Here is a 57,354-nt window from a genome sequence, read left to right on the forward strand (position 1 = left end):
CATTGCGGCGAAAAAATGCGCAAAAGCAATGCACTGACTACCTCATTTGATGGCCGCATGCAGCCAGTATGCTGCCATGGCTGCCTGGCGATTTTGCGTACGGTCGAGCAAAATAAGCTGGTGGCTGAATATATGATGAATAAAACCAGCCAGACGCTGGCGAGGTAAAGGCATGACAAATGCGAGCGCGCTAATGCCAGACGTCAATGCAATAGCCCAACAGCAAGGGCTTGTCAGTGAAAAACTGAATCTCTCAGGCATGCGATGTGCTGCTTGTGTGCAATTGATTGAGTTTCGTATCAGGCAATTGCCGGGCGTTATTTCCTTCAAGATTAATCCCGCCAGTCATCGTGCCGATATTTCCTGGGATGCTGAATTACTGACGCTCAAACGTATATTGGCTGCTGTCACTGACCTGGGCTATGGTGCTTTGCCAGCCAGCCAGTCTCCAGATGAATTGGAGCAAAAAGAAAGCAAGCGCGCCTTGTGGCGCTTGTTTGTTGCTGGCTTCGCCATGATGCAGGTAATGATGTATGCTTTTCCTGCCTACCTGGTTCCGATACCACAGATTGATGGTGACTTGACGCCAGATGTCGACAAGTTGCTGAAGCTGGCCAGCATGATCATCGCCGTGCCTGTCATGGGGTTTTCAGCTGCACCTTTTTTTTCTTCCGCCTGGCGTGATTTGAAAAATCGCCATATAGGCATGGATGTACCCGTTTCTCTGGGCATATTGCTGACTTTTTTTGCCAGCGTCTGGGCGACATTTTATGGTGGTGCCGTGTATTTTGATTCGGCCATCATGTTTGTCTTCCTCTTGCTGGGCGCAAGATTGATTGAATCCAAAGTGCAAAAACGCACGACTGCGGCATTGAGAATACTGACGCAATTGTCCCCGGCGATGGCGCAACGCTACCTCACCTATCCGCAGCAGGCGCTAGAGACTGTTGAGGTAACAGCCTTGCTGTCAGGTGATTATTTATTGGTCGCCGCTGGTGAGCATATTCCTGCGGACGGTGTGGTCATTGCGGGTGATAGCAGTTGTGATGAGGCACTGATGACGGGTGAATCTTTACCCGTCAGTAAAACGACCGGTAGTAATTTATTGGCCGGATCAGTGAATCTTCATGGCGCCCTAGTGATGCAGGCAAAACAGGTAGGTGGCGCGACTCAATTGTCGGCCTTGATAGGCTTGATGGAATCAGCTTCACTGGAAAAACCACCGTTGGTTTTACTGGCAGATAAACATGCCAGCCGTTTTCTAATCATCATACTGCTGCTTGCCTTTGTCAGCGGTGTCGTCTGGTGGCAAATAGATCCTGACCGCGCATTGTGGATCGCCATCAGCATCATCGTGGTGACTTGTCCATGCGCCTTGTCTCTGGCGACGCCGGGTGTCATGTCTGCAGCCATAGGTATTCTGGCTAAAAATGGCGTATTGCTGGCAAAATCAAAAGCCATACAAGCCATGGCATCAGCCACGCATATTGTTTTTGATAAAACCGGCACACTGACCATGGGCAAATTACAGGTCAGGGAAATGCTGTCTGCTGATGATGTACCCACTACTTCAGCAATTGCCATGGCGCTGGCTTGCCAATCTACACATCCGGTATCCAAAGCAATTGGCGATTATCTGGCGCAAAAAAATTTGAATCAAGATATGCCAGACTTGCGCAAAGTAAGGGAGGTGCCAGGTGGTGGTATTGAGGCTGAATTTGAGGGACGAGCTTATCGCTTGGGTAGTATGGAGTTCGCGCGTGAATTACATGCTCAGGAAATGTCCATTCCTTCGGGTTTTGAAGGGCAAACACTGACTGTGCTGGCGAATGAGGATGGCAATCTCTTATGGTTTGCACTCGACGACGTACTGCGTGACGATGCAATTGAAGCGATCAGAAATTTAAAAGGCAAGGGCAAGAAAGTCATGCTGTTATCAGGTGATCGCTTGGAGGTCGTCAATAAAATTGCTGCGCAATGCGGTATTCATGATGCGCATGCCGGTCTCGGCCCTGAGGGCAAGTATGAAATAGTGCAGCAGTTGCAGACAGGCGGCGCAACGGTAGTCATGGTTGGCGACGGCATGAATGACGGGCCTGTATTGGCACTGGCTGATGTGTCGGTAGCGATGGGGCAGGGAGCACCAATTGCACAATCGCGCAGTGATGTATTATTGATGTCCAATCGCTTGCTGGACCTGGACTTTGGCATGACGGTAGCCAGTAAGGCTTATAGACTGATACGCGAAAATCTCGCGTGGGCTGTGCTTTACAATTTATTGGCGATACCCGCTGCTATGTGTGGGTGGCTTGAGCCCTGGCATGCTGCATTAGGTATGTCGCTGAGTTCGCTGATTGTGGTGTTGAATGCCCTGCGCCTGTATCTATTGCCACAGCCCATCTATCTGATGCAGGACTGATATAAAGAGTAGTACAAGAAATTATGGACATACTTTATTTGCTGATACCGCTGAGCCTGGTGCTGGTGTTTGCCATTGGTGCGGTATTCTGGTGGGCGGTCAATCACAGGCAGTTTGATGGCCTGGAAGACGAAGGGCAAAGAATTGTCGATGATGTCGATGGCTGAGTTTTTAGACTATGCTCAGGCATTGATGGGATTTTGATCCGCAAAACTCAAGATGTGACGTGCAGATTCATGGAAGTCCGATTCTCCAATATCGTTTTGTTCTATTTGCCTAGCCTTGCTGTATCCCACAAAATTTCTCGCGATTGATTTGCCGTAGGCTGGGTCATAGTGCTGCTCCAGCAATTCTTTGACCAGTTGCGTGAGTTCACCATCTTGCGCTATTTGCTTCCAGCCAGAAATTTTTTCTTTGCCGTGTAGGGCGGTCAGAAAATGCAATTGTTTATTCAGACTTTCTGTATCTTGCATGAAGTGAGCATATTCTTCCACCAGGAATTCCACTCTTTTTTCCAATGGCAAATTAACTTGCAGGCAGCCTGAGGCACGCATGGCTTGCATCAGGTTTTCTGGTACTCTCAGATTGCCAATTTTTTTACTTTCTGCTTCTACGTAAACCAATTTTTGTACATCAAATTGCTGCAGTTGTTCAAAAATACGGCTCTCGAATTGCTTTTGCGAGGGTTGTGCATGCTCGGGAATGTCACCTAACACTGAGCCCCGATGGGCAGCTAATTGTTCCAGATCCAGCACTTGTGCGCCCAGACCTGCCAAGGTTTGTAGGCAACGGCTCTTGCCGCTGCCGGTGGGGCCGCATAAAACCTGCCATTGAAAATGCTGCAATTCTGCGCTCAAGCTCAGATTAACAAATTGCCTGTATGCCTTGTAACCACCATTCAATTGCACTACTGGCCAGCCTATTTTGGCAAAGATATGTGCCATGGCGCCACTGCGGTTGCCGCCGCGCCAGCAATAAATCAAAGGCTTCCAGTCGCGTGGCTTGTCCTGAAACAGGTTTTCTATGTGTCGTCCTATATTCTTTGCTACCAGGGCTGCACCCAGGCGCTTGGCTTCAAACGACCCAACTTGCTTATACATGGTGCCAACGATAATGCGTTCTTCATTATCCAGCACCGGGCAATTGATGGCATGGGCAATATGGTCTTCAGCAAACTCAGCCGGGCTGCGCACATCAATGATGGCGTCAAATTCTGCGCGTCGCTTGAATACCTCTGGAAAATCCAGCAGTTCAGGATATTTCATGACTTTACTTACCTAGTAAGGGAAGCAGGTTTGGCAGGACATTATTGACGATGGTTGGGTGTACATCAGCTATAGGATGAATGCGGTCCTGCTGAAAAAACTCATCTTTTTCAGCTATGCCTTCCAGCAAAAAAGGGACAAGTGCGGTTTTGTTGGCTTTTGCCAGCTTGCCAAATAGCGAGAAAAAACGCTCGGAATAATCGGGGCCATAATTGGGAGGGATTCTCATGCCGGCTAACAAAACTTTGCCTTTTTGCGCCTTTACCATATCTATCATGGCCTGGAAATTACTCTCGGAAGCTTTGAGTGACAAGCCGCGCAAGGCATCATTGCCGCCCAGTTCAATGATAACGATATCTGGATGATGCCTTTCCAGTAAACTCCCCAACCGCGATTTTCCGCTACTGGTGGTGTCACCACTGATACTGGCATTAATGACTGTGGCTGGAATATTTTTTTGCTGTAATTTTTGCCCCAGTAAGGCTACCCAGCCTTTGCCACGCTCAAGTCCATATTCGGCTGATAAACTATCGCCGAGCACGAGGATGGTTTTTGATGCAGAATAAGCAGGCAAAGCAGTAATCGCAAATATCACGAGCACCAGGGCTTGTTTTAATAGTCTGCTGACGTGACCTGACAATTGAGTAAAGAGCATACGCAAAGACCTTATGGAATCAAACAAAGCGGCAATAGAAGTAAAGCACCTGACCAAGCGCGTAGCAGATGCGACTGGCGAGCTGAGTATACTGAATGGCATAGATTTTACCGCGCAAGCAGGGCAGACGCTTGCAATTGTTGGTGCCTCTGGTTCAGGCAAGTCAACTCTGCTGGGCATACTGGCTGGGCTGGATACGCCAACGGAAGGCAAGGTCTTGCTTGATGGAGTGGATATTTTTGATTTAACAGAAGATGGCAGGGCGCAATTCCGTAAAGAGAACCTGGGCTTTGTATTTCAGTCCTTCCAGTTATTGATGCACCTGAATGCGCTGGAGAATGTCATGCTGCCACTGGAGTTGCGCGGTGATAAGCAGGCACGTGCCAAGGCAGAAAAAATGCTGGAGCATGTCGGACTGGCATCCAGGCTCAGGCATTACCCCAAGTTTTTGTCAGGCGGTGAGCAGCAAAGGGTAGCGCTGGCCAGGGCTTTTGTGACTGAGCCACCTTTGCTTTTTGCTGATGAACCTACTGGTAGTCTCGACGCTGCTACGGGTGAGGCAATTATCAACCTGATGTTTAGCCTGAACCGTGAGCGTGGCTCTACCCTGGTGCTGGTTACCCACGATCTGTCGATTGCGGCCAGATGTGGACGGGTGCTGACCATCAGTGCCGGTCATTTGCGTTCAGATACTGTCAACGCCTGATGGCAAAATAATTTACTTGAGGCTTCCATCCCAGTCGTAAGTCTGAATGCTGCCATCACTGTAGGCTGCCAGCCAGCCGCCGCGCTTGTCCTGGTCTTCACAATCCCAGTCCGGTAATACATATCTGGTTTTTTCACCGTTAATATGTATGGCTGGTCTGTGGGTGTGGCCATGTATCATGGTGCTGGCACCCGTTTGCAGGAACAGTGCTGCGATGGCATCTGCGTTGACATCCATGATGGCGACGGATTTTTGTTTTTGTTCCATCTTGCTTTCAGTACGCAGGCCTTCAATAATTTTTTTGCGCTGATCAAGCGGCATTGCCAGGAAAGTCTTTTGCCATTCTGCCTGCCTGACTTGCGCGCGAAACTTCATGTAGGCATGATCGTCCGTACATTGCGCATCGCCATGACTGATGACCACTTTTCTTCCAGCCAGATCAATCACGCTGGGGTCATCCAGTAAAACCGCACCGGTAGCAGCAGAAAAATCCTCGCCGATTAAAAAATCCCGGTTTCCGGCGATCCAGTACAGCTGCACACCGTGATTATGGACTTTGCGCAGCGCCTGGACTATGGATGAATTATAGGTGTCACTGATATTGTCATCACCCACCCAATATTCAAACAAGTCCCCCAGTAAATATAGCGACTTGGTCTGTGTGGCCTGCTTGTCGAGAAAGCTTAAAAAAGCTGCTGTAGTAAGGGGCAGGGCGGGATTTAAATGTGTATCAGAAACAAAAAGCGCAACCAGTTCAGGTTGCGCTTTTGTCTGATTCGCGTTGTGGTCTGCGATCATGAAATAGAGTAAATGGTATTAAACGATTTGCGTTTTTTCGATCAGGACGTTTTCTACCGGTACGTCCTGGAACATGCCAGTACGGGTAGTTTTCACGCCTTTGATTTTGTCGACTATGTCCATCCCTTCCACGACTTTGCCAAATACGCAGTAACCCCAGCCGTCCTGACCTGGGTAGTCAAGGAAGCTGTTGTTTGCCGTATTGATGAAGAACTGCGCAGAAGCAGAGTGTGGGTCGCCAGTACGTGCCATGGCCAATGCATAACGCTCGTTTTTCAAGCCGTTTTTGGCTTCATTTTCGATAGGTGCATTGGTGGACTTCTGGTTCATGCCAGGCTCAAAACCGCCGCCTTGTATCATGAAGCCATCAATCACGCGATGGAAAATAGTACCGTTGTAGTGACCAGATTCAACATAAGCCAGGAAATTGGCAACAGTTTTTGGAGCTTTTTCTTCGTTCAGTTCAATCTTGATGTCACCGAAGTTGGTGGTCAGAATAACGGCCATGATAGTCCTTCATTTCTAAAAGGTTAGTGATGTGTTTATTTTAACAAGGTAGCGGATTGAATAATAACTGGTTTGGTTGGTACATTTTGCATCATTTTAGCTTCACCAGTTTCTACCACTTTAATTTTTTCAACGACTTCCATGCCCTTGATGACTTTGCCAAAAGGCGTATAGCCAGCGGTCATTGCCAGTGCCCTGGCGCGTCTTTCGGTGACGATGTTGCCACGGTAGGGAAACTCTACCGGGTCACCCTCAGGCAAGACTTGATGGTTCAGGAAATCATTGTCTTTGACATTGATGTAAAACTGCGCGCCTGCTGAATTAGGGTCTTGCGTACGGGCCATTGCGACTACGCCCAGGTCGTTTTTCAAGCCATGTTCCAGTGCTTCACGGGCTTCCAGAGGGACCGATTTATTCGTCGGTTTTTCTTTCATATCCTTGTCGTAGCCGCCGCCCTGTATCATGAAATTATCGATGACACGGTGGAAAATCGTCCCTTTGTAATGCCCACTTTTAACATATTTCAAGAAGTTATCTACGGTCTTCGGGGCTGCTTCCGGGTAAAGCTCAATAACGATTTCACCCATATTGGTTTTTAGGGAAACCTTGGGTTGCGCTTCGGCAAAACTAAAGGCGCTTGCCATCATCAGGCAGGTACCCAGCAATACACTGTTTAGTCCGGATTTTGAAATTTTCATATTCAACATACGTTATTGGTTGATGAATTAAGAGTAAACAACTAGTTCAGACAGTGGTTTCGTAAATTATGCGCCATCTGGCAGCTTCTTTCAGCCAGTACTGGCGCTTACGAATGGCCGCTTTGCTTTTCCCATTGCTGGTTTCCTGGGTAAAGGTGCTGACTATCAGTTCGTCTTTACCGGGGTAGCGGAAATGGGTTACGTCTTTTAATTTAATAGCAGGATTATGCCAGTTATCCCAGCTTTGTTGCTGTTTTGGGAACCAGGTGTTGAGATTGTCACCCTGCGTAGTCTTAAAATTGCGCGAATAATTCGTCAGAATGCGGTTGGCGTTCTGGCTCTGCATGTCCAGACGCCAGTCATCCAGTAGTTTTTCGGCAAAATTTTTATCCAACATCCATTTATTGCGACTGACAAATTCCACTTGCTCGCTGATGATAACTGGCGTCTTGCCTATGTCCACCATGGAAGAGATTTTTAAAAAATCCGGATTCGTCAATACCACGCAGCCATCTGATGCAAGGGGGGGGCGGCTGAAGCTTTCAGGTGGCATGCCGTGCAACCAGATGCCAGAGCCATTGCGACCATTGAATTTGTCCCATTCATTCGGGTAATTTAGTGGCAGAGCACCTGGGCCATAAAAACTCGGCAGTTTTGTGCCCGCCAGGCGGCTGGTGATGTAATACACCCCTATAGGGGTTTTTTGATCGCCTTCTTTTAGTTTGTTGATGCCAAACTTGCCCTGGCTGATATAGAAATCATTAATCAGGCGCGGCTGGCCTGCGGCATTTTCATACACATATAAGCGCGATTTTTTCGCATCGACGACGATGGCCTGCTTCTGGTCATCGCGCAATTGCAAAATGGCTCTGGGGATCAGGTCGGCGGCGGGGCGTTCACGATATGAGCGTATGCGTGCCGCTGCCTCATCCCGCAGGTCTTTCAGTTTATCGGGTTGCGTCAAGGCACCGACACCAAAACTGCGTACCGGACGGGTGTGCATCAGCAGCAAGTCACCTTGTATCAAATGTGCCAGCTGGAAGTGCGGATAGGCTTCTACCAGTGCATCTATCTTGGTCTGCGCCTGTTGCAAATTATTTGCGGCCAGGTTTTTGTAGACTTCGATTAATAATGCGTCCGGGTCCGGGGCATTTGGATTAATTTCAGCCGGTGCGACTTTATTGGGGCGTGACTTGGCCACGACAAGAGTTGGCGAAGCGAGATACGCCAGACATGTCAGAGCAAGAACAGCAAAAACGCGTGATTTTCCGGCTTTGACTGCGGCCGGAGTATCAGAATTGACAGCGAAAAACATTAGCTACCCGCACGCTCCTGTTTGATCTGCCATTTGCCGTCCTGCTTTACCATGTGCAAGGTTTTACGGCTGTTGGCAGTCAACTGGTCAGATGTATATATCTGACGGAACTTGACCGTGGCAGTGTTGCCATCGACATCGATTTTGGCAGATTCAATTTTAACGTTGATGCGGCCTTTGCCTTCTATCCTGTTACGACGTTCTTCTGCCCAGGCTTTATAAGACTCGCCTTTGGGTGTCTGGAAATCTTTTGCGTAATGCCCCAGATAGGCATTGGTGTCCTTGCTGCTCCAGGCTTTAGCCCAGTTTTCTACTGCCTTCAGCACATCTTCTTCAGTCTTATCATTAGTAGCAGTAGTTGCGGCTGCAGGAGCAGGTTTGGATTTAGGTTCAGGCTTGGCAGTTTCAGCCTCAGGTTTTGCTGCAGCAACTACGGTAGCGCTGGCTTTGGCTGGAGCGGCTGCATTGGTAGCAGGTGCAGGGGATGCCATTGCTGTCTTGGGATTGGTGCCGCCGGTGGTATTGCCTACCAGATTCTTGACCAGGGTCAGCTTTAATTTGGCAGTGTTATTGCTGGAATCGAGTTGCAAAGCCTTGTCATAGGCCTGGCTGGCCAGTTTTGCATATACATCACCCAGGTTTTCATGTGCTGTGCCATAAGTTGGATTGGTCCTGATCGCCATCTCCAGAGCTGCACGGGCTTTGTCGTACTGACCAGATGATGCATACAAGACTGCCAGATTATTGTAGGGCTCAGGCAATTCCGGGTAATCGTCAGTCAGCTTCGAGAAAACGGTGATAGCTTCTGCCGATTTGTTTTGCTCTGTCAGTATCAATCCCTTGAGAAAACGCATCTGCGCGTCCTTGGGACGTTGCGCCAGGGCGGCATCCACTTTTTGCAAGGCCTCACTTACCTGGCCAGATCTGAGCAATTTGCCAACGTCAGCTGCATCATCTGCCCGGACGTGGGCAGACATCAACAGCAATGACAGACTGGATAAGGTAAGAACATTCTTTAAAATGTGGCGCATGGTGTTCGGTCTTGGATTTATAGGAGTTTGGCAGAACATGTAAGCTGCAATGGTATACTGGCTAATGAGCAAAGCGCCATCTTATCAAATAAGTTGCTGACTATGGGTGTTTGACAATGACTTTGACAAGTAAGCAGCATTTCGCCAGTGGTTTTGGCAACGGTAACAGGTGTGTGGATGCTGATTTCTACTGCCCGAACTCAAGCAAAAAGTGCCGAACACTGGACAGCGAGGCCAGTTTTGATATCTAATCTGCTCCGTCAGGACAATATGTCCATTATGTATGCATACGAATTTTGCAAAAAAATCATCTAAATGGTTCTTTTGTACGCTAGGCAGAGCGACACATTATTCAATTAAACATTGCGCCCGCGCCAGAATGAAATTGGATTTTTTTATCAACTCGTGTGATGTTAAGGAGGCACGATGACTAAAACGACATTTTTAAATTTTGAACAATCAATTGCAGAACTGGAAACAAAAATAGAAGAGCTGCGTTTTGTTCAGGATGATTCGGCAGTCGATATTTCTGAAGAAATAGACAGACTGTCGAAGAAAAGCCAGATGTTGACGAAGGATATTTACGCCAAGTTGACTCCATGGCAAGTGTCGCAGATTTCCCGTCATCCACAGCGTCCATACACCATGGACTATGTGAATCAGATGTTTACTGACTTTCATGAGTTGCATGGTGACCGCAGTTTTTCCGATGATCAATCCATTGTTGGTGGCTTGGCAAGGTTTAATGGTCAGGCATGTATGGTCATGGGCCACCAAAAAGGCCGTGACACCAAAGAACGCGCCATGCGCAATTTTGGCATGCCCAAGCCTGAAGGTTATCGCAAGGCCATGCGCCTGATGAAACTGGCTGAAAAATTTGATATTCCCGTATTTACCTTTGTCGACACCACTGGCGCCTGGCCTGGCATAGACGCTGAAGAGCGCGGTCAGTCTGAAGCTATTGGCCACAATCTATATGTCATGGCAGAACTGAAAGTACCGCTGATCACGACTATTATTGGTGAAGGTGGTTCTGGTGGTGCGCTGGCGCTGGCTGTTGGCGATGCGGTGCTGATGTTGCAGTACGCTACTTACTCCGTAATTTCTCCTGAAGGTTGTGCTTCCATCCTGTGGAAGACTTCCGACCGTGCATCTGATGCGGCCGAGGCATTGGGTTTGACAGCTCACAGACTGAAAGCCATGGGTTTGATCGACAAGATCATCAATGAACCTCTGGGTGGTGCCCACAGAGATCCCAAGCAGATGTGTGCCTTGGTTAAACGTGCACTGGCAGATACCCTGCGTCAGTTCCAGGGTGTAAAAACCAAGGATTTGCTGGCTGCACGTCATGAGAAGTTAATGAGCTACGGCAAGTTTAAGGAAACGAAACTTGCTGAATGAGGCCAGATCAACATTGCTCCAGTCTCGAGCAAGCATTCTCAAAAAAACTCGATGCCATTATTGCTGATTTCTGTGAAGGAAATCTGCAAAATGGCCTCGCAGTAGGCTATAGCGGCGGTCTGGATTCTACGGTCTTACTGGACCTGGCAATCAATTATTGCCGCCGTGCCAAAATTTCACTGCATGCTTTTCACATACATCACGGCTTAAGTCCGAATGCTGATGTCTGGCTTGATCATTGCCGGGCTGTGTGTGTATCAGGCGAAGTAGACTTTCATGCTGAGCGTATTCTGGTTGCCCGCGACAGCGGCGATGGCGTGGAAGCGTCTGCCCGCAAGGGGCGTTACCAGGCTTTGGGGCGGATGTCGAAAAGTACCGGCATTCCCTTGATCCTGACTGCCCATCATCAGGATGACCAGGCAGAAACCCTGTTATTGCAATTGTTGCGCGGTAGTGGTGTGGCTGGCATGTCAGGCATGGATGTTTGTCATCGTGCACCTAATCTGTTTGGCCATGATGAAGTCATGCTTGGGCGGCCACTGCTGACAGAAAAGCGAACTACGCTGGAAGCCTATGCGAGCCAACGGGGTTTAAGCTATATCGAAGATGAGTCCAATACTGACCAGCGTTATCTGCGTAATGCCATACGCCACAGTGTAATGCCAGTACTCGAAGGCTTATCGCCTGGCTACTCAGAACGTATCGCCCGTTCAGCCACCCATTTTCAAGCGGCGCAAGACTTGCTGCTGGAAGTTGCCGGGCAGGATTTCGCCGATTGCTCCTTTGAAGCGGGATTGGGTATTGCTGCCATGCGTGCACTGAGCCCTGCACGCAGAGATAATTTGTTCCGTTACTGGTTTTCAAAGGCTGGTGTACGCATGCCCACGACCTCGCGGCTGAAAGAAATGCAAAACCAGCTATTTGACGGACGTGAAGATGCACGTATTACCATCCATCACGATACCGTTGCCATACATCGTTATAAGGACATCGTCTATTTGTCTGCGCAAAAAACTGAGATGGCAGAAGAGGACAGCGAACATGAATTTGCCTGGCAAGGACAGGCACATATCCATTTTCCTGAGTTTGCTGGTAGCCTGTATTTTGATCCGGCAGAGCGCGGACTGGATGTGTCCTGGTTAAAGTCGCAAACGCTTTCCTTGCATCTGCGCAGGGGAGGGGAGAGGCTGAAGCTGGGAGAAAACCGCTCTACCCGCGATATGAAAAGCCATTATCAGTCCTTGCAGATACCTTTCTGGCAGCGTGAACGCTTACCATATGTCTCTATTGGCAAGGATTTATTATTTGCTGCAGGTGTTGGCATGCAAAGCAGGTTTTGCCAGGCTGAGCCGGGGACAGGCATCGCCTTGCGCTGGGTGTTTGATCAACTGTGATTAATTTTGAATAAATATTTGTTGTCGTCTAATAGGAAGATTGAATATGCGTAGGCAGCTAGTCCTCGATACTGAAACCACAGGTTTGAATGCCCGCAATGGCGACCGCATCATAGAAATTGGTTGCGTAGAATTAATTAACCGCAAGCTGACCGGTAATAACTTCCATCGCTATATCAATCCAGAACGAGATTCTGAAGAGGGCGCTTTGGCAGTTCACGGTTTAACCACTGAGTTTTTAAGTGATAAGCCCAAATTTGCCCAAGTAGCCGAAGAATTTTGCGCTTATATCAAAGATGCAGAAATCATTATTCATAATGCACCTTTTGACGTTGGCTTCCTGAATGCAGAGCTCGCACGCCTGAATTTACCAGCGCTGACTGAGTATTGCCCTAGTATTGTAGATACGCTGGTTCAGGCAAAAGAATTACACCCTGGGAAGCGTAATTCCCTTGATGCGCTCTGTACTCGCTATGAGATTTCAAATTCCCACCGCAAGCTGCATGGCGCTTTGCTGGATGCTGAATTGCTGGCAGATGTTTTTCTGGCAATGTCGCGTGGGCAAAATAGTTTTGAAATCGACATTGAGGAAGACGATGCGCCAAAAGTACTGGAGGTCGTCGCCTTTGATATGCCCGTTGGTGAGATCGCCGTATTGATGGCAACAGAGGAAGAAATGGGGGAGCATGAAAAATTGCTGACAGGACTGGATAAGCAAATCAAAGATAAGTGTATCTGGCATACGACTTTGTAGAAATAAGCTAAATTTCTGGCTTAGTTGGCGTGCAGAAAAGACAATAGATATGAGAAGTAATAGCTTAAATAGCTATTTGCACGATTCAAAAAGGATCACCTGTTGCAAACAGGTGATTTTTTTTTGGTTTTTTTTGCGCTTAACCCTAAAGATTTCACAATTTGTTGCCGTTACAAGGGTAAGAAAATAAATCGAAAATATTTTTAAATTTTCCCTAAAGTTTTCTAAAGTACTGCCGTTAATGAATATAAGACGATATGGTAAAAGGTCTATTTTTACGCAAGTCGTTGTTTTAATTGGTATTTTTTGATTTGGCCACTTTCGCTGATTCAAAAAAATAAAAATCTGTTTTCTACGAAATTTCATTTTGTAGATGTCTAAATTTGCCTGTAGGATATTTTCCTACGGCATGCCTTCGTTTTTTTCTTGGTTTAAATACGGAATCTCGCTTATACAGCCACTTTTCACCAGCCTGCACAATGTATCTCACTGGCAACGCAAACATGCCGCTGATAACAAAACTGGAGGGTGGGAAAATGACGCAGAACGATATGATGGCCGAGATTCGGGATGCCAATTTGAGTTATTTGATGTTGGCACAACAAATGATTCGCGCTGATAAAGCGACCGCTATTTTCCGTTTGGGCATCGGCAAGGAAATCGCAGACCTGATTGAAGGTTTGAATAATGCCCAGATTTTGAAATTGGCAGGTTCCAATATGATGTTGGCGCGTTTCCGCTTCGAAGATAGCTCCATTTTGTGCATGTTGACAAATTACAACAAGGAGCGTGCGCTTGCGCATTCCCATGCTGCGATCTTGATGGCTGGTCAGCCAGTTGAAGAAATCCATTAATTTGTCGGGCATTTAAATCAAGGCGGATGGAGAAAAATCATGGCAAGCAAAAGCGTAGTAAATGAAGCTCACGAAATTCAATTGGCGATTGAGTTGGTCAATCTGGGTGCCAGATTGCAATTGCTGGAATCGGAAACTTCTTTGTCGCGTGAGCGTCTGCTGAAGATTTACAAGGAGTTGAAGGGTGTATCTCCACCAAAAGGTATGCTGCCTTTTTCTGCCGACTGGTTTATTACATGGCAGCCCAATATCCATTCTTCCCTGTTCATGAATATCCATAAATATCTGCGTGAACATGCCGGTGTTGATGGTATTGACGCGGTGATCAAGGCATATCGCCTGTATCTCGAACAAGTGCCTGTCCCTGCAGGTGAGGAACCAGTATTATCACTGACACGTGCATGGACTTTGGTTCGCTTCTTTGAAGGCAAAATGCTGAGTTTTGCAAAATGTTGCAAATGCGGTGGGCATTTTGTTGCGCATAGCCTGGATTTGCATGATGATTATGCTTGTGGTTTATGCCACGTCCCGTCACGGGCAGGTAAAACAAAAAAAGCAAAAGATGCGGAGGCCGCGCTGGAAATGGTGGCATAAAATTCAGGAGGAGCCTTGGAGGTAGCATCATCAAAAACCCGCAAAGGCAAACTCCTACCGGATGACGGAGTCTTCTCTTCGCCCGTTTTTCTGGCCTTGCTCATACAATTGCTTGCATTTGGCCTGTCTTATTTGCTGTACGCCACCGACCGGTGGCAGTTTGGCGGCATACTTTCCCCTTATTTGCTACTCATTATTCACGCCAGCCTGGCTGCCTTGGTGAGTTTCTTGCTGCGCATGAGTTGGTGGTGGTGGCTCATACAATTCATTTTTCCCTTCGCAGTCGTCACTTCGCTGATTTTTCAGTTGCATCCAGGTGTGAGTCTTGCAATCTTTGTGCTCATGGTATTGTTGTTTTGGTCAACTTACCGTACACAAGTTCCATATTTTCCTTCCAAATCCAGTTTGTTGCCGTGTATTCTTGAGCAACTACCTGCGCATGATGATTTGTCTTTTATTGATATTGGCAGTGGCTTTGGCGGTGTGTCTGTCAGTCTTGCCAGGCTACGGCCGCAACAATCTTTTTTTGGAGTGGAGGTGGCGCCGTTCCCATGGCTGGTCAGTTGGCTCAGGGCTAAATTGGCTGGTCACAGGGTTCACTTCTATCTAAAAGATTATCTGCAACTGGATTTTGCTGAGTTTGATGTCGTGTTTGCTTACCTGTCACCAGCGGCCATGCCTGGCTTGTGGGAAAAAGTCAGTGCTGAGATGCGGCCAGGTACGCAATTCATGAGTTATGAGTTCAAAGTGCCTGGTATTGAGGCGGATTTAACTATAAAAAGCAATGCGAATGACCCCGTTCTTTATGTCTGGCGCATATAATGCATATAGTGAAATGTATTCCTGAAGCAATATTTAACCTTCCATTTCTGGTGAATGCTTCAGGTCTGAGGTAGTGTAGTCGATATTATAAAAAAATCCTCTCTAAGGAGTAAAAGCTCGTGTTAGTTATCGTCGGCTATATCATCGTATTGGGCTCAGTCTTTGGTGGCTTTGTTTTGTCCGGTGGGCATATCGCGGTATTGTTTCAGCCCCTGGAATTGCTGATGATAGGCGGCGCTGCGGTTGGCGCTTCTCTGGTCGGTAATAATGCGAAAACCCTGAAGGCCACCATGAAGGCACTTCCAGGTGTCCTGAAAGGCTCAAAATATACAAAAGCCTTGTATATGGAGCTGATGACGATGCTGTTCGATGTTCTGACCAAGGTTCGCAAAGAGGGGCTGATGTCCATCGAGGGTGATATTGAGCGCCCTGAAGAAAGTCCGCTTTTCAGTAAATATCCTGCAATTGTCCACGATCATCATATGATGGAGTTTATCGGGGATTATTTGCGCCTGATGGTTTCAGGGAATATGGATGCCTTTCAAATTGAAAATCTGATGGACAATGAATTGGAAACCCATCATCACGAAGGCGCAGTTCCTGCACATTTCATTGCCAAGTTAGGTGATGGCTTGCCTGCTTTCGGTATTGTGGCTGCGGTGATGGGGGTGGTGCATACGATGGAGTCTGTTGGTATTCCACCATCCGAACTTGGTATCTTGATTGCCCATGCTCTGGTTGGTACTTTCCTGGGTATTTTGCTCGCTTATGGTTTCGTCGGGCCGCTGGCTGGTTTGATGGAGCAGCAACTGGATGAGTCATCCAAGACTTTTCAGTGTATCAAGGTGACGTTGTTGGCGAGCTTGAACGGTTATGCACCGGCTTTGGCGGTGGAGTTTGGCAGGAAAGTATTGTATTCGACTGAAAGGCCAACTTTCACTGAGTTGGAAGATCACATTAAGCAATCGAAATCTAAATAATAAAAACTGGATTGATGATGGCAAGCGAAGAATTACGACCAATTATAGTCAAGCGCATCAAGAAGGTGGCCGGTGGCCACCACGGTGGTGCCTGGAAAATTGCCTACGCCGATTTTGTGACAGCGATGATGGCGTTTTTCCTGTTGATGTGGTTGCTTGGTTCTACTGCCAAAGGTAATTTGAACGGCATCGCTGAGTATTTTCAAACTCCTTTGAAGGTGGCGATGGCGGGTGGTGATGGCAGCGGCGATAGTTCCAGCGTGATCAAGGGCGGTGGTAAGGATTTGAGTGCGCGTGAAGGGCAAAGCCGTAAAGGCGAGATTGACACGCAAAAGAAAACCTACAACCTGCAGGCTGCAGAGGCTGCTCTGGCAAAAGTAGAGGCAGAACGGCTGAAGGGCCTGAAGTCTAAAATTGAAGCGGCCATCGAATCCAACCCTACACTGAAGCAATACAAGAAACAGCTTTTGCTTGATATCACGACTGATGGTTTGCGTATTCAGATGGTGGATGAGCAAAACCGCCCCATGTTTGCGTCGGCCAAGGCAGATTTGCAGCCCTACACCAGAGAAATTTTGCACGAAATTGGCAAGGCGCTTAATGATGTGCCTAACCGCATCAGTTTGTCGGGCCACACCGATGCTGCGCCTTATGGTAGTGGTGAGCGTGGTTACAGCAATTGGGAATTATCTGCTGATCGCGCCAATGCATCCAGGCGAGAGTTGATTTATGGTGGTATGGATGAGTCCAAGATGTTAAGAGTGGTTGGGCTTTCCTCTTCCGTGCTGTTTGATAAAAAAGATCCTTTGAATCCGATTAATCGAAGAATTAGCATTATCGTCATGAACAAAAAAGCAGAAGAGTCTGCTTCACAGGACGGCGGCTCTATCGAGGTCGCAAATCAGTCTGACTCAAGTGCTGAAATTTCAGTTAAACCTTGATAAAGCAAGATATTTGCAAGAGACAAGCAAAATACAAGAAAAATACAAACAAGACGCAGCATCATTAAGTCAATATGCATAGATAGGATGCTTAAGATGTCCAAAAAGAAACTGTTGGGTTCTCAGGTTAAGCAACTTTTATCAGGTGTGTCTGATCACGGAAATGCACATTTGCTGGAGGTTGAGACTGACCTTGCGCAAACCACCATACTGTTGGGTGAGGCGATAGAGAAGCTGGGCGTCAGCTTCATGGCGCTGCATGCGGCAATATCGAGTGAGCAGGAAGAAATCAATTTAATCGTCAGCTCGGGCGGTGTTTCAGATGACAGTGTGTTGCGACTCAAGGTTATACAGGAAGATATCGCCAAACATATCAGTTCGGCCGTGACCAGCTTGCAATTTCAGGATTTGACCAGTCAGTTGATTTCACGAACTCTGCAAAGATGTGAAGGTTTGCGTGAAGTGCTGGGGACCTTGGGTGTGGTCGGTAATGATATTGAACATGATGGTGAAACAGACGAATTGACGGCGTTGTTGCGCGAGACTACCGTGCGCCTGGAAAAGCAAAGTGCGGATCTGAAGAATTTGTTACGTAAAGCAGTGCATCAAAAGCATATGGATAGCGGTGACATTGAGTTATTTTAAATCAAGTGGCGGCGATCAGAAGCTGCCTACAATTCGTATAACGGAGTAAATATGGCCAAGACAATTTTAGCTGTGGATGATTCTGGCTCCTTGAGGCAGATGGTAGCGTTCAGTTTAAAAGCAGCTGGATATCAGGTAATAGAGGCAGTGGATGGTCAGGACGGCCTGGAGAAGGCACGTAATCAGGTTGTTGATCTGGTACTCACAGATCAGAACATGCCACGTATGGATGGTCTCACCCTGATCAAGTCTCTGCGTGGATTGCCGTCGTACGCACGCGTACCTATCCTGATGTTGACGACAGAGTCAAGTGACGACATGAAGGCAAAAGGCCGTGCAGCCGGTGCGAATGGCTGGTTGGTCAAACCTTTTGATCCACAGAAGTTGACTGAAGTAGTTAAAAAAGTGATTGGCTGAATTAATGGCCTGGTGTCTGGGCAAACAAATGTAAATCACGGAGCTTAATAATGACGATTGACATGAGTCAGTTTTTCCAAGTGTTTTTCGACGAGGCGGAAGAGCTTCTTGCCGAGAAGGAAAAATTGTTACTTGCCGTCGATATCTCTTCGCCAGATCCAGAGGACTTGAATGCCATATTCAGGGCAGCTCATTCCATTAAGGGTGGTGCTTCGACCTTTGGTCTTACAGATATGACAGAAGTGACGCATATACTTGAGTCACTGCTGGATAAAATCCGCAAAGGGGAAATGGCTCTGACTGGCGAGCACGTAGACGCTTTTCTCATCGCCAAAGATATTTTAAAAATGCAGCTGGACGGTCATAGATTGGGCACGCCCGTTGACCAGGACGCTGTTGCGGATGTAAGGATGTTGCTGCAATCCTTATCGCAAGATGCCGTACCTGTGCCTGCACCTGCTGCGAGTTTTATCAGTCATCAATCCAGCATGGATCATGCCGATGTCGTATTTAAAACGGCATACAAAATTGAAATGCCAGATGTATCTGAAGCTGATGCAGCAGCCATCATGTCTGAACTTGGACTCCTGGGTGCGATTTCACGCCTGGATAATAATGGCAAGAATGTGGTTCTGGCCTTGCGTACCAATGAAAGCAAGGACGATATCGTATCGATTTGCTCTTTCATTCTGAATCCTGATACGCTGAAAATTACAGAAGAACAGATCGCCAATTTACCTGTAAGGAAAGCAGAGCCTACAGAGGATGAACTTGGATACGGGTTCTTTGAACCTCTGGAATCCATGTTCCCGCCAGAAGAAAACAAGGCAGAACCTGCCTCTGAGAAAGTGGTGGATGTTGTTGTCGCTGAAAAGCAAGTGCAGCAAACTGAGAAAAAAGTGGAAAAAGCTGCCACTTCTCAAGAGTCTTCAACCATACGGGTTGGCATAGAAAAAGTTGATCAGCTGATTAACCTGATTGGCGAACTGGTTATTACCCAGGCCATGCTGGAGCAGCGCACGCAAGACCTTGATCCGATTGCGAATGAACGACTGTTAAGCAGTGTTGCTCATTTGACGAGGAATACCCGCGACTTGCAAGAAGCAGTCATGTCCATACGCATGATGCCCATGGATTATGTTTTTTCACGTTTCCCGCGCATGGTCAGGGATCTGGCCAGCAAACTGGGGAAAAAAGTCGAATTTGTTACCTATGGCGCTTCGACCGAACTTGATAAAGGCTTGATTGAACGTATTGTTGACCCGCTTACGCATCTGGTCAGAAACAGTATTGATCATGGTATAGAAATGCCGGCTGCCAGGACGCAAGCTGGTAAAAGTGAGACCGGTAAATTGTCTCTGTCGGCAGTGCATCAGGGCGGTAATATTGTGATCGAAGTCAGCGATGACGGCGGTGGATTGCACAGGGAAAAAATTCTTGCCAAAGCCAGGCAAAATGGTTTGACGGTTTCCGATTCCATGAGCGATAGCGAAGTCTGGTTGCTGATTTTTGCTCCAGGTTTTTCTACCGCAGAGACGGTAACGGATGTTTCTGGCCGTGGTGTTGGCATGGATGTGGTCAAACGTAATATCGCTGCCATGGGCGGTGTAGTCGACATACGTTCAGCAATGGGATACGGCACGACGATTACCATTTCCCTGCCATTGACGCTGGCCATTCTTGATGGCATGTCGATTAAATTTGGCAACGAGATTTATATTCTACCGCTGGGCTTTGTCATGGAATCGCTGCAGCCAGCCCAGGCAGATATTAAAGAGATCAGTGGCAAGGGCAAAGTGGTTAAAGTACGCGGTGAGTATCTGCCACTGGTACCTTTGTACGAGTACTTCGATATTGAGCCCAAGTATACGAACCCATCTGATGGCATCGTTGTGATCGTTGAAGTAGATGGTAAAAAAGCTGCTTTGTTTGTTGATGATCTGGTTGGACAGCAGCAGGTTGTCGTGAAAAATATAGAATCAAATTACAAGAAGGTCCCTGGGATCTCTGGCGCAACTATCCTGGGTGATGGTGGCGTTGCACTTATTTTAGATGTCGCCGCTGTGTTGCGTACTGCGCGATGAAGATTGAATTAGAAATTTAAGACGAGGAAAAAGAAATGGCGCAAATTTCACAGGGTAGTGATCATGCTTCGAATGACGGGGCTAAATCTGATATTGCCGGGCATGAATTCCTTGCTTTTACTTTGGGTAATGAAGAATATGGTATCGACATACTCAAGGTCCAGGAAATACGTGGCTATGAAGCCGTTACGCGAATCGCCAACGCACCAGATTTTTTGAAGGGTGTCATCAATTTGCGCGGCATTATTGTTCCCGTGGTTGATATGCGTATCAAATTCAACTTGGGTACGCCTACTTATGATCAGTTCACGGTCGTCATCATTTTAAATATTGAAGGACGTATCGTTGGTATGGTCGTTGATAGCGTCTCTGACGTCACGACTTTGTTACCAGAGCAAGTCAGGCCTGCTCCTGAAATGGGGACTACATTCAGCACTGATTTCCTGATCGGATTGGGTACTCTCGATGACCGTATGTTGATATTGGTGGATATTGATAAATTGATGTCCAGTCCAGAAATGGGATTGGTCGATACTGCTGCATGATGTCCTGGTTTCTCTGAGTGGCTACTGATAATAAATGTAGACATAGGCACTAACTAAAAAATAAATAGGAGACACTATGAATCTGAGAAATTTTAAAATTGGTACCCGTCTAGGAGTGGGCTTTGCACTGATACTGGTGGGCCTGATCTCGGTAATTTTATTTGTTAACGCCTTGAGTGGTAACAACCGCAAGGCCATGATTGAAGGCTTGAATCTGGCTGCTCAAAAACAGGTTCTGGCCAATGCCATGAAAAGCGCTCTGTTTGAGGGTGGTATAGCCATGCGCAATATCGGCATACAGTCAGATGTCGGTGAAATGCAAAAAGAAGAAACCAAGGTCAAGGCACAAAGAAAAAAATATGAAGATGCAAAAGAAAAAATTGCCTCTCTGGGCTTGAATGAAGAAGAAAAGAAAATCCTTGGCGACATTGCCAAAGTTGATAAAGAAATAGAAAAACCATTAAAGGACGCGGTAGGGCAGGCTTTGGCATTTAATGCAGAAGGTGCCGCAAAAATTATTGCAACGGTCATTGACCCGTTAAGTTCTAAATCCATACTGGAAATGAATAAGCTGGTTGATTTGCAGGATGTTGCATCCAAACAGGTTTTTGAAAATTTTGCGGCAGCAGGCGCAAAACTGACAATCTGGCTGTATGTCATTCTCTTGTCTGCCGTGATAGTTGGGGCATTGTTTGCCTGGACTATTACCCGCAGTATCACGCAGCCTTTGCAGGAAGCGCTGAGCCTGGCTGAAACTGTCGCAGACGGTGATTTACGTAGTCAGGTGACGGTATCTGGTCATGACGAAGTAACGTCCCTGTTTCAGGCCTTAAAGAACATGAATGACAATCTTGCCTCTACCGTTGGTCAGGTCAGGACAGGTACAGAAACCATCACCGTTGCCTCTCAAGAGATCGCCTCAGGCAATGCCGATTTGTCGAGCCGCACAGAATCGCAAGCCAGTTCTTTGGAAGAGACAGCCAGCTCCATGGAAGAGTTGACCAGCACAGTCAGGCAAAATGCTGATAATGCGCGCCAGGCGAATCAATTGGTGGTTTCAGCTTCCAGTGTCGCGGTCAAAGGTGGTGAGGTGGTGGGGCAGGTGGTCAATACCATGGGCTCGATCAAAGAAAGTTCACGCAAAATCGTTGACATCATTGGTGTCATTGATGGCATCGCCTTCCAGACCAATATCCTGGCGTTGAATGCCGCAGTAGAAGCCGCCAGGGCAGGTGAGCAAGGACGTGGTTTTGCCGTGGTAGCGGCAGAAGTGCGCAACCTGGCACAACGCAGTGCAAGTGCCGCCAAAGAAATCAAGTCCCTCATCAGCGACTCGGTAGACAAAGTCGATCAGGGTAGTAAGCTGGTAGACGAAGCAGGCAAGACCATGGATGAAATTGTCACCAGCGTACAGCATGTGGCCGACATCATGAGCGAGATCACGGCAGCCAGCCAGGAACAAAGTTCAGGCATAGAACAAGTGAACCTGGCGATTACGCAAATGGATGAAATGACGCAACAGAATGCGGCATTGGTTGAGCAGGCAGCGGCTGCGGCAGAGAGTATGGAAGAGCAGGCGGTTGCATTGGCACAGGCAGTCAGTGTATTCAAACTGAATGGAAATGCAGCGCAAATCAGTCAGCAAGCTAAACCAGTTGTCAGTAAAGCAGTGAGTAACAGCAAGCCTGCTACGAGTGCCAGGCCAGAAGTGAAGGCATTGCCCCGGGCAACACGTGCGACTTCTGCAACTCCGGCATCGACTGGAGCTGGTGCTCGTGCCAGTAAGCCGGTTGCCGAGCCAGGCAAGCGAACGGACGACGATTGGGAAGAATTTTAATTCAGGGGCGTAAGCTATAGCGAGGAAGGTATGATTTCTGTCTTAAAGCCTGGATACTTAGATAGCAAAGTGATTGTCATGTAACAAGCGTCATGTCACGTATGAAAGACGCTTGTAATTTAACTTAATTAACAGTAAATATTTTTCAGTCTGGCAAAATGTCTTTGTAATCTTGATTATCTGGATTTTTATTTGAAATCAGCTTTCGTCTCTAAAACAAGATGGGGAAAGTTTAGGAAAGCATTGAATGACGAAATCCATCGATAAAGCCAGATCAGACACTTCAAAGGAGTTTTCATTTAACTCCAAAGATTTTGATCGTGTCAGAGATCTGATTTACAAACGAGCTGGCATTTCTCTGGCAGATAGTAAGCAGGAAATGGTTTATAGCCGGCTTGCGCGCCGTTTGCGGGCGACTGGTATCAGCTCGTTTTCTGAATATCTTGATGGCCTGGAAAGTCATCAGATTGAATCTGAGTGGGAAGCCTTCACGAATGCGTTAACCACCAACCTGACTTCATTTTTCAGGGAAGAGCATCATTTTCCTATCCTTGCTGAACACATCGCCCAGAAAAAAGAGACTGTCAATATCTGGTGTTCCGCCAGTTCTACAGGCGAAGAACCTTATTCCATTGCCATCACATTGTGTGAAGCATTCGGAACCCTGCGCCCGCCTGCACACATCATAGCCACAGATATAGATACCAATGTGTTGGAAACAGCATCCCGTGGCGTCTATAACCTGGACCGTATCGAAAAATTATCGGCAGAAAGAACGCGTAAATTTTTCTTGAAAGGCAAGGGTGCTCAGGAGGGGTTGGTGCGGGTCAGGCCAGAGTTGCGCGACTTGATCACATTTAAGCAGTTGAATTTATTGGAAGATGGCTGGCCTTTGAGTGGTGAATTCGATGCGATTTTTTGCCGGAATGTCATGATTTATTTTGACAAACCTACGCAGGGTAAAATCTTGAAGAAGTTTGTCCCCTTGATGAAGCCAGACGGTCTGTTGTTTGCCGGTCATTCAGAAAACTTCTTGTATGTCTCAGATGATTTCAAGCTGAGAGGGAAGACAGTTTATGAACTGGGCAAATCCCATATGTCAGGCAACAGAGCGACATTGCGCAATTTGCAAAAAGGGTAATCCATGAGCCAGCTAAGTGAAGAGCATTTTGCGACGAATGTCTATTACGACAGGACTTTCGATTGTGATGCTGCCAAAATATTACCTGGTGAATTTTACTTCACCAACAAAGACATGCTGATCGTCACAGTGCTGGGTTCTTGCGTTTCTGCATGTATACGTGATCGTGTTTCCGGTGTCGGTGGAATGAACCATTTTATGCTGCCTGATAGCGGTGGTGATGCAGATAACCCAGTCTCTGCATCCATGCGTTATGGCACGTATGCCATGGAAGTGCTGATCAATGAATTGTTAAAAGCCGGTGCCAAGCGTGAAAACATGGAAGCCAAGGTATTTGGCGGCGGTAATGTCTTGCGTGGCTTTACAGCGATCAATGTAGGTGAGCGCAATGCCAAATTTGTACTCGACTATTTGCGGGCTGAAAGAATGCGCGTCATCGCTGAAGATCTCAATGACATTTACCCACGCAAAGTGTATTTTTTCCCCCGAACGGGCAAGGTACTGGTCAAGAAACTCAAAGTTGAGCATAACGATACCCTGAGAAGGCGCGAACAGGATTATGCCAGCAGGCTCAAGACAACTTCAGTTGGCGGTGAAGTTGATTTGTTCTGATTATTTGATGGTGTGACGTCAGTTTTAAGACGGAACGCGGAGTATTTGCGAATGAAGATAAAAGTATTAATTGTTGACGATTCTGCGCTGATCAGGAGTGTCATGAGCGAGATCATCAGCAGTCAACCCGATATGGAAGTGGTCGGCGTGGCCCCTGATCCTTTGGTTGCGCGCGAATTGATCAAGCAGACCAATCCGGATGTGCTGACACTGGATGTGGAAATGCCGAAGATGGATGGTCTCGATTTCCTTGAGCGTTTGATGCGCCTGCGCCCCATGCCCGTCATTATGGTGTCGTCACTGACCGAACGTGGTTCTGAGATCACCATGCGTGCACTGGAACTGGGGGCAGTTGATTTTGTCACCAAGCCCAAGTTATCGATACAAAGTGGCATGCTGGAGTACACTGAGTTGATCACTGACAAGATCAGGATCGCGTCCAAAGCCAGAATCAGACCAAGAAGTGCCCCAGTTGCAGTTGCCGGACAGGCGAATGTTGGTGTATTGCCACAAGTGCGCAATCCTCTGACCAGTAGTGAGAAACTGATTATTATTGGTGCCTCCACGGGGGGCACTGAAGCGATCAAGAACTTCCTGGTACAGATGCCCTCGGATTGTCCGGGAATTTTAATTACCCAGCATATGCCGGAAGGATTTACCCGTTCTTTTGCCAAGCGCCTTGATGGTTTGTGCAAAATTTCTGTGTCTGAGGCGGCAGGCGGTGAGCGTGTCTTGCCTGGTCATGCTTATATTGCTCCCGGCCATTCGCATCTGTTGCTGGGACGCAGCGGTGCCAACTATGTGACCCAACTGGATCAGGGAGAGCCGGTTAACCGGCATCGTCCTTCAGTCGATGTCTTATTCCGGTCTGCTGCTACCTATGCAGGTAAAAACGCCGTAGGCGTGATTTTGACAGGGATGGGGAAGGATGGCGCAGCAGGCATGCTGGAGATGAAAAATGCCGGTGCATACAATTTTGCCCAAGATGAAGCAAGTTGTGTAGTATTTGGTATGCCGCGTGAAGCAATAGCAATTGGCGCGACACATGAGGTTGGCCCTTTGAATGAATTGCCCACAAAGGTTCTGCATTACCTGGCTACACATGGTAGCAGAGCCCTGAGGGTGTGACGTTTTGATAGAATTTAATGTGTTACAGCAATTTCACCACCGTTTTATCTCAATTTGTCCGATAATGCTAATAACTGTCCTTAAAGAAATAGTGGAGTAATTCATGGCCGATCAAAATCTCAAATTTTTAGTAGTCGACGACTTTTCTACTATGCGTCGCATAGTGCGGAATTTGCTGAAAGAATTGGGATATTCCAATGTCGATGAAGCAGAAGACGGTGCAATGGGACTGGCAAAACTGAAGAATGGTGATTTCGATTTCGTCATCTCAGACTGGAACATGCCTAACATGGACGGGCTGACGATGTTGCAGCACATCCGTGCTGACCCGGCTTTATCAAAAATGCCGGTACTCATGGTGACTGCCGAAGCCAAAAAAGAAAACATCATTGCTGCAGCACAGGCGGGCGCAAATGGCTATGTAGTGAAACCATTTACTGCAGCCACGCTGGATGAAAAACTGACAAAGATTTTCGAAAAATTAGGAAAATAGCAGAGCAATCAGCTTTCCCAGGAGAGGAAAATGAGTCTATCCGTCAATTCAGATACTCAAGTAGAAAATCTCCTGGGCAGCGTGCGGCACATGGACAAACTGTTGCGGGATAGTGTGCAAAGCTTGGTTTTGTGTCAGTGTTTAAAGTATGCAGGCGAAGGTACGCGAAATCAGCCTTATCGCTTTGGTGTTGCTGCCACAATTTCAGAAGAGGCAGTGCAGATATCCACTCTTGTGAGTGCTTGGTTCGTGCAAGTTAATGAACGATTGATTAGTCGTTGGATGGTAGTCGACGGCAGATTGCGCGTGCTGTTTGACTAGTGCGAGAATCAATCTACAACGTGATACCGGGCTTGTTTAAACCAGAATCAGTTTAATATTTGCACGACAGCCTTGAGTTCTGAATTTTTCAATCATATTAATCCAACATAAATAATACTAAGATGATAGAAGAAAGCTTCATCGTAAGGGAGCCCTTACTCGATCCTAAGCAACGAGTTATTGGTTTTCAAATTTCCTGGCAACAGCCGGATCAAAATGCAGAAGCAAGCACGGAAAGCCTGAGCGCCTTGCTTGAGTTTGTTGCGGTGCAATTGCAGGATGACGACAAAGGTTTCTTGCTTGGCGATAGCCTGCTGTTCCTTGAGGCAGTGCCTGAGTTATTGCATGCAGAGGGTTTAAAGCTGCTCCCCGCCAAGAATACCGTACTGATACTCCATAAAAAATACTTTGCTGACCCAGATACGCTGGCTGCGGTGACCGAGTTGCGCCAACTCGGTTACGGCATATGCCTGCGCGGTGCTGAAGTAACCACGCTGGAACGCGCTTATTTTGCGCAAATTACCCATCTTGAAGTTAAATTGAATGCCGCCAATTTTGCATCGCAAGCCAAGGTATATGCGACATTGAAGCAATCGACTGTCCGTATGGTGGCGCGCAATGTTACTGCCTGGCAGGATTTCGATGCATGCTCTGCATTGGGTCTGGATAGCTTTGTCGGTAAGCTGCACCTGACACCAAGACCAAGCACTGCGCCCAAGACTTTAAATACCTCGCAAACGACTATTTTGCAGTTGATGGAAATGGTCAGGAAAAATGCCGACATCCAGCAGCTTGAAGCCGTCGTCAAGCGCGATGCGACGCTGGCTTATAAGCTTTTGCGCTACATTAACTCTGCCGGTTTCGGCTTGCGCTCTGAAGTGCAGTCCTTGAAGCATGCAGTACAGATGCTGGGTTACAGCCCTTTATATCGATGGCTCACCCTGTTATTGGCAACTGCCAGCACCAGTGGTTATTCCCCGGTATTGCTGGAAACTGCCATCGTCCGTGGTCGTCTCGCTGAAATTTTGGGGCAGGGCAAAATGTCCAAGAGTGAAGCAGAAAATCTGTTTGTGGCAGGGATGTTCTCTTTGCTGGACAGGCTGCTTGGCATTCCTATGGAGGAAGTGCTGTCATCAATACAATTGCCTGAAGTGGTCACTGAAGCATTGATATCCCGTGGTGGCACTTACGGGCCATTCCTGGCGTTGGCTGAGGCATGCGAATTGAATAGCATGCTGGTCGGCTCTCTTGCAGAATCCTTGAAGATCACTCCACCTGATTTGAACGCAGCCCACATGGCAGCCCTGGTTTGGGCGAAAAATGTAGCCTCTGTAGCCTGATTAATCGATACCTTGAAAAAAGACAAGCAATTTGCTTGTCTTTTTTTGCTTTATTCACCAAGAGTGGATAAAGTTCGCTACTTGAAAATTAAATTGAGACAAGTCCCATTTTCCCGGGAAATAATTCGCCCCATCTATGAATGTTGTGCAAGCCAATACTGAAGTGAGTCAACCCGTCATACCTGCCTGGCTGGTATGGGTACTTACCATCTTCTTTTTGGCTTATGGTCTGGGTTGCTATCCGATACTGGATAACAATGAAGGCCTGTATGCGGAAATCCCCAGGGAAATGCTGGCATCTGGCGATTGGCACCATTGGATTATTCCGCATCTGAATGGTCTGGCCTATATGGAAAAGCCACCATTGTTGTATTGGCTAACGGCGATTTCTTTTGCGATCTTTGGCGAGAATGAATGGGCGGCCCGGATAGTGCCTGCGATGTCCGCATTTTCATGCGTGGCGCTGATTTTGTGGTTTGGGCGTCAGATTGCACGTGTCTCAGCCTCACGGCTGGCTGCTTTGATGTTTATCAGCGGCCTGGGTGTCATGGCCATGTCGCGTACCCTGATGTTTGACATGCTGTTGGCGGTATTTCTGACTGGTGCGCTGATGTTTGGGTACCTGTACAGCGTTTCTGGTGAAAAGAAAAAACTCAATTGGTCTTTGGGAATGCTCGCTTTCGCATTGTTGGCGAAAGGCTTTGTAGCGATCATTTTATTTGTGGCTGTGACATTTGTTTACACCATACTGTTTTCCAGCTCAACAGGCGATTTTTTCAAAAGAATTCTGGCCTGGTTTAATGCCAGGGCGATTGCCATTTTTTTGCTGATCGCCTTGCCATGGCATATTGCCGCCATCCTGGCCGAACCCATATTTGCCTGGTTTTATTTCATTAATGAACATGTGCTGCGTTTTTTGGGCAAACGCGAGCCGCATGATTATTATGCCGGTGCCTGGTGGTATTACCTGCCAAGGATGGTGATCTATTTATTCCCCTGGTCTTTCTTTTTGCCTGTGCTTTTATTCGTCAAGGCGCGCCTGCAAACACCAAGAACCCTGCATTTCTTCCTGGCTTGCGCCTGGATCATGCCAGTTTTGTTTTTCTCTTTGTCCAGCGCCAAGGCGAATTATTATCTTGTCGTTGTCATGCCATTGGCTGCCCTGCAGCTTGCCATCGCTTTGGAAGACAGAAACCTGGGCACGGCTTGGGGCAGAGGGCTGGTAGGCCTGGTCTTATCAGCATTGTTTGGTGCTCTCGCCTGGTGGGTAGGGAAACAAGTAAATCATCAGATATCTTCCCTGATGATTTATGGCACGAACGGGAAGCAGTTTTTGCAAGCCTTCATGACATCAGCCTGTGTTCTAAGCGCAGGTATCGCGGTGCTTGCCTGGCGCAAACCGGGTGTTGGGATATTGCCATTCATCGCTTTGCCCGCACTGATGTTGCTGGCGTTTATCGGTGTTTTGCAAGCGTCGTCGCAGTGGACTTCTACTCTGCCGCTGGTGACTGAATTGAATACCGCGCCCGACAAACGCGAAGTATTTTTATTTAAAGTATTCGAACATCAATCCTCGCTACCATTTTATTTGAAGCGGCCGGTACGGGTAGTTGAGAGTCGCAGCAGTGATTTGTTTTGGGGAAATAAGCTGCATAAAAACGAGATTGTTGTTTCAGATACTATTTTTGATAAAATTACCAACGAGCAATTGGTCAGTCTGGTCGTGCTGGATGAAGATCTGGCAGGATTTAATGATAAAAAATATGCACATAAATTCAAAAACAGTAAAAAAATCGGTCGCAGCACCCTGTTTATGAATTGAGTTTGGCAGTCAAGGCAATTTCTTCCTGCTGGCGTCTGGAGTCGGGTAGGGCATCAAGGTATAATCACGCTTTCTGATCCAACCAGCAAATGTGCATGGCAGGTTTTGTGTACATTGCCTCAACTACCTCACTCACCATGTTGATATTGCCAGGCTCCAACGCCCTGTCTGCTTTTCGTACCTCCGGTCTCCTCTCTCGTTTGCAAGCTGTTGATGCCAATATTGTCGGCGTCAGCGGACGCTATGTTCATTTTGTCGATACAGCATCTGAACTGGCCAAGGAAGACGCTGACCGCCTGAATGCTCTGCTGGTGTATGGCGATGCCTTTGCTGCCAGCAGCGAAGGTGATATGTTTGTCGTGATCCCACGTTTTGGCACGATCTCGCCATGGGCCAGCAAGGCAACAGACATCGTCCATAATTGCGGCATGACGCATATCCATCGTCTGGAACGCGGCATTATCTATTATGTACAGGTCAAGACAGGTTTGCTGGGCGGTACCAAAAAGCTTGCTGATAGCAGCCGTCAACAGGTGGCAGCATTCTTGCATGATCGCATGACAGAAATGGTGCTGGCCGATCCGCAGCAAGCGCAGGCGCTGTTCTCTGAACTGGTTGCCAAAGAGCTGGAACATGTAGACGTACTGGAAGGTGGCAAGGCAGCCCTGCTGCAGGCGAACACTGAACTCGGCCTGGCTTTATCTGACGACGAGATTGATTACCTGGTAGACGCCTTTACCACGGCTAAACGCAATCCGACTGACGTTGAGCTGATGATGTTTGCGCAAGCGAACAGCGAGCATTGTCGCCACAAGATTTTCAATGCAGACTGGACTATCGATGGTCAGAAACAGGATAAATCCCTGTTCCAGATGATCAAGAATACCCATGAGTTGCAGCCCAGAGGCACTATCGTTGCCTACAGCGATAATTCTTCCATCATGGCAGGTGCAGTCGTCAAACGCTTCTTCCCATCCGGTAAAGACCAGGTGTACAAGGTCACAGAAGAGTTGACGCATACTCTGATGAAGGTGGAAACACATAATCACCCGACAGCTATTTCTCCATTCCCAGGTGCTTCTACTGGCGCGGGTGGTGAAATTCGCGATGAAGGTGCAACCGGTCGTGGCGCACGTCCAAAAGCTGGCCTGACCGGTTTTACAGTATCCAACCTGATGTTGCCAGGCGCGCGCCAGGCTTGGGAAAATGCCGGTGACAGTCTGACTGCAAAAGTCGATGCGAATGCCTACGGCAAGCCAGACCGTATCGCCTCACCGCTGCAAATCATGATAGAAGGCCCTTTGGGTGGTGCGGCTTTCAATAACGAATTTGGCCGTCCGGTTCTGGGTGGCTATTTCCGTACATTCGAACAAAATGTCGGTGGTACGGTCTATGGCTATCACAAGCCCATCATGATTGCCGGTGGTATCGGCAATATCTCGGACAGGCATACCAAAAAGAATGATCTGCCGGTAGGTACGCTGTTGATACAGCTGGGTGGACCAGGCATGCGCATAGGTATGGGTGGTAGTGCTGCTTCTTCGATGGCAACGGGTACTAACACTGCCGATCTGGATTTTGATTCTGTGCAGCGTGGTAACCCTGAAATGGAACGTCGTGCGCAAGAGGTCATCAACTCTTGCTGGCAGTTGGGTGATGATAATCCTGTCCTGTCCATCCATGACGTAGGTGCTGGTGGTTTGTCAAATGCCTTCCCTGAAATCACCAATGATGCCAAGCGTGGTGCCTTGTTTGATTTGCGCAAAGTACCGCTTGAAGAAAGCGGCATGGCGCCGAAAGAAATCTGGAGTAATGAATCGCAGGAGCGTTATGTCCTGGGCATAGCACCAGAAAGCCTGGAACTGTTCCGTCATTTCTGCGAACGTGAGCGTTGCCCGTTTGCTGTGGTGGGTACTGCGACTGAAGAACGTCAATTGCGCGTCATTGACCCGCTGAATGATACTTCACCAGTCGATATGCCCATGAATGTCTTGCTGGGCAAACCGCCAAAAATGCACAGGGATGTTGTCCATGTCAGCAATGATTTCCCAAAAATTGATTTGACAGGCATCGATCTGCAAGTTGCCGCTGAGCGTGTACTGAGTTTGCCTACGGTTGCTGATAAATCATTCCTGATCACCATTGGTGACCGCACAGTGGGTGCTACTTCAGTGCGTGACCAGATGGTAGGCCCATGGCAAGTGCCGGTGGCTGATTGTGCCGTGACCACAATGAGCCTGGAAGGCTACCTGGGCGAAGCCATGTCCATGGGCGAGCGTACACCGTTGGCCGTGATTGATGCTGCTGCGTCTGGCCGTATGGCCGTTGGCGAAGCCATCACCAATATTGCGGCTGCGCCGATCAGGGATATCTCGGATATCAAACTGTCTGCCAACTGGATGGCAGCCTGTGGCCAGCCTGGCCAGGATGCCGCCCTGTTTGATACGGTAAAAGCAGTTGGCATGGAATTGTGCCCGGCACTGGGTATCAGTATCCCGGTCGGTAAAGATTCTTTGTCCATGCGTACCACCTGGAAAGACGAAGGGCAAAGCAAGGCCGTGACTTCGCCGGTATCGCTGATTATTTCTGCTTTCTCGCCCGTCTATGATGTACGCAAGTCACTTACGCCGCAAATACGCCTGGATCAGGGGGATACCAGCCTGATTTTGATCGACCTGGGCCGTGGCAAGAATCGCCTGGGTGCATCCTGCTTTGCGCAAGTCATGCAGCAACTGGGCAATGACGCACCGGATGTTGATAGTGCAGACGACCTCAAGGCCTTCTTTGCCGCTATCCAGCAATTGAATAGCGAAGACAAATTGCTGGCTTACCATGACCGCTCTGACGGTGGTCTGTACGCCAGCCTGTGTGAAATGGCATTTGCTGGTCGTGCTGGCTTGTCTGTCAATCTGGATATCCTGACCATGGATAGTGAACATGCGGCAGACCAGGGCGATGCCAAGAACTGGGCCAGCCAGGTGTCTGAACGTCGTAATGACATGACCTTGCGTGCCTTGTTCAATGAAGAACTGGGTGCCGTGATCCAAGTGCGTACTGAACAACGCTCAGAAGTCATGGACATCTTGCGCAGCTTTAATCTGGGTGCCTGCAGCCATATCATAGGCAAGCCAAACAACAGCGGGATCATTGAATTTACCCGCGATGCCAAGCAAATCTATACGCAGCCTAGAACTGCCTTGCATCAGTTGTGGAGCAAAACCAGCTGGCAAATTGCCCGCCTGCGCGACAACCCCGCCGGTGCTGATGCTGAATATGCGCGCATCGTGGATGCTAATGATCCAGGCATGCAGCCTAAATTGAGTTTCGATCCGCAGCAAGACGTGGCAGCGCCATTCATTGCGACTGGCGTACGTCCCAAGGTTGCTATCTTGCGTGAGCAGGGTGTGAATTCGCATATAGAAACTGCCTATGTCATGCACAAGTCCGGTTTTGAAGCGGTAGACGTACACATGAGTGACCTGATTGCTGGCCGCGCAAAACTGACTGACTTCAAGGGCTTGATCGCTGTCGGTGGCTTCTCTTATGGTGATGTACTGGGTGCAGGCGAGGGCTGGGCAAAAACGATTTTGTTCAATGCCATGATGTCTGATCAATTCTCACAATTCTTCCACCGCGATGACACCTTTGGTCTGGGTATCTGTAATGGTTGCCAGATGATGAGTAATTTGAAATCCATCATCCCTGGTGCGCAGGCATGGCCCAAATTCACCAAGAACAAGTCTGAGCAATTTGAAGGCCGTTTTGCCATGGTAGAAGTTGCTGAGTCTGCTTCCATCTTCTTCCAGGGTATGGCGGGTACGCAAACACCTATCGCTATCGCTCATGGCGAAGGTTTTGCTGACTTTTCAACGACTGGTGACATCGCCAAGGCACAGGTGGCCATGCGTTTTATCAATAATGCAGGCACGGCAACGGAAGCTTATCCTTATAACCCGAATGGCTCACCGCAGGGTATTACCTCGGTCACCAATGAAGATGGCCGCTTTACCGTGTTGATGCCACATGCCGAGCGTGTATTCCGCACTGTCTTGCATTCATGGCATCCAGATGGTTGGGGTGAGGATTCTCCATGGATGCGCATGTTCCGCAATGCGCGCGTCTTTGTCGGCTGATTTGTTCCTTTGCAAGGCAGTGACGGACTGGCAATGGTAGGATTGCAGGAACGATGGGCGAAATCATGGAAGTGATTTCGCCCGTTTTATTTGCTTTACGCTTTATGAAGATGATTTACATTTTGAATCCAGAATAAAGCGTTTGAGGTGTGCAGCTTTCCTTATAATGAATCGCAGGGAAACTTTCTCCAGATAAATGCGATATTTGCTATTCTTTGCCATGTTGTTTGCCTTGCACACTGCCGGTGCAGCAGAGCGCTTGCGCGCCTGTGGCGGAGATAGTAACTGGCCCCCCATGTCTTATATCAAGGCTGCAGGAACGCCGGTTGAAGGTTTGTCGGCAGATATTTTGCGAAATATCTTTGCTGACCCAAAAATAGAACTCAGACCCTGGGCCCGCTGCCTCGCCGAGGTGCAGGCGCGGGAGGGATTCGATATTGTGATGTCGGTATTCAAAAACCCTGAGCGCGAAAAGATTTACCTGTTTTCCCGCAGTTATCATAGCCTGACACCTTCCTATTTGTATTCAGCCAAGCGCTTCTCGCAAGCTCCCCTGCAAGTACTCAATGACCTGGAAAAATACAAAGTGTGTTCTTTGCACGGCTCATCGACTTTCTATACCCGCCTGCCAGCCTCTGCGATTGAGAGTGGCGCAACCAGTTACACCAGTCTCATGCGTAAAATTGAACGTGGGCATTGTGACATTGTGGTGGATATGCAGGAGGTATTGTGGGGCTTTGCCCGCTTGAGCCTTTTGCCGCTGGATATGAGTACTTACAAAATATTAAACTTGCCACAGACTGAAAAATACCCCCTGCATTTTGGTGTCAGTAAGGAGCATCCTCAGGCAGCACAAATCATAGAGCAACTGGATAAGGGCCTGGCTGAATTGCAACGAAATGGCAAACTAAACAGTATTATCAATAAATACCAGTAAAAACAGTAGCCAGAATGCAAAAAGAGGCGCATTGCGCCTCTTTTTAAATTGAACCAAGCTTTTATTGGATCTTGGCTTTTTTGATCAGGGACTGTTGATAGACCTGGATACGCTGCTGTGAAATACCGTCAACAAATTCACGTTTCACTTCTTCAACAGTTGGGAATTTCGCTGTGCGCGTGTCATCCAGTTTGATGATGTGGAACTTGTCTTTGCCCTGGCCATCGGTCAGTTTTACAGGAGTTTCTGTAAATTGGCCTTTTTGCAGTTTGGTAAATGCCTGGGTAAATGCTGGTGGCCAGTTATTTGGTGTAGACCATTCCAGATCACCGCCTTTGGACGCTGTACCAGGATCTTTGGATTGTTTGGCCAGTTCGTCAAATTTGGCGCCAGCTTTCAATTTGGAAATGATTGCTTTGGCCTCATCTTCTGTATCAAGCATGATGTGATACAGGTGATATTCTTTGTCACCTGCCTGAGCCTTCAATTTATCGTATTCGGCTTGAACTTCTGCGTCAGTTACAGGGTTCTTTTTCAGATAGTCGATCATCATCGCGCGAACCAGAATGGTTTGACGCGCTTGTTCTATAGCTTGTTTTACGTCGGCGTTTTTGGCCAGTCCGGATTTCTCTGCCTCTTGTATCAAGACTTCATTGGCGATCAGGCTTTGTTTGATCTGTGCACGTAACTGAGGCGTATCCTGCTGCTGGCCTTGCGCTACCGCTTGTTTTACCAATAATTCGAGTTGGCTGGCTGGAATAGCCTTGCCATTAACCGTAGCCAGATTTTGAGCCATTGCAGGCAGGGCAGTTGCAAGAAGTACCACCAGCAAATGAGCAGGTTTAAAAGTCATTGTCTGTTCCTAAATAACAAAATAAAAAAAACGGATTATAAATAAACTGCTTAGGTCGCTATCTCTGACGGACTCAATGCCACAATATTGAGGGCATGAATTTCCGTTTGCATCATATCGCCAACGGCATCATACACTAGTCGATGGCGGGAAATACGGTTTAATCCCTCAAATTGTTGACAGACTATTCTTACACTGTAATGACCTGCACCACCTGCTGCACCGGCATGGCCGCGATGGGCTTCGGAGTCATCCGTTAATTGACACTGAGTTGGCAGCAAGGTTTCCGTCAGGCGTGCTAATATTTTTTCCTGGCGTGTCATTGGGCTGGTTCTTCCATATATTTAGCCAAAAACAGGCTTTGGATGATGATAAATGCCGGCATGATAGCAACCACGGCGATTAATTTGAAATTTGCCCATGTGTCTGTGGAGAAATTAAATGCTACATACAGATTGACGAAGCCCATCAGCAAGAAATAAAGCATCCAGGCATAACTAAGGCGAGTCCAGATTTGCTCTGGCAGTTTGATTTGCTCGTCCATTGCCATTTGAATCAGGTTTTTCTTGAAAACAAGCTGAGCCAAAGCAAATGCACCAAAATAGCACCAGTACAACACCGTAGGCTTCCATTTGATAAAGGATTCACTCTGGAAGTACAGGGTAGCACCGCCGAACACCATGATAATGATGAAGGAAATCCATAACATGGCATCCACTTTTTTACGGCGTATAAGCAGGTAGCCAATCTGGCATATAGAAGCGACCAGTGTAAGTGCTGTCGCCAGCAATATGGGAGCCAGTTCAGCAGTCGTTACACCACCAGAGACGATGCCGGAAAAATAGTCAGAGACCAGCGATTGCGCGGTAGCCGGATTTTTTTCACCCCATTTGAAGGTGATAAAAAACAGAACTACCGGAAACATGTCAAAAAGGAATTTCATTTACAGACAACTCAGGTTGCAGGGTCAAATTTCAAGGAGGCCGAATTAATGCAATAGCGCAACCTCGTAGGTGGCGGTCCGTCGGGGAATACATGTCCCAGATGGGCGTCGCAGATATTACACAATATCTCAGTGCGCGTCATGCCATGAGATGTATCAACTTTTTCACGTACATTGGCCGGATTAATTGCCTTGAAGTAACTTGGCCAGCCGCAGCCAGAGTCAAATTTAGCATCTGAAGTAAATAAGGGCGTGTTACAGCATACGCAAGTATACGTGCCTACCTCATGATGGTCCCAGAATTTACCTGTGAAAGCGCGTTCGGTAGCTGCATGTCTGGTGACTTCATATTCCATTGAACTTAACTGCGCTTTCCATTCGGCATCTGACTTTACAATTTTACTCATGATTCCCTCTGCATTTTTTTTCAGGATGAACAACTGACTTCCAGGTGCTTGGCCCAGTCAGGCGGCAATTCTGCATAATCTTCGTGTTCGTCTTGTTCCTCATAGGGATTTTCCAGAATATGCAATAATTTCCTGACTTCTGAAAAGTCCTTCTTCTGCGCTTTTTCTATTGCTAACTGAGCAAGATAATTTCTTAAAATATATTTAGGATTGACTGACAACATGCTGGTCTGACGAGTCAGCTCATCACTTTGTTCTATTGCCAGGCGTGCCCGGTAATTAACCAGCCATGCATCCAGGCTATCCCTGTCCAGGAACAAATCGCGCAGTAGCTCATCCTTGGTCGATTTCTGATTCGAAAGCTTACTCAAACAGCGAAAACTCAGGGTGAAGTCTGCATGATTACTTTGTAACAAAGTGAAAAAGCCAGCAAATAAGTCCAGATCAGCTTCGTGATCTGTCTTCAGGCCAAACTTCTGATGCATGAGCGCTGTCCATTTCTGGCGATAAATGGCCGGGTAATGGCTTAGCGCAGCATTGGTGTCATCAACACTACCTATGAGTGGCGACAAGGCTTGCGCCAGAGCCTGGCAGTTCCAGTTACCTATCGCTGGCTGCATGCGGTAGGAATAGCGTCCTTGCTGGTCAGTATGGTTGCAAATATGTTTTTCATCGTAAGCCTCCATGAAACCGAATGGACCATAGTCCAAAGTCTGGCCGATGATAGACATATTGTCGGTATTCATGACGCCGTGCATAAAGCCGACAGCCTGCCAATGCGCCATCAGTTCGGCAGTACGCGTGGTGACCTTGGAGAGTAATGCCTGGTATGGATTATTTTCTGTCTGTAGTTCAGGGTAAGACTGTGCGATGACATAATCGGCGAGTAAACGCAAATCATCCATCCTGTCGTTATAGTACCAGTGCTCAAAAGAACCAAAGCGTACAAAGCTTGGAGCGACGCGTGCGACAACGGCGCTGGTTTCTGGCGTTTCGCGGAATACCATCTGGTCTGACCCTATGACGCAGAGTGCGCGTGATGTCGGTATGTTCAACGCAGCCATCGCTTCTGAACATAAAAATTCGCGTATGGATGAGCGTAATACTGCCCGGCCATCACCCATGCGCGAATACGGTGTCATGCCTGCACCCTTTAACTGTATTTCCAGATGTTGTCCATCATGAGACCTGCCACCAAGTAGCAAGGCGCGGCCATCACCCAGTTGACCGGCCCAGACGCCAAACTGGTGGCCCGAATAAACGGCTGCCAGGGGTTTGCTGCCAGGCAGGACCTGATTGCCGGAAAAATAATCGAGAAATTCAGGGGAGCCCAAACTGGCATGATCGAGGTTCAATTGCGCCGCAACTTTATGGCTGGCCGCCACCAGATAAGGTTTATCTATGGAGTTGGCCGAAAGATGGGTAAAGAAATGCGAGGGGAGATCTGCAAACTTATTCTCCAGCATGAAATCTTGCAGAGAGAGTGGGGGAGTGGTCATGACGCGCCATGTGGCTGTGAAAAGAATAAACGCATTTTGACAGATTTGGTCAAAATGCGTTTATCAGATGAAGCTTGCTGATTTATTGAATTGGGCAGGAATTAAGCCGTGATGCGTTCCCGCGTCTTGCAACCATCAATCAGGAAAGACAGACTGATCACCAGGACCAGCTCACCTTCAGCAGAACGGGCAGTACCGGTAATGCCAGGTGTGCTGATGCAAGTCAGTGGTTTGATCACCAGGTCAGCTGTGCCATCAACCGCATCGACAGACAAGATGTAAGGGCTAGGGGCGGCAATGACGATACCAACTCTTTCTGATGCCGGTGTATAACCTAGTATCTTGCCCAGTGATTTGACTGGCAAAGGCCGGCCAAGATCGCGCAAAACAGGCTGGCCACCGACGCTTTCAAAGGTTTCTGGTAATTCAACCACGCGCTGCACGGTTGCCATTGGCAATGCCAACGAAGCACCATCTGTGCGAACCAGCATGGTCGGTACGATAGACAGCTCAATTGGCAGGCGGATCAGGAAGGTTGTGCCTGTTCCCAACTGAGAGGCTATGCGTATCGCGCCGCGGTGGCGTTCTACAGCGGTTTTTACCACGTCCATACCGACACCGCGGCCAGATACGCTGGACGCGACTTCTTTGGTCGAGAAGCCTGGCAAAAATACCAGTTGGAAAGCTTCGTCGTCGGTACGGGCATCATGCACATTGATCAAGCCCTTGGAGACGGCTTTATCGCGCAGTCTTTGTGCGTCCATGCCTTTGCCGTCATCTGTGACCTCGATCATGACGCTGCTGGCTTCTTGCCAGGCTTTTAAGGAAATCGTGGCACGCGGTGACTTGTTGGCATTGATGCGTTCTTCAGCGGTTTCTATGCCATGATCAAGCGCGTTGCGCAACATATGCACCAGCGGATCATACAAGCTGTCAACGACAACGCGGTCCACTTCTGTCTCTGCACCGGCAATGTTCAAGTCAACTTCTTTGCCGAGGTCACGTGCCAATTCCCTGATCAGTCGTGGGAATTTCTGGAATAAACGTCCCACAGGCTGCATCCGTGTCGCCAGCGTGGCGCGTTGCAGCTCGGTTGAGTAACGGGATGCGCGTGTCAGGGTTTCAGTCAGGGCAGACATCAGTGGTGCGGCCTGGCCGTCAAACTTGAATTGCGATAATTTTTCCAACAATACTGCTGCCTGATTGGCTGCCTGCACGGATTCACCGGCAACTTCCAGCAAGACATTCAGTTTGACCGCATCTATACGTATGCTTTCTTCTTTTGCCGGGGCATTCTGTTTGATTTCGGCACCGGACAAGGAGGATTTGACTGCTTCAGTCTCCTCTCTTTGTGCGGGAGCCTGCGCTTCTTCTTCGACGGCTTCTGCAGTGTCGGCTACGGCTTCTGGTAGTGTACCTGCTGGTGTCACCGCACGGAAATAGGCTTCCCAGTCGAGTTCGCCGGTATTCTCTTTTTTCGCTGCTGGCTCGGCGGCTTTTTCTACTGGCTTGGGTGCATCGGCCGTCTTGGCTTTGGTTGCGGCTGGTTTCTTGCTGACGCCCTTCATTTCTATGGCATCAGTCAGCATTTTTTCCAGCGACTTGGGCATGGTCGAGAGTTTGTCCGGCTCGGTGCCATTGTTCAGGGCGGTAAGCTGATCGGCGACAAAGCCACTGGCTTCAAGCGCTGCTTCTATGGCCTCGGGCGTGACAGGAACTTGTCCAGTGCGCAGGGCATCGAAAAGATTTTCGGTTAAATGGCAGGCCGATACCATGGCGCTCAAATTCATGAAGCCTGCGCCACCCTTGATCGTATGGAATGACCGGAATACGGCATTCAGCGTATTCATGTCGCCCGGATTGCGCTCGAGTGAAAGCAGATGTTCTTCTACATTGGTCGCCAGATCGAGCGCTTCGACGACAAATTCTTTGAGCATGTCATCCATTAGAAACCCAGACTATCAAGTAGGTTATCTACATCATCCTGTTCCAACGCTGCGTTCGGGACGGAAGGGCCTTCCATCAATTCTACTGCTTTTTCCTTCAATTCTATCGGTGCATTATCCAGCAGAATTTGCGTCAGTTCGTGTTCAACACGTTTGTTGATGGCCACCACTTTTTTGATCAACTGACCAGTCAGATCCTGGAAGTCTTGCGCCATCATGATATCCAGCAAACGCGCTTTTTCAGCGTCTGTGGCAGTCAGCACATTATTGGCAAAAGTCTTGGAGTCGGTCGCCAGGGACTTGAATTCGTCAACGCTAAGTTTGCCATCAAACAGGTCCGTCCAGCGCGCATCCATGGACTTGGCTTTCTTGGCCAGTTCATCTTGTTCAGGCATGCCCAGATCTGTGGCGTTCAAGACCTTGTTGGCAGCCTGCTCAGTAAGTGTGGCGACATATTCAAGCCTGCCCTGGGCATCTGCAATCTGCACTGCAACATCTGACAGTGAACGGTCATAGCCCAACTCGCGCATGGAGTCATGCAGCATTCTGACGATGCCACCCAAGCGGTCAAAAATGGGCTTGGTGGCGTCTGCATCATCACTGTGAAAATTGAACTTGGCAGGAGCCGGTTCCTGCAATATAGGTTCGCTAATCACAGTAGGTGCTGCTTGGGAAGAGGGGGACTCTACATTGGTTTCCAGGCGCTGATTGGCCATTTCTTCAAACAATGCGTCCAGATCATCTGCTGAATCGGTCATAGTCCTTGGTTCTCCATAATCGCATTGATCATTGTGTAAAGCTTCACAAATGTCACGGTGTGTCAGCGAGAGTATGCAGAAATGTTCTGAGTGCTGCTGCCATTCAGATACCACGTTTCCGCATGGACTCCGGTTTTTTCCTGATTTATTTTGCTTAAATCAAGGGGTAATTTTTATCCATGAACAAGACTGCTTTTTGCTCTTGTTCATAGTAGCAGGACATTACCGAAGAATAACTCAGAGTAATAAAATTTGTCATTCTTTTGTTACTCCCGATGCAGTTTTGTCACATTCTTTTACGTAAGTTCGCAAAAATTGTTCGGGCGTCTCTATCCTGAACATGCCAGCCTGCTTCATTTTCCTGGCGAGTTTGAGCAGGGCCTTGTCTTTGGTAATGAGAACTTCGGCTTGAGTATCACGTGCAATTTCTAAGAATTTTTGATCATCCTTGTCACTGCACACCGGGAGTTTGTATCCAGTCGCAACAGGAGTCAGGCAATTGATGTGTGCATCAAACAGGGCTGTTACGGCTTCGGCGCTTTCATGTCTTGCAGCGAGGTGGGGGTAGCTGAGTACGGCTATCCATTCATCCCGGCAATCAGTGCGTGTCAGTGCCTGTAACTGCCCATTGCTGAGTTCATCAAGCAAAACTGACCATCTGGGGTCTTTGAAAACAAATAAATCCAGACATACATTGGTGTCAAGAATTACGCGCTTAGGTATGATGTCGGTCATTTTGTCTTTTAAATCCAATTTATGCTCATTGTATTATCTCCGGCCAAAAGTCTGGACTTTGAAACACCCGTAAGGACCAAAACCATGACTACGCCACACTTTCTTGCTGAGGCTGAGGAATTGGTGGAAATTGCCAGAACATATACTTCTGATCAACTGGCTGAACTCATGGATATTTCTCCTGCACTGGCGCAATTGAATGTGCAGCGTTTTGCAGACTGGAAGCTCGAAGTCAAACCGCAAAACAGGAAGCAGGCAGTATTCGCATTTAATGGTGATGTGTATGAGGGGCTCAATGTCAGCAGCCTGACTTCTCCGCAACTGAAATACCTGCAAAATCACGTGCGTATCTTGTCTGGCTTGTATGGTTTGCTACGTCCTCTTGATGCCTTGCAGGCTTATCGCCTGGAAATGGGAACGACGCTTGCCAATCCTCTTGGTAAAAACCTGTATACCTACTGGGGCGATAAAATAAGTTTACAGTTAAGTGATGCTATTCAGCAACACAAATCACAGATACTGGTGAATTTGGCATCGGATGAGTACTTCAAGGCTGTTCGACCTGCAGTTTTAGGTGTACCTGTGATTTCTCCTGTGTTTCAGGACTGGAAGAATGGCAAATACAAGATTATTTCTTTTTATGCCAAGCGCGCCAGAGGCTTGATGGCCAGATATAGCGCACAACAGGGCATACGCAAGGCAAATGACTTGAAAGCCTTTACGGAAGAGGGGTATGCCTATTGCGAAGAAGAATCAACCAAGACTAGCTGGGTATTCCGACGGAAGATTGAAGATTAGATGGCGTAGGTAATTTTCATCTGGTTCAGCCATAATTCGTCAGGACATGCGCATGTCCTGACGTGACATGAGGTTTTACCAGAATTTCCACCATGCATTACGCGAACCGGCTTTGCCGCTCAGGTAATCGCTTTTCGGGAAGTTTTGCAAGAAGACGCGGTTTGCATCATCACGCAGCTCTGTCATACCCATGGCATCGTAGGAGCGTATTAAAATAAACATCGCTTCTTCAATGGCAGGCGCATCCGGATATTCCTTGATCGCGGCTTGGGCACGGTTGGCAGCAGCCAGGTACGCACCGCGACGCAGATAGTAGCGCGCTACGTGTACGTCGTATTGTGCGAGGGCGTTTACCAGATATTTCATGCGCAAGATCGCGTCTGGCGTATACTTACTGTCTGGGAACTGGATTGCCAGTTGTTTGAAAGCGTCAAAAGAATCGCGGGAAGCTTTAGGGTCGCGTTCAGTAATGTCCTGATTAGCCAGGAAATTGAACAAGCCAACCTGGTCATTGAAGTTGATCACGCCACGCAAGTAATACATATAGTCTACATGACTATGATTTGGGTGCAGCTTGATAAATCGTTCAACGGCGGCCAGTGCTTGCGCCTGATCACCTTGTTTGTAATAAGCGTAGGCAGTTTCCATCTGCGCTTGTTGTGCGTAAGTACCGAAAGGGAAGCGTGATTCAAGTTTTTCAAAGTACTGAATTGCCTTTTCATAACCCCCACTGGACATTTCGTCTTTTGCTTCAGCGTATAATTTTGATGCTGACCAGGTTTTGGTCTCATCGCCTTTTTCACCAAATACCCCGCAGCCGCTTAAACTTAAGGACGCGGCAACAGCCAGAACCAGCAATTTCAAAGATTTAATGTGCATAAATTTGTGCGTGAGCATGAAAACAATTTACGGATTATAGCCGATGGCAAAAAATGTGAAACAAACTACTACAGTGATTTTGTCAGATTCCGACCTGGACACTGAATTAGAAGGGCTGAACGATACCACCGAAGTGGACGAAGATTTTGCCCTTGTAGTAGAAAATATAGAATTAAAGCTCACTTCAGAAGCCTGTGGTGAGCGTTTGGACAAGACTTTGTCCAAACTGGTTCCACAATATTCAAGAAGCCGTATCCAGCAATGGATAGAAGGCGGGTTCGTCAGCGTTGACGGCAAGCCAGGTCGCGGCAAGATGACCATGCTGGGTGATGAAAAGATCATCATCGAGCCACAGGCAGCGCCCGACGAAGGTGCTTATGCACCGGAAGACATCCCTTTGGACGTGGTGTATGAAGATGATGACATCCTGGTCATCAACAAACCGGCTGATATGGTGGTACACCCGGCAGCAGGTAACTGGTCAGGCACTTTGCTCAATGGCTTGCTGTATCGCTGGCCTGCTTTGCTGGGTGTGCCACGCGCTGGTATCGTCCACAGGCTGGATAAAGATACTTCTGGCCTGATGGTGGTTGCCAAAACCCTGATTGCTCATACTGAACTGGTGCGCCAGTTGCAGGACAGGACAGTCAAGCGTGAATATAATGCACTGGTATGGGGGACGCCTAATTTGTCGGGGACTGTCGATGCGCCTATGGCCAGGCATCCGCGTGACCGCATCAAGATGGCAGTTTCGCAAAGCATGCTTGCCAAACCTGCTGTCACGCATTTCCAGCGCGTAGCTGCTGGCATGCTGGAAAAATTCCCTGTCAGCCTGGTGGCCTGTCAACTCGAAACTGGCCGTACCCATCAGATACGCGTACACATGCTGTCACTGGGCTTTCCTCTGGTTGGCGATCCTTTATATGGCAAACAGCATCTGGCGCGTTTCTTTCATCGCCAGGCGCTACAAGCGCGCAAGCTGGGTTTGACACATCCGACCACAGGCGAGCATGTGGAGTGGGAAATCCCCTTGGCTGATGATTTTGCAGCATTGCTGCTGCAGGCAGGTATACAGACAGTATGAAACCAGACAGCAAGGACTTAACTGCTCTTGCTCCTTTCCCGGTAGTGCTGCCTGACTGGCAGCACGCGCCCGCTACCGTGCGGGCGTTCACCACTACCCGTCATGGTGGGGTCAGCCTTGGCCCCTATGGTGATGCAGCCGGCAGCGCTGGCCTTAATCTCGGTGACCATGTCAACGACAATCCCATCGCAGTAACACAGAATCGGGATAAATTAAATCGTCAATTGCCTTCGGATGTCATATTCTTATCACAAGTGCATGGCAATATAATACTTGATGCTGCTGATCTCGCTTTTGGCAATGTCAGTAATATCGGTGATGCTGTGCTCAGTACGCAAGCCGGGCAAGTCTGCGCTGTGTTGACTGCCGATTGTTTGCCGGTTTTATTTACCGATGTTCGCGGTAAAGTCGTCGCCGCAGCACATGCGGGCTGGCGCGGGTTGGCTGGTGGCGTATTACAAAATACCGTATCAGCTATGCGTGATAAGGGGGCTCAGGAAATTATTGCCTGGCTTGGTCCGGCAATAGGGCCGCAAGAATTTGAAGTTGGACGCGATGTATTGGATGCTTTTGCTGCGCAACTTCCTGATGCGCAGGCTTATTTCAAAGCACGAGCCAGGCAGGGTGGGGCGGAAAAATATCTGGCTGATCTTTGCGGGCTGGCAAGAAAATTGCTAAATGATATCGGTGTTAGTCAGGTGTCTGGTGGTGACCGTTGTACAGTGACTGAAGTGGCGGAATTCTATTCTTATCGACGTGACGGAATCAGCGGAAGAATGGCGAGCCTGATCTGGATAGCACCAGATTGAAGGTTTTTAGCTTAGTCGGCTTTGGTTTCGGTTGGCCGATGATCTTCTGAAACTGTTGGAGTTTCAGATTGTTTTTGCAGTGCAGCTTGTTTTTCCAGTCGTTCACGCTTGCGCTGTGGTGTGCGCATCAGGTATAAAACTATTGTTAAAGGAAAAACGCAATACAAGAGGAAAGTCATGATGCCTGCGATGACGGAGTGTTCTGTGATCGACATCATCAGTACGACATAAATCCAGGCGATTGCAACGATATACATAGAAACCTTGTTACTTATTATTGTGAATGCTTGATATGGATACGTATTGGCATGCAATAGTGAGGACTGTATTGCAGCTTATTTAGTCAGGGAAAGAAAGCTTAAAATTATTTCGAAACGATACGCGAAAATCAGGAGGCACGCATGAAGACTTTCGATCCTCAAGCTATGTACTCCGAGTGGATGTCACAGCTAGTGAATCAAGACAAATGGCAGGAGTGGATGAAACCTGCCGCAGCAATGAACCCAATGCCAGCAGCCGACATGCTGAAGGACCTGGGGGCGCAGATAGACCCCGCCACCATGACGCGCTTGCAAACGGAGTATATGCAAGAGTTTGGCAAGTTATGGCAAGACTTTGCCGTATCCAAAATCCCTGATCTCAATGACAGGCGTTTTTCTGCCCCGGACTGGCATAACCATGCCATGCACTCTTATAGTGCAGCGTCTTATCTGTTGAACGCACGCTTTTTGATGGCCATGGCAGAGTCTGTGCAGGCCCCAATCAAGACAAAACAGAAAATCGGTTTTGCAGTGCAGCAAATGATTGACGCCATGTCTCCGGCTAATTTTCTGGTCACCAATCCCGAAGCGCAAAGCAAGCTGATCGAGAGTAAGGGTGAGAGCCTGGCCAAGGGCATTACCCAAATGCTGGCCGATATGCAAAAAGGCCGTATCTCCCAGACAGATGAGTCAGCCTTTGAAGTTGGTAAAAATGTCGCCACATCGGCCGGCACTGTGGTCTATGAAAATCATTTGTTCCAACTGATTCAATATCAGCCAACCACCAAAACCGTACATCAACGCCCTCTGTTGATGGTGCCACCTTGTATCAATAAATTCTATATCCTGGATTTGCAGCCTGAGAACTCGGTCGTGCGATATGCAGTCGATCAGGGGCATACTGTATTCCTGGTGTCCTGGGCTAATCCAGATGAAAGTATGGCCGAAGTCAGCTGGAACGACTATATCGAAGACGGCGCCATACAGGCCATCAAGGTCGCGCAAAAGATCAGTAAGCAGGACAAGGTCAATGCTTTCGGTTTTTGCGTAGGCGGCACCATCGTCTCTACGGCCTTGTCGGTGCTGGCAGCTCGTGGCGAACACCCGGCCAGCAGTCTGACTTTGCTGACTACTTTGCTCGACTTTACGCAGACTGGTGTACTCGATGTGTTTGTCGATGAAATGCAAGTCAAGATGCGTGAACAAACCATAGGTCGCCGTGGCATCTTGCCCGGTAAGGACCTTGCCAGCACTTTCTCTAGCCTGAGGGCAAATGACCTGGTCTGGAATTATGTCCAGTCAAATTACCTCAAGGGTGAAGCGCCGCCGCCATTTGATCTCCTCTACTGGAATGCCGATAGCACCAACTTGCCTGGCCCCATGTTTTGCTGGTATCTGCGTAACACCTATCTGGAAAACAAACTCAAGCGGCCAGGTGCGTTGACGGTTGCAGGCAGCAAGGTCGATCTGGGCAAAATTGATGCACCATGTTTTATCTATGGTTCGCGTGAAGATCATATCGTGCCATGGCAGGCGGCTTACGCCTCTACCGCTTTGCTCAATCCCCGTCATAAAAATCGCAACCGTTTTGTGCTGGGGGCTTCGGGCCATATTGCGGGTGTTGTTAATCCCCCTGCCAAGAAGAAAAGAAGTTATTGGACTAATGAGCAGACCGGCCTGGATACAGAAAGCTGGCTCGCTGGTGCAACTGAACACCCTGGTAGCTGGTGGCCAGAATGGTCAGCCTTTTTGGGTGAGCATGGCGGCAAGATGGTGAAAGTGCCTGCTACGCCTGGAAATGCAGAGTTTCCTGCAATTGAAGCCGCACCTGGACGTTATGTGAAGGTAAGGGCAGATTGAAGGTTTGTTGTTAAGTAATTAAAATTCAATGAGGAGAACAAGTATGTCAAAACGTGTTGCTTATGTTACTGGTGGTATGGGTGGTATTGGAACTCCAATTTGCAGGCGCCTGTGCAAAGACGGCTATACAGTGGTTGCCGGTTGTGGTCCCAATTCAGCCCGTAAAGATAAATGGCTGGCAGATATGCGCGCTGAAGGCCTGGATATTCATGCTTCTGAAGGTAATGTGTCAGATTGGGAATCAACCAAGGCAGCCTTTGAAAAAGTCAGGGCAGAAATTGGCGAAGTGGATGTATTGGTCAATAATGCCGGTATCACCCGCGACGGCCAGTTCCGCAAGATGAGCAAGGCAGATTGGGATGCTGTCATGGATACCAATTTGAATTCCCTGTTCAACGTCACCAAGCAAGTCATTGATGGCATGGTGGACCGCGGTTGGGGTCGTATCATCAATATTTCTTCTGTCAATGGTCAAAAAGGCCAGTTTGGTCAGACTAACTACTCAACGGCCAAAGCCGGTATTCATGGTTTCTCCATGGCCCTGGCACAGGAAGTGGCAACCAAGGGTGTGACGGTCAATACAGTATCCCCAGGCTATGTCGGTACTGACATGGTTAAGGCCATACGGCCTGACGTGCTGGAAAAAATTGTGGCTGGCATCCCTGTCAAACGTCTGGCTGAGCCCGAAGAGATTGCCTCTATTGTTGCCTGGATTGCATCAGATGAAGGTGGTTATGCCACTGGTTCAGACTTTTCCATCAATGGTGGTTTGCACATGGGTTAATCACTGCGCTAACTCAGGAATGGTCAGGAATTAGAATAAATTTTTTAAATTGGCTTTTTAGCCTCCCTGATTGCTGTCTTTCTTCTGCAGTGCGGTAAAATATGCCCATCAGAGTCGCAAGATTTCGATGGGCATATCTTTTGCAGGCTGCAAAATACAAGATATAAAAAAAGGGGACAAACATGAAAGCTGTTTTGGCCGGGCCAGAACAAGAATCATGTTTGCGTGAATAGTCTGTGCTGCTTTGAAGAGTGATCCTCGTAAAGTGGCAGGATATCGAAGTGTTTAACTGAGATCTCAATGAATAGCGCAAAAAAATCAACACAGCATCTGATCAAGAAATATCCTAACCGTCGTCTGTACGACACGCAAACCAGTAGCTATATCACGCTGGTAGATGTCAAACAGTTTGTACTGGAAAACGATGATTTCGCAGTAGTCGATGCAAAAACTGGCGAAGATCTGACACGCAGCATACTGTTGCAAATCATTTTGGAGGAAGAGGCGGGTGGTTCACCCATGTTCTCCAGCGTCGTTTTGTCGCAAATCATTCGTTACTATGGTCATGCCATGCAAGGCATGATGGGTAATTATCTGGAAAAAAACGTCCAGGCCTTTATCGATATCCAGAACAAGCTGGCCGAGAATTCCAAGGGCATCTATGAGGGCAAGCCTTTTAGCCCTGAAATGTGGACCCAGTTCATGAATGTACAGGGCCCGATGATGCAGGGTATGATGGGTAACTACATAGAACAGAGCAAGAATTTGTTTGTGCAAATGCAAGAACAAATGCAAAGCCAGGCAAAAAACATGTTCAATGTCTTCCCGTTCAATCCCGAAGATGTGAATAAAAAGTAAATAATATTCAAGTTGAACAGGCCTGTATTCTGACTTAAGCCCCTGATTCTTCAGGAAATTATCACAGATGCGGCAAGTTGGGCTGGCAAAAAGGGTACAATAGCGGATTCGCTTTTGTACCCTTTTTGCTCTTATTTCGTTATTAATTACTCCCTTATGTCTATCTCAGAAATTCGTCGTCAAGAAATGCCTGCTACCCACAAGGTGGGATTTGTGTCCCTGGGTTGTCCGAAGGCGCTCGTCGATTCCGAACAAATCCTGACTCAGTTGCGTGCCGAAGGTTACGACACTGCCAAATCCTATGACGGCGCTGATTTGGTCATCGTCAACACCTGTGGCTTCATTGATGCCGCTGTGCAGGAATCACTGGACGCGATAGGCGAGGCTTTGGCTGAAAACGGCAGGGTCATCGTAACTGGTTGTCTGGGCGCAAAAAAAGGTGCTGACGGCAAGGACATGATACAGTCCATTCACCCTAAAGTACTTGAGGTGACCGGCCCGCATGCAGTAGGCGAAGTCATGGCGGCAGTGCACAAGCATTTGCCCAAGCCGCATGAGCCTTTCATGGACCTGGTGCCACCACAAGGTGTCAAACTGACACCCAAGCATTTTGCCTATCTGAAAATATCCGAAGGCTGTAACCATCGCTGCAGTTTCTGCATTATCCCGTCCATGCGTGGCGACCTGGTATCTCGTCCGATTGCCGATGTCATGATGGAAGCAGAAAATCTGTTCAAGGCTGGCGTCAAGGAATTACTGGTGATTTCCCAGGACACCAGCGCCTATGGTGTGGATATCAAATTCCGCATGGGTTTCTGGAATGGCAAACCAGTCAAAACCCACATGACGCAGCTGGTAGAAGCCCTGGGGGAGCTGGCCAGGCAGCACGATGCCTGGGTGCGCCTGCATTACGTTTACCCATATCCGCATGTAGACCAGATCATTCCTTTCATGAACAACGGCCATGTTCTGCCTTATCTGGATGTGCCTTTGCAACATGCTCACCCTGACGTGTTGAAACGCATGAAGCGTCCGGCCAGTGGTGAAAAAAATATAGAACGCATCAAGGCCTGGCGTGAAATGTGCCCTGAGATCACGATACGTTCTACCTTCATCGCCGGCTTCCCTGGCGAGACAGAAGAAGAGTTTGAATACCTGCTCGACTTCCTCAAGGAAGCTGAGATTGACCGTCTGGGCTGTTTTGCCTATTCGCCAGTTGAAGGAGCGACGGCTAATGAAATCGCCAATCAATTGCCAGATGAGGTGCGTGAAGACCGTCGTCGCCGCGTCATGGAGTTGCAGGAAGGCATATCAAAAAAACGCCTGCAGGCAAAAATCGGTAAAACCATGCGCGTGCTGATTGACTCTCTTGACCGTAGCGGCGGCGTGGGCCGTAGTTCTGCGGACGCGCCAGAGATTGATGGCGTCGTCTATGTCAAGCCGCCTTTCGAGCCACATCGCAAACTCAAGGTAGGTGAATTCGTTGATGTAAAAATTACTGCAGCTGATGCCCATGATCTGTGGGGCGAAGCAGTCTGATGAGATTTTTACATGTCGTTTTATTGCCGTTGGCCTTGCTGTCAGGGTTTATGGTTCAGGCTCAGGAGCAAAACAAGATTGAGCCTGTTCCTGCAGTGAAGCCAGGTTTTGCACCTATGTCCAATCCTTTTTTTGCCGGTGCAATTGAATTGCGTGGCACGATGGGTAATGACAGAATTCGCATGCACATACAACCCAAACCTGAAGACCGCGATAGCGTAGAAGGCTCTTATGTCGTAGCGGGTGGCAAGCGCAATCATGGTAAAAAGATTTTGCTGGCAGGCGAAGTCAGTAAAAACAAACTCAGTATGGAAGAGTCTGAAGACGGTGTAGATGTGTCCGGCCAGTGGGATGGCGAACTCAAGGACAATGTCATTCGTGGCGTCTGGCAATCGGACGATGGCAAAGTCAGTAAGGAGTTTGTGCTGGAATTGCTGCCATCACCAAAAAAACAGACGAAATCAAAAATCAGTAAATAAGAAAAGGCGCATGAGGCGCCTTTTTTATTGCCTGCATATTTTGCGCCTGTGCTTATCGATAAGAATGCTACTTCTGGGCTAACATACATGGTCAGCTAAAGTTGCACATCAGGAGTCATCATGTCAGATAACAGTAAACCAGAGCCAGGATTTAATACCGGCATCATCCACAATGAATATGTCGCGCCAGACGGCTTTGCTGCCTTTCCTGTAGCCATACATCATGCGTCCACAGTCTTGTTCAACGATGTCGCGGCCATGCGTGAGCGTAGCTGGCAGGATAAGTCGGCTTATACCTATGGCTTGCACGGCACTCCGACCAGTTTTACCTTGGAAGCACGGCTGGCAGAAATAGAGAAGGGCGAGTATTGCCTGCTGGCGCCCAGTGGCCTGGCCGCGATCACGCTGGTGAATATGGCTTTTCTGCAAAGCGGTGACCATGTATTGATACCGGATAATGTCTATGGCCCCAGCCGTGATCAGGCTGATTGGCTGTCGCGCAGTTTTGGTGTCAGTGTGCGGTATTACGATCCTTTGATCGGCGATGGCATTGCCGCATTGATAGAAGAAGGCACCCGCCTTATCTGGGTGGAGGCACCGGGTTCTGTATCGATGGAAGTGCCGGATGTGCCAGCGATATGCGCTGCTGCCCATGCGCGCGGAGTACTGGTGGCTCTGGATAATACCTGGTCTGCGGGTATTGCGTTCTCTGCCTTTGAGCATGGCGTAGATATCATCATGCAGGCGCTGACTAAATATCAAAGCGGCGGTTCAGATGTGTTGATGGGGGCAGTTATTACCCGCGACAAGGCACTCAATACCCGTTTGCAGATGGCGCACATGCGGCTGGGCTTTGGGGTGGGTATGGATGATGTCTACCTGGTCCTGCGCAATTTGCCGACCATGCAACTACGATTTAATGCACATGATCAAAGTGCGCGCAAAATTGCTTCATGGTTGGCGGGTAGGCCAGAAATCGGCAAGGTTTTACATCCGGCATTGCCAGATTGTCCCGGGCATGAGATTTGGCAGCGTGACTTTACTGGCGCCGGGGGTTTGTTTTCAGTGTTGTTTGATGCGGAGTATAGTGAGGAGCAAACCGACCGCTTTGTCGATAGCCTGAAATTGTTCAAATTGGGCTATAGCTGGGGTGGAGCGCATAGCTTGTGCATACCCTATCGCATGCAGTATATGCGTACCAACTGGTCTGAGCCGGGGATTTTGGTGCGTTTCAATATAGGTCTGGAAGATACGCAAGACCTGATTGCCGATATAGAACAGGCTTTGGCGACGCTGGCGTAAAGACAAAGGCTGCCAGGCTGTTATTCAGACAGCCTTTGTCTTCATAAAGATTTATTTGCTGGTGCTACTTGCCGCCGCGTCAGGCGCTGGTGCAGTGGTGCTTGCTGCCGATGCTGCGGCTGGCAGGCTCGCCGGGGCAGGTTCTGAGGCACTGGCAGAAGCAGAGTGAACCTCAGTCGGATTGTGGCCGGCAGCTTCACCTTGCATATCGACTTTATCGCCTGCTTTAAAAATCAGGAACAGGGCAGCGGCTGCAAAAATAATAAAGCCGACGAGAATTTTCCACATAATTGTCTCCAGAGTTGAATTTATCAGGGCTTACGCAAAATTGACCCAGCAAGGCATCAGCGACGAAGACAGTACTTTTAAGTACGGCCAGGAGCTGCAACGCAGCTGGGGCGATTTTGCGTAAGCCCTGCGTATAAGATGGCTTAAGCTTAGAGGTACTTGCTTACATCATTCTTGCATGTCCATGCAATGAAAGAAAAACCAAATAAAAAAGAGTGAATTTCCATCGAAATTCACTCTTTTTCAATTCATCCCTGCAAGCAGGGATGGGTTTGCATGAAGCTCTTAGACCTGTTTGCAATCTGTAGCGAGCGTCAGCGGGGTTAGGGTAACAAAAACGCAGCGCAAAAAGCTGAATGTACTCTAGTACATGAGCATTTTGAGCAGCACATGAGCCCCGATCACGCTCGCGTAGTAAGATCGAAACAGGTTCTTAGGCTGCCAGCAATTGACGCAATACAAATGGCAAAATACCGCCATGTTTGTAGTAGTCAACTTCGATAGGTGTATCAATGCGCAACAATACTTTGACATCTTTCGTTTCGCCGTTGGCGCGATGGATCACCAGAGTCACTTCTTGCTGTGGTTTGATATCATCTTCTATGCCTTTCAGGTCGAAAGATTCATTGCCAGTGATGCCCAAGGTATCAACACTGTCAGTGCCGATAAATTGCAGTGGCAATACACCCATGCCAACCAGGTTGGAACGATGGATACGTTCAAAAGAACGTGCAATCACTGCTTTAACGCCCAGCAATTGCGTACCTTTTGCTGCCCAGTCACGGGAAGAACCTGTACCATATTCTTCGCCACCGAAAATCATGGTAGGCACGCCGTCAGCAACATACTTCATCGCTGCGTCATAGATCGCCATAGGTTCGCCAGTTGGCTGGAACAAGGTTTCGCCGCCTTCAACGCGGGAGCCGTCTTCTTTGGCCGGGATCATCAGGTTCTTGATACGTACGTTGGCAAATGTGCCGCGCATCATGATTTCATGGTTACCGCGACGTGAGCCGTAGGAATTGAAATCGGCTTTCAGAACGCCATTTTCTTTCAGCCATTTACCTGCAGGGCTGGATTCCTTGATGGAGCCAGCTGGGGAGATATGGTCAGTCGTGATGGAGTCACCGAACACGCCCAGTGCGCGTGCGCCAGTGATGCCGGTCGCGGCTGCTTTTGGTTCCATCGTGAAGTCAGCAAAGAATGGTGGTTCAGCAATGTAAGTGGAAGCAGGCCAGTTGTAGACATCGCCTTCTGCAACGCCTTTGATGTTTTCCCACAGCTTGCCTGGAGCACCTTTGACGTCTGCGTAGTTTTCCTTGAAGGTTTTGGAATTCATCGCAAATTTCATCAACTTGTTGATTTCTGCGCTGGTCGGCCAGATGTCGCCCAGGAAAATATCCTTGCCTTTAACACGGCCAACTGGCTCTGTCATCAAGTCTCTGGTCATGTTGCCGGCGATGGCGTATGCAACGACCAAAGGAGGTGAGGCCAGGAAGTTGGAGCGGATATTCGGATGTATGCGTGCTTCGAAGTTGCGGTTACCAGACAGGATGGCAGATGCCACGATGTCATTGGCAGCAATTGCTTCATTCATCGCTGGTGTCAGGTCACCGGCATTACCGATACAGGTTGTGCAACCATAGGCCGTGACACCGAAACCGAGTTTTTCCAGGTAAGGCAGGAGGCCTGCTGCTTCCAGGTATTTGGTGACAACGCGAGAGCCGGGAGCCAGCGAAGTTTTGATATGCGGTGCAACTTTCAAACCGGCTTCAACCGCTTTCTTGGCCAGCAAACCAGCCGCCAGCAAGACGCTAGGATTGGATGTGTTGGTGCAGGAGGTAATTGCAGCAATCAATACGTCGCCATTTTTAACTTTGACGCCATCAGTATTGGTGTAAACCGCATCCAGGTCCTCTGCTTTTTTGTTAAAGCCGTTTTCGGAAGTCGGTTTCGAGAACAGGTCTGCAAAAGTCGATTTGACGTTACCGATTTCAATACGGTCTTGTGGGCGTTTAGGGCCAGCCAGGGATGGTGCAACTGTGGACAGATCAAGGCTGATTTCTGTCGTGTAGTCGATATCGCCGGCAGCAGGGATGCCGAACATTTTCTGGGCTTTGAAATAGCCTTCAAATGCGTCGATTTCTGCCTTGGTGCGGCCTGTGCCTTTAAAGTAATCTATCGTTGCTTCATCAACCGGGAAGAAGCCCATCGTGGCGCCGTATTCTGGTGCCATGTTGGCGATTGTTGCGCGGTCTGTCAGAGACAGTGAGCGTGTGCCTTCGCCAAAAAACTCAACAAACTTGCCAACGACCTTGGCTTTGCGCAGCAGTTCAGTGATCGTCAATACCAGATCCGTTGCGGTACAACCTTCACGCAACGCGCCAGTCAGGTTGACACCAACTACGTCTGGCGTCAGGAAGTAAACTGGCTGACCCAGCATGCCGGCTTCTGCTTCAATACCACCAACACCCCAGCCAACAACGCCAATGCCGTTGATCATGGTGGTGTGGGAATCTGTACCTACCAGTGTGTCTGGATAGAAGATTTCATTTTTCTTGGCATCTTTGGCTTTGTGTACGCCACGTGCCAGATATTCCAGGTTAACCTGGTGGACGATACCAAAGCCTGGAGGAACCACGCCAAAAGTATCAAATGCCTGCATACCCCATTTCATGAACTGGTAGCGCTCGTTATTGCGCTGGAATTCCAGTTTCATGTTCAGGTCCAGCGCTTTCTTTTCGCGGAAATGATCGATTTGTACGGAGTGATCAACTACCAGATCAACTGGTACCAAGGGCTCGATATTTTTTGCATTTTTGCCTTGTTTGGCAGCGACGTTACGCATGGCGGCCAGATCGGCCAGCAAAGGAACGCCAGTAAAATCCTGCAAGACAACGCGCGAAACAACGAAAGGGATTTCGTCAGTGCGGGCAGCGGTAGCGCCCCAGTTCGCCAGTTGCTTGACGTGTTCTTCAGTAACTTTTTTGCCGTCACAGTTACGCAGTACCGATTCCAGGACGATGCGGATGGAGACTGGCAGGCGTGAAATTTTTACGCCGAGATTTTTTTCCAATGCAGGCAGGGAAAAGAACTTGCCTTTCTTGGTGTCTGAAATTTTAAAATCTTTCAGGGTTTTGAATGCATCTTTGTACGCATTTTGGCTCATGGCTCTTCCTCTTATTTACAAAAATCAACGATCGAAAAATAGTTAAATCAAATTGTCGCAATATCCACTTATGTCAGCCAGACAATGTGATTGGAGTGAATATTCGATATTGCCTGTTCTAAAATATTTCAAGTATTAAAACTTACTTGACTTGCGCCGTGCCGCTATTGTTGTTGCTATTAACTTCAGCCAGAGATGCTGCCTCTGTCTTGCATTCATTGGCCAATTGCTGACCCTTATGAGAATCCAGTAACAAGCCTTTGGCGGGAATACCTATCCAGATAAAGCCAGCTTTACGGTTTTCAAAACGTACGGCGCCCGTCGTGGTGTCAACTTTGGTCAGGCGGTACAGGCGTTTTTTCCAGCGCATGGCCACATGGTCGGCATCCTCAGGATTGGTGTACATGGTCAGAAAATTGCCGAGTTCGCACTTGTACTCGAAATTCTTATGCAGGGCCACGTCCGGTTCCGGCTCGTCATCTTCTTTTGCTGCCTGCGCAGCGGCAGGTTTTGCAGCCTTTGCTGTGGATTTGATCTTGCTGCGTGGTGCTTCCACTGCATTGGCATTGGCTGCAAGGATGGCGCATGCTGCAAATGCCAGGCTGATAAAAGAAAGTAATTTCATGGTGTCTCCTAAAGTAACTCTTGTGCTGCTGCCGGTAAAACAAATGACCCTGACTGGGCCCTTCTTAAAATTGTCCAATAATAACGGTAACTGGCCCTGTCATGTAACTGGCCGCGCCATTGTATTGGTCCCCATGCCTGATTTTTAGCCTGGGCCAGGATGGCGGTTGCATCCTGGATATCATTTTCACTGGGTGAAAATGCCTGAATGATGGGGCGTATCTGGTCCGGGTGTATGCTCCACATGCGTGTATAACCACATTCGCTTGCCGCGCGGTGGGCATCATTTGCTGCCACGCTTGCATCTCTGATTTCTGTTGTGACATTGTGTGAAGCGACTTTGCCATAACGGTGGCAGGCCGCAGCAATTTCCAGCTTGGCGCGCAAAACCAGCGGGTGGGTGAATTGTCCGGGAGAGCGCATGGCAGTTGCAGGTATGGCGCCAAAATGGGAGGACACAAAGTCCATCAAGCCAAATGACAGGCATTCTACCTGGGGCAGGGCGGCAATTTGCTGTACTTCTGCCAGTGCGCCATGGGTTTCTATCAAGACATGAACGGGGATCAGCTGGCCATTGGTTTTTTTGCCAAAATGATTGACACGCTGCAATGCAGCCTGCAACTCGGCAGCATTATTTATTTTTGGTAAAACCAGATAGGCGAGTTTATCTGCGCATGCTGGCAATATTATTTCCAGGTCTTGCTCGAATGCGGGGTGGCGCACATCGTGTACCCGCACGCCCAAGCGTTGATAATGGTTTTCAGTGCCGGTGATCAAAGCTGTGACCAGCTTTGCGTGATTGATCTCGTTGCCAGCGGCTGCGCCGTCTTCACAATCGAGAGTAATATCAAAAGCTCCACCCAGTTCCTGTTGCAGTGCAATTGATTTGCG

56 protein-coding genes (2 of these 56 cut by a window edge) are annotated in these 57,354 nt (G+C 48.4%); 35 read left to right on the top strand and 21 right to left on the bottom strand.

The window, feature by feature from the left end; translation table 11 throughout:
- The 3 genes in view from AC3WQT_RS06355 to ccoS are tightly spaced (at most 23 nt apart) and all read left to right on the top strand, a layout consistent with a single transcriptional unit that may run on beyond the window.
- On the top strand, window positions 1-168 hold the 3' portion of the coding sequence (locus AC3WQT_RS06355) for a heavy metal translocating P-type ATPase metal-binding domain-containing protein (protein WP_492702946.1). 75 nt of this gene lie to the left of the window's left edge; only the last 168 of its 243 coding nucleotides appear in the window; its start codon lies off the left edge, out of view; it ends in the stop codon at window positions 166-168.
- A 4-nt stretch (window positions 169-172) separates the two neighbouring features.
- The gene (locus AC3WQT_RS06360) at window positions 173-2,419 is read left to right on the top strand and encodes a heavy metal translocating P-type ATPase (protein WP_492702947.1); all 2,247 of its coding nucleotides are present in this window, start codon (window positions 173-175) and stop codon (window positions 2,417-2,419) included.
- 23 nt (window positions 2,420-2,442) lie between these two features.
- Window positions 2,443-2,586 (top strand): cbb3-type cytochrome oxidase assembly protein CcoS, encoded by a 144-nt coding sequence (gene ccoS, locus AC3WQT_RS06365; protein WP_162041624.1) that lies wholly within the window; start codon window positions 2,443-2,445, stop codon window positions 2,584-2,586.
- Between the two features lie 15 nt (window positions 2,587-2,601).
- Here the strand turns inward: ccoS and mnmH are convergent, their stop codons facing one another.
- Together mnmH and AC3WQT_RS06375 are read right to left on the bottom strand one after the other, a co-directional pair.
- Complete coding sequence (mnmH, locus tag AC3WQT_RS06370; RefSeq protein ID WP_492702948.1) at window positions 2,602-3,684, bottom strand: tRNA 2-selenouridine(34) synthase MnmH; 1,083 nt, start codon at window positions 3,682-3,684, stop codon at window positions 2,602-2,604.
- A gap of 4 nt (window positions 3,685-3,688) precedes the next feature.
- Entirely contained in the window at window positions 3,689-4,339 is a 651-nt protein-coding gene (locus tag AC3WQT_RS06375) for an arylesterase (protein ID WP_492702949.1), read from the bottom strand.
- Window positions 4,340-4,352: 13 nt separating this feature from the next.
- Between AC3WQT_RS06375 and AC3WQT_RS06380 the strand changes: the two genes are divergently transcribed.
- The gene (locus tag AC3WQT_RS06380; RefSeq protein WP_492702950.1) at window positions 4,353-5,045 is read left to right on the top strand and encodes an ABC transporter ATP-binding protein; all 693 of its coding nucleotides are present in this window, start codon (window positions 4,353-4,355) and stop codon (window positions 5,043-5,045) included.
- Window positions 5,046-5,057: 12 nt separating this feature from the next.
- Here AC3WQT_RS06380 and AC3WQT_RS06385 read toward each other — a convergent pair whose 3' ends face one another.
- From AC3WQT_RS06385 to AC3WQT_RS06405, 5 genes are read right to left on the bottom strand one after another with little or no spacing between them, the layout of a single operon-like run.
- Window positions 5,058-5,843, bottom strand: coding sequence for a UDP-2,3-diacylglucosamine diphosphatase (locus tag AC3WQT_RS06385; RefSeq protein WP_492702951.1), 786 nt, complete (start codon window positions 5,841-5,843; stop codon window positions 5,058-5,060).
- A gap of 18 nt (window positions 5,844-5,861) precedes the next feature.
- Complete coding sequence (locus AC3WQT_RS06390; RefSeq protein ID WP_492702952.1) at window positions 5,862-6,350, bottom strand: peptidylprolyl isomerase; 489 nt, start codon at window positions 6,348-6,350, stop codon at window positions 5,862-5,864.
- Window positions 6,351-6,385: 35 nt separating this feature from the next.
- Entirely contained in the window at window positions 6,386-7,048 is a 663-nt protein-coding gene (locus AC3WQT_RS06395) for a peptidylprolyl isomerase (RefSeq protein ID WP_492702953.1), read from the bottom strand.
- A gap of 46 nt (window positions 7,049-7,094) precedes the next feature.
- Window positions 7,095-8,363: a L,D-transpeptidase family protein gene (locus AC3WQT_RS06400; protein ID WP_492702954.1), complete on the bottom strand. Its 1,269-nt coding sequence runs from the start codon at window positions 8,361-8,363 to the stop codon at window positions 7,095-7,097.
- Window positions 8,363-9,394 (bottom strand): YybH family protein, encoded by a 1,032-nt coding sequence (locus AC3WQT_RS06405; RefSeq protein ID WP_492702955.1) that lies wholly within the window; start codon window positions 9,392-9,394, stop codon window positions 8,363-8,365. The genes AC3WQT_RS06400 and AC3WQT_RS06405 overlap by 1 nt, the downstream gene beginning before the upstream one ends.
- 426 nt (window positions 9,395-9,820) lie before the next feature.
- Between AC3WQT_RS06405 and AC3WQT_RS06410 the strand changes: the two genes are divergently transcribed.
- The 22 genes from AC3WQT_RS06410 to AC3WQT_RS06515 all read left to right on the top strand — a co-directional run bounded on the left by AC3WQT_RS06410 (window position 9,821) and on the right by AC3WQT_RS06515 (window position 34,589).
- Window positions 9,821-10,795 carry an acetyl-CoA carboxylase carboxyltransferase subunit alpha gene (locus tag AC3WQT_RS06410; protein ID WP_492702956.1) on the top strand — a complete coding sequence of 325 codons (975 nt, stop codon included), beginning with the start codon at window positions 9,821-9,823 and terminating at the stop codon, window positions 10,793-10,795.
- A complete protein-coding gene (tilS, locus tag AC3WQT_RS06415; protein WP_492702957.1) occupies window positions 10,792-12,189 on the top strand; it encodes a tRNA lysidine(34) synthetase TilS in 1,398 nt (465 codons plus the stop codon). The genes AC3WQT_RS06410 and tilS overlap by 4 nt, the downstream gene beginning before the upstream one ends.
- 46 nt (window positions 12,190-12,235) lie before the next feature.
- Complete coding sequence (gene dnaQ, locus AC3WQT_RS06420; protein ID WP_492702958.1) at window positions 12,236-12,943, top strand: DNA polymerase III subunit epsilon; 708 nt, start codon at window positions 12,236-12,238, stop codon at window positions 12,941-12,943.
- Between the two features lie 536 nt (window positions 12,944-13,479).
- Complete coding sequence (gene flhD, locus AC3WQT_RS06425; protein WP_110254236.1) at window positions 13,480-13,797, top strand: flagellar transcriptional regulator FlhD; 318 nt, start codon at window positions 13,480-13,482, stop codon at window positions 13,795-13,797.
- Between the two features lie 39 nt (window positions 13,798-13,836).
- Window positions 13,837-14,391, top strand: a complete 555-nt coding sequence (gene flhC, locus AC3WQT_RS06430; protein ID WP_492702959.1) for a flagellar transcriptional regulator FlhC — start codon at window positions 13,837-13,839, stop codon at window positions 14,389-14,391.
- A gap of 15 nt (window positions 14,392-14,406) precedes the next feature.
- A complete protein-coding gene (locus tag AC3WQT_RS06435; RefSeq protein ID WP_492702960.1) occupies window positions 14,407-15,213 on the top strand; it encodes a class I SAM-dependent methyltransferase in 807 nt (268 codons plus the stop codon).
- 119 nt (window positions 15,214-15,332) lie between these two features.
- Window positions 15,333-16,193 carry a flagellar motor stator protein MotA gene (motA, locus tag AC3WQT_RS06440; RefSeq protein ID WP_423010310.1) on the top strand — a complete coding sequence of 287 codons (861 nt, stop codon included), beginning with the start codon at window positions 15,333-15,335 and terminating at the stop codon, window positions 16,191-16,193.
- A 17-nt stretch (window positions 16,194-16,210) separates the two neighbouring features.
- Window positions 16,211-17,134 (top strand): flagellar motor protein MotB, encoded by a 924-nt coding sequence (gene motB, locus AC3WQT_RS06445; protein ID WP_492703128.1) that lies wholly within the window; start codon window positions 16,211-16,213, stop codon window positions 17,132-17,134.
- 96 nt (window positions 17,135-17,230) lie between these two features.
- A complete protein-coding gene (locus AC3WQT_RS06450) occupies window positions 17,231-17,779 on the top strand; it encodes a chemotaxis protein (protein ID WP_492702961.1) in 549 nt (182 codons plus the stop codon).
- Between the two features lie 51 nt (window positions 17,780-17,830).
- Window positions 17,831-18,196, top strand: coding sequence for a response regulator (locus AC3WQT_RS06455; protein WP_110253733.1), 366 nt, complete (start codon window positions 17,831-17,833; stop codon window positions 18,194-18,196).
- A gap of 50 nt (window positions 18,197-18,246) precedes the next feature.
- Window positions 18,247-20,280 (top strand): chemotaxis protein CheA, encoded by a 2,034-nt coding sequence (cheA, locus tag AC3WQT_RS06460; protein WP_492702962.1) that lies wholly within the window; start codon window positions 18,247-18,249, stop codon window positions 20,278-20,280.
- Window positions 20,281-20,315: 35 nt separating this feature from the next.
- A complete protein-coding gene (locus AC3WQT_RS06465) occupies window positions 20,316-20,825 on the top strand; it encodes a chemotaxis protein CheW (RefSeq protein ID WP_423010313.1) in 510 nt (169 codons plus the stop codon).
- Window positions 20,826-20,901: 76 nt separating this feature from the next.
- Entirely contained in the window at window positions 20,902-22,662 is a 1,761-nt protein-coding gene (locus AC3WQT_RS06470) for a methyl-accepting chemotaxis protein (protein WP_492702963.1), read from the top strand.
- 247 nt (window positions 22,663-22,909) lie between these two features.
- Window positions 22,910-23,803, top strand: coding sequence for a CheR family methyltransferase (locus AC3WQT_RS06475; protein ID WP_492702964.1), 894 nt, complete (start codon window positions 22,910-22,912; stop codon window positions 23,801-23,803).
- Between the two features lie 3 nt (window positions 23,804-23,806).
- Window positions 23,807-24,415 (top strand): chemoreceptor glutamine deamidase CheD, encoded by a 609-nt coding sequence (gene cheD, locus AC3WQT_RS06480; protein WP_186951606.1) that lies wholly within the window; start codon window positions 23,807-23,809, stop codon window positions 24,413-24,415.
- Between the two features lie 51 nt (window positions 24,416-24,466).
- Window positions 24,467-25,543 (top strand): protein-glutamate methylesterase/protein-glutamine glutaminase, encoded by a 1,077-nt coding sequence (locus AC3WQT_RS06485; RefSeq protein WP_492702965.1) that lies wholly within the window; start codon window positions 24,467-24,469, stop codon window positions 25,541-25,543.
- A 103-nt stretch (window positions 25,544-25,646) separates the two neighbouring features.
- A complete protein-coding gene (gene cheY / locus AC3WQT_RS06490; protein WP_110253727.1) occupies window positions 25,647-26,036 on the top strand; it encodes a chemotaxis response regulator CheY in 390 nt (129 codons plus the stop codon).
- A 30-nt stretch (window positions 26,037-26,066) separates the two neighbouring features.
- A complete protein-coding gene (locus AC3WQT_RS06495; protein ID WP_492702966.1) occupies window positions 26,067-26,357 on the top strand; it encodes a hypothetical protein in 291 nt (96 codons plus the stop codon).
- A 122-nt stretch (window positions 26,358-26,479) separates the two neighbouring features.
- Window positions 26,480-27,697, top strand: a complete 1,218-nt coding sequence (locus AC3WQT_RS06500) for an EAL and HDOD domain-containing protein (RefSeq protein WP_492702967.1) — start codon at window positions 26,480-26,482, stop codon at window positions 27,695-27,697.
- A 163-nt stretch (window positions 27,698-27,860) separates the two neighbouring features.
- Entirely contained in the window at window positions 27,861-29,519 is a 1,659-nt protein-coding gene (locus AC3WQT_RS06505; RefSeq protein WP_492702968.1) for a glycosyltransferase family 39 protein, read from the top strand.
- A gap of 137 nt (window positions 29,520-29,656) precedes the next feature.
- The gene (gene purL, locus AC3WQT_RS06510; protein ID WP_492703130.1) at window positions 29,657-33,652 is read left to right on the top strand and encodes a phosphoribosylformylglycinamidine synthase; all 3,996 of its coding nucleotides are present in this window, start codon (window positions 29,657-29,659) and stop codon (window positions 33,650-33,652) included.
- Window positions 33,653-33,848: 196 nt separating this feature from the next.
- Window positions 33,849-34,589 carry a substrate-binding periplasmic protein gene (locus AC3WQT_RS06515; RefSeq protein WP_492702969.1) on the top strand — a complete coding sequence of 247 codons (741 nt, stop codon included), beginning with the start codon at window positions 33,849-33,851 and terminating at the stop codon, window positions 34,587-34,589.
- A gap of 61 nt (window positions 34,590-34,650) precedes the next feature.
- Here the strand turns inward: AC3WQT_RS06515 and AC3WQT_RS06520 are convergent, their stop codons facing one another.
- The 8 genes from AC3WQT_RS06520 to AC3WQT_RS06555 form a co-directional block, all read right to left on the bottom strand.
- On the bottom strand, window positions 34,651-35,442 hold the full coding sequence (locus AC3WQT_RS06520; RefSeq protein WP_492702970.1) for a peptidylprolyl isomerase: 792 nt from the start codon (window positions 35,440-35,442) through the stop codon (window positions 34,651-34,653).
- A gap of 50 nt (window positions 35,443-35,492) precedes the next feature.
- Window positions 35,493-35,765 carry a BolA family protein gene (locus AC3WQT_RS06525; RefSeq protein WP_492702971.1) on the bottom strand — a complete coding sequence of 91 codons (273 nt, stop codon included), beginning with the start codon at window positions 35,763-35,765 and terminating at the stop codon, window positions 35,493-35,495.
- Window positions 35,762-36,385 carry a septation protein A gene (locus AC3WQT_RS06530; protein ID WP_492702972.1) on the bottom strand — a complete coding sequence of 208 codons (624 nt, stop codon included), beginning with the start codon at window positions 36,383-36,385 and terminating at the stop codon, window positions 35,762-35,764. Before AC3WQT_RS06530 ends, AC3WQT_RS06525 begins: the two co-directional genes overlap by 4 nt.
- A gap of 11 nt (window positions 36,386-36,396) precedes the next feature.
- Window positions 36,397-36,792: a peptide-methionine (R)-S-oxide reductase MsrB gene (gene msrB / locus AC3WQT_RS06535; RefSeq protein WP_425450863.1), complete on the bottom strand. Its 396-nt coding sequence runs from the start codon at window positions 36,790-36,792 to the stop codon at window positions 36,397-36,399.
- Between the two features lie 20 nt (window positions 36,793-36,812).
- On the bottom strand, window positions 36,813-38,291 hold the full coding sequence (locus tag AC3WQT_RS06540; RefSeq protein ID WP_492702973.1) for a protein adenylyltransferase SelO: 1,479 nt from the start codon (window positions 38,289-38,291) through the stop codon (window positions 36,813-36,815).
- Window positions 38,292-38,392: 101 nt separating this feature from the next.
- A complete protein-coding gene (locus tag AC3WQT_RS06545) occupies window positions 38,393-40,237 on the bottom strand; it encodes a chemotaxis protein CheA (RefSeq protein WP_492702974.1) in 1,845 nt (614 codons plus the stop codon).
- Window positions 40,237-40,995, bottom strand: a complete 759-nt coding sequence (locus AC3WQT_RS06550; RefSeq protein WP_492702975.1) for a protein phosphatase CheZ — start codon at window positions 40,993-40,995, stop codon at window positions 40,237-40,239. The genes AC3WQT_RS06545 and AC3WQT_RS06550 overlap by 1 nt, the downstream gene beginning before the upstream one ends.
- Window positions 40,996-41,250: 255 nt before the next feature.
- A complete protein-coding gene (locus tag AC3WQT_RS06555) occupies window positions 41,251-41,730 on the bottom strand; it encodes a putative toxin-antitoxin system toxin component, PIN family (RefSeq protein ID WP_492702976.1) in 480 nt (159 codons plus the stop codon).
- 21 nt (window positions 41,731-41,751) lie between these two features.
- Between AC3WQT_RS06555 and yaaA the strand changes: the two genes are divergently transcribed.
- A complete protein-coding gene (yaaA, locus tag AC3WQT_RS06560; protein WP_492702977.1) occupies window positions 41,752-42,528 on the top strand; it encodes a peroxide stress protein YaaA in 777 nt (258 codons plus the stop codon).
- Window positions 42,529-42,603: 75 nt separating this feature from the next.
- Here yaaA and AC3WQT_RS06565 read toward each other — a convergent pair whose 3' ends face one another.
- A complete protein-coding gene (locus AC3WQT_RS06565) occupies window positions 42,604-43,407 on the bottom strand; it encodes an outer membrane protein assembly factor BamD (protein WP_492702978.1) in 804 nt (267 codons plus the stop codon).
- Between the two features lie 43 nt (window positions 43,408-43,450).
- On the opposite strand from AC3WQT_RS06565, the gene AC3WQT_RS06570 reads away from it, so the two are divergent.
- On the top strand, window positions 43,451-44,491 hold the full coding sequence (locus AC3WQT_RS06570; RefSeq protein WP_492702979.1) for an RluA family pseudouridine synthase: 1,041 nt from the start codon (window positions 43,451-43,453) through the stop codon (window positions 44,489-44,491).
- Window positions 44,488-45,300, top strand: a complete 813-nt coding sequence (pgeF, locus tag AC3WQT_RS06575; protein ID WP_492702980.1) for a peptidoglycan editing factor PgeF — start codon at window positions 44,488-44,490, stop codon at window positions 45,298-45,300. Before AC3WQT_RS06570 ends, pgeF begins: the two co-directional genes overlap by 4 nt.
- An 11-nt stretch (window positions 45,301-45,311) precedes the next feature.
- Here the strand turns inward: pgeF and AC3WQT_RS06580 are convergent, their stop codons facing one another.
- The gene (locus AC3WQT_RS06580) at window positions 45,312-45,557 is read right to left on the bottom strand and encodes a hypothetical protein (RefSeq protein WP_492702981.1); all 246 of its coding nucleotides are present in this window, start codon (window positions 45,555-45,557) and stop codon (window positions 45,312-45,314) included.
- Between the two features lie 144 nt (window positions 45,558-45,701).
- On the opposite strand from AC3WQT_RS06580, the gene phaC reads away from it, so the two are divergent.
- The 6 genes from phaC (at window position 45,702) to AC3WQT_RS06610 (ending at window position 52,382) form a co-directional block, all read left to right on the top strand.
- Window positions 45,702-47,420: a class I poly(R)-hydroxyalkanoic acid synthase gene (gene phaC, locus AC3WQT_RS06585; protein ID WP_492702982.1), complete on the top strand. Its 1,719-nt coding sequence runs from the start codon at window positions 45,702-45,704 to the stop codon at window positions 47,418-47,420.
- Between the two features lie 43 nt (window positions 47,421-47,463).
- Window positions 47,464-48,204: a 3-ketoacyl-ACP reductase gene (locus AC3WQT_RS06590; RefSeq protein ID WP_110253708.1), complete on the top strand. Its 741-nt coding sequence runs from the start codon at window positions 47,464-47,466 to the stop codon at window positions 48,202-48,204.
- Window positions 48,205-48,504: 300 nt separating this feature from the next.
- Window positions 48,505-49,062 carry a polyhydroxyalkanoate synthesis repressor PhaR gene (gene phaR, locus AC3WQT_RS06595; protein WP_422941495.1) on the top strand — a complete coding sequence of 186 codons (558 nt, stop codon included), beginning with the start codon at window positions 48,505-48,507 and terminating at the stop codon, window positions 49,060-49,062.
- Window positions 49,063-49,218: 156 nt separating this feature from the next.
- Window positions 49,219-50,601: a 30S ribosomal protein S12 methylthiotransferase RimO gene (rimO, locus tag AC3WQT_RS06600; RefSeq protein WP_492702983.1), complete on the top strand. Its 1,383-nt coding sequence runs from the start codon at window positions 49,219-49,221 to the stop codon at window positions 50,599-50,601.
- Window positions 50,601-51,080 carry a hypothetical protein gene (locus AC3WQT_RS06605; RefSeq protein ID WP_492702984.1) on the top strand — a complete coding sequence of 160 codons (480 nt, stop codon included), beginning with the start codon at window positions 50,601-50,603 and terminating at the stop codon, window positions 51,078-51,080. Before rimO ends, AC3WQT_RS06605 begins: the two co-directional genes overlap by 1 nt.
- Before the next feature lie 120 nt (window positions 51,081-51,200).
- Window positions 51,201-52,382 carry a cystathionine beta-lyase gene (locus AC3WQT_RS06610; protein ID WP_492702985.1) on the top strand — a complete coding sequence of 394 codons (1,182 nt, stop codon included), beginning with the start codon at window positions 51,201-51,203 and terminating at the stop codon, window positions 52,380-52,382.
- Window positions 52,383-52,433: 51 nt separating this feature from the next.
- On the opposite strand, the gene AC3WQT_RS06615 is transcribed toward AC3WQT_RS06610, so the two are convergent.
- The 4 genes from AC3WQT_RS06615 to AC3WQT_RS06630 all read right to left on the bottom strand — a co-directional run.
- Complete coding sequence (locus AC3WQT_RS06615; protein ID WP_492702986.1) at window positions 52,434-52,670, bottom strand: hypothetical protein; 237 nt, start codon at window positions 52,668-52,670, stop codon at window positions 52,434-52,436.
- 433 nt (window positions 52,671-53,103) lie between these two features.
- Window positions 53,104-55,839: an aconitate hydratase AcnA gene (gene acnA / locus AC3WQT_RS06620; RefSeq protein ID WP_492702987.1), complete on the bottom strand. Its 2,736-nt coding sequence runs from the start codon at window positions 55,837-55,839 to the stop codon at window positions 53,104-53,106.
- Between the two features lie 142 nt (window positions 55,840-55,981).
- The gene (locus AC3WQT_RS06625) at window positions 55,982-56,464 is read right to left on the bottom strand and encodes a hypothetical protein (protein WP_492702988.1); all 483 of its coding nucleotides are present in this window, start codon (window positions 56,462-56,464) and stop codon (window positions 55,982-55,984) included.
- An 8-nt stretch (window positions 56,465-56,472) separates the two neighbouring features.
- On the bottom strand, window positions 56,473-57,354 hold the 3' portion of the coding sequence (locus AC3WQT_RS06630; protein ID WP_492702989.1) for an HpcH/HpaI aldolase/citrate lyase family protein. Its footprint extends 90 nt past the window's final position; only the last 882 of its 972 coding nucleotides appear in the window; the start codon falls outside the window, past its right edge; its stop codon occupies window positions 56,473-56,475.

The sequence above is a fragment of the Undibacterium sp. FW305-107 genome, assembly GCF_058788535.1.

Excerpts from the sequence above, each read along its gene's own strand:
- rimO (WP_492702983.1), top strand. The coding sequence starts at position 49,219 with ATGTCTATCTCAGAAATTCGTCGTCAAGAAATGCCTGCTACCCACAAG.
- AC3WQT_RS06590 (WP_110253708.1), top strand. The coding sequence starts at position 47,464 with ATGTCAAAACGTGTTGCTTATGTTACTGGTGGTATGGGTGGTATTGGA.
- flhC (WP_492702959.1), top strand. The coding sequence starts at position 13,837 with ATGGCAAGCAAAAGCGTAGTAAATGAAGCTCACGAAATTCAATTGGCG.
- yaaA (WP_492702977.1), top strand. The coding sequence starts at position 41,752 with ATGCTCATTGTATTATCTCCGGCCAAAAGTCTGGACTTTGAAACACCC.
- AC3WQT_RS06605 (WP_492702984.1), top strand. The coding sequence starts at position 50,601 with ATGAGATTTTTACATGTCGTTTTATTGCCGTTGGCCTTGCTGTCAGGG.
- AC3WQT_RS06485 (WP_492702965.1), top strand. The coding sequence starts at position 24,467 with ATGAAGATAAAAGTATTAATTGTTGACGATTCTGCGCTGATCAGGAGT.
- AC3WQT_RS06475 (WP_492702964.1), top strand. The coding sequence starts at position 22,910 with ATGACGAAATCCATCGATAAAGCCAGATCAGACACTTCAAAGGAGTTT.
- AC3WQT_RS06385 (WP_492702951.1), bottom strand. The coding sequence starts at position 5,843 with ATGATCGCAGACCACAACGCGAATCAGACAAAAGCGCAACCTGAACTG.
- purL (WP_492703130.1), top strand. The coding sequence starts at position 29,657 with ATGTTGATATTGCCAGGCTCCAACGCCCTGTCTGCTTTTCGTACCTCC.
- AC3WQT_RS06375 (WP_492702949.1), bottom strand. The coding sequence starts at position 4,339 with ATGCTCTTTACTCAATTGTCAGGTCACGTCAGCAGACTATTAAAACAA.
- AC3WQT_RS06625 (WP_492702988.1), bottom strand. The coding sequence starts at position 56,464 with ATGAAATTACTTTCTTTTATCAGCCTGGCATTTGCAGCATGCGCCATC.
- AC3WQT_RS06380 (WP_492702950.1), top strand. The coding sequence starts at position 4,353 with ATGGAATCAAACAAAGCGGCAATAGAAGTAAAGCACCTGACCAAGCGC.
- AC3WQT_RS06550 (WP_492702975.1), bottom strand. The coding sequence starts at position 40,995 with ATGACCGATTCAGCAGATGATCTGGACGCATTGTTTGAAGAAATGGCC.
- AC3WQT_RS06360 (WP_492702947.1), top strand. The coding sequence starts at position 173 with ATGACAAATGCGAGCGCGCTAATGCCAGACGTCAATGCAATAGCCCAA.
- AC3WQT_RS06455 (WP_110253733.1), top strand. The coding sequence starts at position 17,831 with ATGGCCAAGACAATTTTAGCTGTGGATGATTCTGGCTCCTTGAGGCAG.
- AC3WQT_RS06515 (WP_492702969.1), top strand. The coding sequence starts at position 33,849 with ATGCGATATTTGCTATTCTTTGCCATGTTGTTTGCCTTGCACACTGCC.
- ccoS (WP_162041624.1), top strand. The coding sequence starts at position 2,443 with ATGGACATACTTTATTTGCTGATACCGCTGAGCCTGGTGCTGGTGTTT.
- dnaQ (WP_492702958.1), top strand. The coding sequence starts at position 12,236 with ATGCGTAGGCAGCTAGTCCTCGATACTGAAACCACAGGTTTGAATGCC.
- AC3WQT_RS06450 (WP_492702961.1), top strand. The coding sequence starts at position 17,231 with ATGTCCAAAAAGAAACTGTTGGGTTCTCAGGTTAAGCAACTTTTATCA.
- msrB (WP_425450863.1), bottom strand. The coding sequence starts at position 36,792 with ATGAGTAAAATTGTAAAGTCAGATGCCGAATGGAAAGCGCAGTTAAGT.
- tilS (WP_492702957.1), top strand. The coding sequence starts at position 10,792 with ATGAGGCCAGATCAACATTGCTCCAGTCTCGAGCAAGCATTCTCAAAA.
- AC3WQT_RS06400 (WP_492702954.1), bottom strand. The coding sequence starts at position 8,363 with ATGTTTTTCGCTGTCAATTCTGATACTCCGGCCGCAGTCAAAGCCGGA.
- AC3WQT_RS06410 (WP_492702956.1), top strand. The coding sequence starts at position 9,821 with ATGACTAAAACGACATTTTTAAATTTTGAACAATCAATTGCAGAACTG.
- motB (WP_492703128.1), top strand. The coding sequence starts at position 16,211 with ATGGCAAGCGAAGAATTACGACCAATTATAGTCAAGCGCATCAAGAAG.
- AC3WQT_RS06565 (WP_492702978.1), bottom strand. The coding sequence starts at position 43,407 with ATGCACATTAAATCTTTGAAATTGCTGGTTCTGGCTGTTGCCGCGTCC.
- AC3WQT_RS06495 (WP_492702966.1), top strand. The coding sequence starts at position 26,067 with ATGAGTCTATCCGTCAATTCAGATACTCAAGTAGAAAATCTCCTGGGC.
- AC3WQT_RS06395 (WP_492702953.1), bottom strand. The coding sequence starts at position 7,048 with ATGAAAATTTCAAAATCCGGACTAAACAGTGTATTGCTGGGTACCTGC.
- AC3WQT_RS06545 (WP_492702974.1), bottom strand. The coding sequence starts at position 40,237 with ATGGATGACATGCTCAAAGAATTTGTCGTCGAAGCGCTCGATCTGGCG.
- AC3WQT_RS06615 (WP_492702986.1), bottom strand. The coding sequence starts at position 52,670 with ATGTGGAAAATTCTCGTCGGCTTTATTATTTTTGCAGCCGCTGCCCTG.
- phaR (WP_422941495.1), top strand. The coding sequence starts at position 48,505 with ATGAATAGCGCAAAAAAATCAACACAGCATCTGATCAAGAAATATCCT.
- AC3WQT_RS06390 (WP_492702952.1), bottom strand. The coding sequence starts at position 6,350 with ATGGCCGTTATTCTGACCACCAACTTCGGTGACATCAAGATTGAACTG.
- flhD (WP_110254236.1), top strand. The coding sequence starts at position 13,480 with ATGACGCAGAACGATATGATGGCCGAGATTCGGGATGCCAATTTGAGT.
- cheD (WP_186951606.1), top strand. The coding sequence starts at position 23,807 with ATGAGCCAGCTAAGTGAAGAGCATTTTGCGACGAATGTCTATTACGAC.
- AC3WQT_RS06405 (WP_492702955.1), bottom strand. The coding sequence starts at position 9,394 with ATGCGCCACATTTTAAAGAATGTTCTTACCTTATCCAGTCTGTCATTG.
- AC3WQT_RS06580 (WP_492702981.1), bottom strand. The coding sequence starts at position 45,557 with ATGTATATCGTTGCAATCGCCTGGATTTATGTCGTACTGATGATGTCG.
- pgeF (WP_492702980.1), top strand. The coding sequence starts at position 44,488 with ATGAAACCAGACAGCAAGGACTTAACTGCTCTTGCTCCTTTCCCGGTA.
- AC3WQT_RS06555 (WP_492702976.1), bottom strand. The coding sequence starts at position 41,730 with ATGACCGACATCATACCTAAGCGCGTAATTCTTGACACCAATGTATGT.
- AC3WQT_RS06470 (WP_492702963.1), top strand. The coding sequence starts at position 20,902 with ATGAATCTGAGAAATTTTAAAATTGGTACCCGTCTAGGAGTGGGCTTT.
- AC3WQT_RS06525 (WP_492702971.1), bottom strand. The coding sequence starts at position 35,765 with ATGACACGCCAGGAAAAAATATTAGCACGCCTGACGGAAACCTTGCTG.
- phaC (WP_492702982.1), top strand. The coding sequence starts at position 45,702 with ATGAAGACTTTCGATCCTCAAGCTATGTACTCCGAGTGGATGTCACAG.
- AC3WQT_RS06530 (WP_492702972.1), bottom strand. The coding sequence starts at position 36,385 with ATGAAATTCCTTTTTGACATGTTTCCGGTAGTTCTGTTTTTTATCACC.
- cheY (WP_110253727.1), top strand. The coding sequence starts at position 25,647 with ATGGCCGATCAAAATCTCAAATTTTTAGTAGTCGACGACTTTTCTACT.
- AC3WQT_RS06570 (WP_492702979.1), top strand. The coding sequence starts at position 43,451 with ATGGCAAAAAATGTGAAACAAACTACTACAGTGATTTTGTCAGATTCC.
- AC3WQT_RS06520 (WP_492702970.1), bottom strand. The coding sequence starts at position 35,442 with ATGACTTTTAAACCTGCTCATTTGCTGGTGGTACTTCTTGCAACTGCC.
- mnmH (WP_492702948.1), bottom strand. The coding sequence starts at position 3,684 with ATGAAATATCCTGAACTGCTGGATTTTCCAGAGGTATTCAAGCGACGC.
- cheA (WP_492702962.1), top strand. The coding sequence starts at position 18,247 with ATGACGATTGACATGAGTCAGTTTTTCCAAGTGTTTTTCGACGAGGCG.
- AC3WQT_RS06500 (WP_492702967.1), top strand. The coding sequence starts at position 26,480 with ATGATAGAAGAAAGCTTCATCGTAAGGGAGCCCTTACTCGATCCTAAG.
- AC3WQT_RS06540 (WP_492702973.1), bottom strand. The coding sequence starts at position 38,291 with ATGACCACTCCCCCACTCTCTCTGCAAGATTTCATGCTGGAGAATAAG.
- acnA (WP_492702987.1), bottom strand. The coding sequence starts at position 55,839 with ATGAGCCAAAATGCGTACAAAGATGCATTCAAAACCCTGAAAGATTTT.
- AC3WQT_RS06610 (WP_492702985.1), top strand. The coding sequence starts at position 51,201 with ATGTCAGATAACAGTAAACCAGAGCCAGGATTTAATACCGGCATCATC.
- AC3WQT_RS06465 (WP_423010313.1), top strand. The coding sequence starts at position 20,316 with ATGGCGCAAATTTCACAGGGTAGTGATCATGCTTCGAATGACGGGGCT.